This is a genomic window from Capnocytophaga sp. oral taxon 902 (assembly GCF_013394735.1).
Lineage (GTDB): Bacteria > Bacteroidota > Bacteroidia > Flavobacteriales > Flavobacteriaceae > Capnocytophaga > Capnocytophaga ochracea.
The window spans coordinates 1,233,528-1,291,198 of record NZ_CP058261.1 but is presented as its reverse complement, the minus strand read 5'-3'; the positions used below and the strand labels follow the sequence as shown (position 1 = coordinate 1,291,198).

The following is a 57,671-nucleotide window of genomic DNA, read 5'->3' as shown; positions in this document are numbered from 1 at the left end:
ACTGCGAAATGTCGTTTGTAGAACAAGAAGACGTTATCCAAACCTTTGAAGGATTGGCAAAACACCTCCTCAAAGAACTCAAAGGCTTAGATTTTGGGGCTTTCCCTCGTATGACCTACGCCGAGGCGATGAAAACTTATGGCAACGACAAACCCGATATCCGTTTCGGTATGAAATTCGGCGAACTCAACGACCTCGCTCAACACCGCGATTTCAAGGTGTTCAACGAAGCCGAATTAGTAGTAGGTATTGCCGTTCCTGGTGCCAACAGCTACACCCGTAAAGAGATTGACGCTTTGGTAGAATGGGTAAAACGTCCGCAAGTAGGCGCTTCCGGAATGGTGTATGTAAAGTGTAATGAAGATGGTAGCTTCAAATCATCAGTAGATAAATTCTATAACGAGGACGACCTCAAGGCGTGGGCAGAGCGCACTGGCGCCAAAGCAGGCGACCTTATCTGTATTCTTTCAGGCAAGGCAAACAAAGTACGCGGGCAACTCAGCGCCCTCCGTATGGAACTCGCTGAGCGCCTCGGCTTGCGCAAACCTGATGAATATGCCCCACTTTGGGTAGTAGATTTCCCACTTTTGGAGTGGAGCGAAGAGGAAGAACGTTTCTTTGCAATGCACCACCCTTTCACCTCGCCTAAACCTGAGGATATTCCGTTACTTGATACCGACCCAGGTGCTGTACGTGCCAATGCTTATGACCTCGTGCTCAACGGTAATGAAGTAGGCGGTGGTTCTATACGTATCTTCAATCAAGAGTTACAAGCCAAGATGTTCCAGCTATTGGGCTTTACCCCTGAGCAGGCACAAGCACAATTTGGTTTCTTGATGAACGCCTTCAAATATGGAGCTCCTCCTCACGGTGGTTTGGCTTTTGGCTTCGACCGATTAGTAGCACTGCTCGGCGGACAAGAAACCATACGCGACTTTATCGCTTTCCCTAAAAATAACAGCGGTCGCGATGTGATGATTGATGCCCCTTCGCCTATCGATGAGGCACAACTGAAAGAACTCAATATTCAATTGACAATTAACAATTGATAATTGACAAAAAGGCTGTCACAAAGTAAATTTGCGACAGCCTTTGTTGTTTTTTAACTTAAAAATATTTTTACTCCTCTCTTTCCTCTATCGTTAGAATAGATAAAGGATTGTTAAGCTCAAATCGCTTGGTCTTATGGATAGTTCTTAGATCATACAATGCGTTTTTGTGCATAGAAGAGCCTTGATGAAATCCCTTACGAAAGTTAGGATTAGCTTCTAAATTTTTATACAACTTCTTATAAAGACACTTAGCCGAAGCGTCCATTAGTTTGGTGATGAGAATCATCCGCAAGTAAATACACTCTATAATGTCTTCCGTTTCTCTTCCTCCCGTACCTTCTATAACATAAGGCAGTATATCTTGATCATAAATACATTTTTCAGTATCTATGGTAACATCAGGGCTAGAGACAATGATAAACTGACGGTAGGTAAAACCCTCTATCCCTTCAAACATTATCGAAGAGATAGCACTTTCATTCTCTCGGGTGATAAGAATTTGCCTATATCCTCCCTTACCATCTCCTACCTCTATATAGAATGAGGCTCGGCACTTGTCCAATATATCTTTAGCATTTGCGTAAAACTCTTGTGCAGAGGTCAATATCCAGTGTTGCATATTTTTGATATCTATTTACTTATTTGGCAAAAATACAACTTATTCTTGAATTTACTAACTATACTTTTGTCCTTCTCTTTATAAAAACACTATCTTTGTCCTTTCTTTAAAAACCACTCACCTATGGGATACTATACGGAGTAAAAATTCCAGAGATAAAAGCTATTTTTGGCTCTAAAAGCGAAACTGAGGAAGAAGAGACAAAGGCTATAGTTATGAACATATTATGGGACTAAAAGAGAACATCGCTTTTTGTCTTGAAAACGAATTAGATATGGTAGTTTTTTGCCATTAGTGAAAAGTGAAAAAGCATTTTTTTCGTAATTCGTATTTTGTAATTCGTAATTATTTCGTATCTTTGCCTTAATTAAAAACAAAAAATGAACAGTATGAAAAGAATTTTATTAGTGGTAGCTGTTGTTTTTGCAACTGTTACCTACGCACAAACCGGAAAAGGAAACTGGATGGTAGGCGCTGATTTGGGTCTTTCATTTCAATCTAAAAATGTAGTGGAGAAAGATGATCAGGTACAATATATGGATCAAACCATAACTACTTTTAAAATCACACCTAACTTTAACTACTTTGTGGTTAATAACTTAGCAGTAGGGTTAGGAGTGGGATATGAACACTCAAGAGACAAAAGAGCTAATAGTAGTTGGGATACGGAAACAAATACCCTTATAATTGCACCTAATATGCACTACTACTTCCCTGTGGGAGGAAATTTAGCACCTTTTGTAGGGGCAAGAGTAGGTTTTACAAGTAGAAAAAATCCCTCAGGGATTGGTGCTGGTGAATGGAGAGGATTGGTAGTAGGTGGTAAAGCAGGTCTTGCTTACTTTGTAAACCGAGGAGCTGCTATTACAGCTTATGCAGAGTATGACCATTTTTCTTTAAAGCATACAGAAAACACTAAACGCAAAACCAAAGAGGGTGTTTTGGGTGTAGGTATAGGTGTTGCCTTGTTCTTCTAAGTAGAAAATCCTTCATAATTATAAGTATGGGGTGTTTTAAAAAGTAGCGATATTTTTTAAGACACCCTTTTTTAGTTGATGTAATAAAAGTGTAGTTTACACTACAGAAGGTCTTTCAATTGACAATTGATAATTGACAATTGACAAATGTGAGCGGGTTGGGTGTAATAAAGGTGTAGCTTACGCTACAGAAATCTTACAAATCTCAAAAAAATCAAACAAATAAACAGAAATGTCTCGCACAGATTTCACGGATTGCACGGAAAGTTTTTCAATTGATAATTGACAAATGTGATGGGCACGAATGGGCAACTTCGTTACTGGATTTGCACAAATCTTTAGAAAATCAAACAAATAAACAGCTTTACTGTTTTAAATGTCTCGCACAGATTTCACGGATTGCACGGAAAGTCTTTCAATTGATAACTGATAATTGACAAATGTGATGGGCACGTATGGGCAACTTCGTTGCTGGATTTACACGGATTGTGATGCAAACGTAATTGTGAATCGGTGTTGTAGATTTTGAATAGGCGTTAAATAAACTTTAGACGGAACCGCAGTGGGTTTTCAGTGGGTCTACAGTGGGTCTACAGTGGGTCTACAGTGGCTCTACAATGAAGGTTAATTAAATTATAATTGAACATTGATCGAGTTTATAGTGTTGCTATCTACTAATGTGACTCATTTTGTTGGTTAGATTTGTTGGACAGGTGTGGACACACGGGTAGCCGTAGCACGGCGGACGATTAACTTTGGCAAAGTGTATACAGCAAACGAGATTAATAATTAGAATTACATATTGAACAGACGTTATGGTATAACCATTCTAAAAGATAAAACAAAACGAAAAATTTCTTTAAAAAAATTTGCACATTCGAAAATAAGTTGTACCTTTGCCTTATTAATAACAATAAAAATATAGAATAGTATGAAAAAATTTTTATTAATCGTAGCAGTTGCTTTTGCGAGCGCTACATATGCACAAACTGAAAAAGGAAACTGGATGGTAGGCTCTGACTTGGCTCTTTCATTTAACTCTGTTAAAGAAACACCTCGTTATGACGGAACATCAGGTAATGTACAAACGCAAAATACATTTAAGTTTGTACCTAATTTAAATTATTTTGTAATTAATAATTTAGCAGTAGGTTTAGGTTTAGAGTACCAAAGTACTACTACCAAAGTAAAACCTGTAGCAGGTTCAGAAACAAAGGGAACAACTTCTGCGTTTGTTATAGCTCCTAATGCACATTATTATTTTCCTATCGGTGGCAACTTAGCACCTTTTGTAGGAGCAAAAGTAGGATATGCTTGGGCTTCAGCAGGAGATAATAATAGTGATAAAGAAAGAGGATTGGCATTAGGAGTAAAAGGAGGTATGGCTTACTTTGTAAACCAAGGTGCTGCTCTTACAGGTTATGTAGGTTATGACTATATGAACTTGAAGAACAAACAAGACAATAAAGCAGAAACGAGAATAGGCAACTTCGGTGTTGGTATCGGGGTAGCTTTGTTCTTCTAAGCTGAGAGATTTTATAACTAAATAAGAATATGGGGTGTTTTAAAAATAGCAATATTTTTAGGCACCCTTTTTTAGTTAAGAGTGAAAAGTACGGCGTTTGCATTTAAAGACCTAACCTCTCATTCCCCCTCAGACCCCGTAGCACTATCGTATTGTAAAACGCACTAAATAGAAGTAATACTTAGAATTATTTTGAAAAATGGGAACAGAAGTTTTAACAAAAAAATCTTATACCCCTACCCCTGAAATAGAAGGAAAGGTAGAAAAACTTACAGAGGAAGAACGTCAAAGAATAGAATGGGCTCTCAAGGAAGAAGCCTTAGGCTTAGTTGTTTCTAATGAAGAAGTAATGCGAGAAGCAAGAGAATTGTTATGCCAACGAAAAAGAAAATAAATTGGACGCATACTGCAAAAATTGAGTTCAACGAAGAGATAATTTATTGGATAGATGAAAAAGAAAATTATGCTTATGCCGAAAGAATTATAAATGAAACTGAAAAGGCACTATCTTTTATAGCAGAAAATCCATATAGTTGTACTCCAACAGACTATGAGAATATCCGCAAAGTATTTGTGCTAAATCGGTACATCATATTCTTTAAGATAAATCAAGAGGATATAAGAATATTATATTTCTTTAATAAAGACGACAACCCTAAGAAGATAAAACTATATTAGTTTAATAAAAGTAATTGAATATGAAACACAAGTTATTTCCTGCAGCACTACTTCTTTTAGTAGCCTGCAACCAAAACCCTAACAACACTAACGACGAAAAGATGAACTATCCTCAAACACGTATGGATAATACCGTCGACACTTACTTTGGCATTCAGGTGGCTGACCCTTACCGTTGGCTCGAAGACGACCGTTCTGCTGAAACCGCTCAGTGGGTAAAAGCCCAAAACGATTTTACGTTTGGTTATCTCTCTAAAATACCTTATCGACAAGCAATAAAAGAGAAACTCGAAAAACTCTGGAACTATGAGAAACTGAGCGCTCCTTTTACCGAAGGTGATTATACCTATTATTACAAGAACGATGGCTTACAAAACCAATCGGTGCTCTATCGCAAAGATAAAGAAGGCAAAGAAGAAATTTTCTTAAATCCGAATACTTTTTCTAAGGACGGAACAACTTCATTAGGAGACATCGCTTTCTCCGAAGATGGTTCGTTAGTAGCTTATCTCATTTCAGAAGGCGGTAGCGATTGGCGTAAAGGGATAGTGCTCGATACGAAAACTAAAAAGGCAATAGGTGATACCTTAGTAGATATAAAATTTAGTAGTATCGCGTGGAAAGGCAATGAAGGCTTCTTCTATTCCAGCTACGACAAACCCAAAGGGAGTGAACTATCAGCAAAAACTGACCAACACAAACTTTATTATCACAAACTCGGCACGTCTCAAAAGAGTGATAAGCTCATTTTTGGTGGCACACCAGCTGAGAAATATCGTTATGTGTCGGGCACAGTATCCAATGACGGGAAATATCTGTTCATTTCGGTTGCCAATGCGACCTCAGGTAATAAACTATTTGTAAAAGATTTATCTAATCCTAAATCTTCTTTGGTAACTATTACCAACAACTTCGATGGAGATACAAGATTTGTAAATAACCAAGGCACAACGCTCTTTTTAGAAACCAATATCAATGCGCCTAACGGTCGCTTAGTGAAAGTAGACATTAAAAATCCACAGCCAGAGCATTGGCAAGATGTTATTCCTGAAACCAAGAATGTGCTCAGTATTACTACCGCAGGCAAATATCTATTTGCCAAATATATGGTAGATGCTCTTTCTCAGGTAAAACAATACGACTACGAGGGGAAACTCATTCGCGAAGTGAAGCTCCCCAGTATAGGTAGTGCGGGAGGTTTTTATGCTAAAAAAGATGAAACACACACCTATTTTAGTTTCACCAATTACGCATATCCTACCCAAATATACAAAATGGATTTGGCAACAGGAGCTACTGAACTCTATTGGAAACCCGCTATTGCTTTCGATGCCACTCACTACGAATCTAAGCAAGTATTTTATACTTCTAAAGACGGCACTAAAATACCAATGATGATTACCTATAAAAAAGGAATCAAACTCAACGGTAAAAATCCTACCTTATTATATGGATATGGAGGATTCAACATCAGTTTGATGCCTACATTCGGTGTTGCCAATGCGGTGTGGTTGGAACTCGGGGGGTATATGCTGTTCCTAACTTACGCGGAGGGGGGGAATATGGTAAACAATGGCACGATGCAGGCACTAAGATGCAAAAGCAAAACGTGTTCGACGATTTTATAGCAGCTGCTGAATATCTTATAAAAGAGAAATACACCTCTCCCCAATACCTTGCTATCAGAGGAGGCTCTAACGGAGGACTCTTGGTAGGAGCCACTATGTTACAACGCCCCGACCTGTTTAAGGTAGCTTTACCCGCAGTAGGCGTGCTCGATATGTTGCGTTATCACACTTTTACTGCAGGAGCGGGCTGGGCTTATGATTATGGTACATCTGATGATAGCAAAGAAATGTTTGAATACTTAAAAGCCTATTCACCCTTACACAATGTAAAACAAGGAGTAGCTTATCCTGCTACCCTTATAACAACAGGAGACCACGACGATAGAGTAGTACCTGCTCACAGTTTTAAGTTTGCTGCGGAATTGCAAGCAAAACAAACGGGCAACAACCCTATTCTTATACGAATAGAGACCAATGCAGGACACGGAGCAGGGACACCAGTGAGCAAAACTATAGAGCAAAACGCCGATTTGCAAGCATTCACTCTTTGGAATATGGGGATTAAAACACTCCGATAAAGAGTAGGAGAGAGGAAAAAGGAAAATAGCTTCGTAACAATATTACACAGCTTTTTATACTATTTAGTAGCCAAAAGTGTTTACAAAAGAAGTATTAAATAGGGTAAAAAGTAAACTCATTCTTTTACTTTTTTTTTACATTTCAAGGGGTAAAAGGGGTTAAAATGTAAAAATAGTGTTAAAGTTTGTAGGTTATTGAAAAATATTGTTGAATAAATTTTGTGTGTATAAAATAAATGCGTACGTTTGCGCCCTAATTAAATGTGAATTTAAACAATGTTTATGGCAAGAAGAATATTTGTAATGCTACTTGTACTATTAGTACTAGCTGCGTGTAAGCGTGGCGGTGGCGACAGCAAAGGAGAGCTTGTAGGTGTTAAGGGGAAGAGCTGGAAACAGCCCGCTCCTTACGGTATGACGCTTATTCCGAGTGGTTCTTTCATTATGGGTAGTTCCGATGATGATAAAACTGCGAGTTTTAACGCACCAGTGAAAACTGTGAGCGTGGGGTCGTTCTATATGGACGAAACCGAAATCACAAATAGTGAGTATCGCCAGTTCGTGAATTGGGTTCGCGATTCAATTATCCGTACTCAGTTAGCTGAAATGGCGGAACAAACCGGTCAGACCCAAGGTAGTGGAGGTATCGGTGAATACGCATACTTAGATGCGAACACCGAGAAGATGAATGCTTATCAGCAGTATCTTCAAAACACATATGGCGACCAAAAAGCACGAAAATTGAACAAGAAAGTAGCACTTATTTGGGACACTAATAAATTCCCAGATGAATACTACTCGGAAGTAATGGACAAAATGTATTTGCCCGAAGAAGAAGCTTACAACGGCAAACGCATTATGGACGTTCAGAAGTTCGAGTTTAAATATCAATGGCTTGATATGGATAAAGCCGCTCGTACTCGCGGTAACCGTAAAGACTTCATCAAAGAGGAAATCGTGAAAGTATATCCTGATACTACTGTATGGATTCGCGACTTCAACTATTCTTATAACGAGCCAATGCACAACGACTATTTTTGGCACGAAGCCTATGGCGACTATCCTGTGGTAGGCGTTAGCTGGATTCAAGCCAAAGCCTTCTGTGAATGGCGTACTCTTAACAAAAACTCTTATCAAAAATCAAAAGGTGATTACACAGTAAACTCTTTCCGTTTGCCAATTGAATCGGAATGGGAATACGCAGCACGTGGTGGTCTGCCAGGAGGTACTTATCCTTGGGGAGGTCCTTATACCTATGATGATAGAGCTTGTTTTCTTGCAAACTTTAAACCAATGCGTGGTGACTATGCTGTTGATAATGCACTCTATACCGTAGAAGCTAAGTCGTACGAACCTAATGGTTACAACCTCTACAATATGGCAGGTAACGTATCAGAATGGACAAACACCTCATATGACCCCAATTCATATGAATATATGTCTACAATGAATCCTAACGTACTTGATGACAAGAATCACCGTAAAGTAATACGTGGAGGTTCTTGGAAAGACGTTGCCTTTATGTTGCAAGTAAATACTCGTGATTATGAGTACCAAGACTCAGCCCGTAGTTATATAGGGTTCCGTACCGTACAAGATTTTATGGGTATCAGCGACAAACAACAGGCTAAATCAGCAAGAGGATACAGATAGAATTAAAAGAAAAATCAAACAAATTAACTAATAAATTTAACAAATAAAAAAAAGTCTTATGGCAGGAAGTAGATCAACAAAGAAATTGTTTAATATGGTTTATGGTATAGGTGCCTCAGTTGTAATTATCGGTGCCTTAGCCAAAATTTTGCACGTGGATATCTTAGGTATCAGCGGTGGCGTATTGTTAGCAGTAGGGATGGGAACAGAAGCATTCGTCTTCTTCTTCTCAGCTTTTGAACCAATAGATGAAGAGTTCGATTGGTCATTGGTTTATCCTGAGCTAAAAGGAGGTGCTCCATCAGGACGCCAAGGAGCTTTGGCTTTACAGTCAGGAGAAGATAAGATTCTTAGAGAATCATTATCACAAAAATTAGATGGTATTTTAGCAGAGGCTCGTATTGATGCGAATATGATGCGTTCATTGGGAAGATCTATTGAAAACTTCGCAGAAGCAAGTAAAGAAATCGCTCCAGTGGCTAATACAATGGTGGCTACTCACAAATATGGTGAAGAGCTTTCAGCAGCAGCATCAAATTTAGAGTCATTAAACAGCCTTTACAAATTACAATTAGAAAGAACAGAAAGACAAGTATCTGCACAAGCAGGTGTTGTTGATAACTTAGATTCATTAAATCAGCAAATGCTTACGTTTAAAGACAACTTAAGATCTTTGAACACTATCTATGGAGGAATGTTATCTGCAATGGGCGGCGCACGATAAGAGTAATTATTTATTAACTTATTAAAAAAATAGCTTATGGCAGGTGGAAAATTAAGTCCAAGACAGAAGATGATTAACCTGATGTACTTAGTATTCCTTGCGATGATCGCATTGAATATGGGCAAGCAAGTACTAGATGCATTCGGGTTAGTGAATCAAAAGTTTGAATCATCAAACAAAAGAGCTAATGAAGGCACATCTAATGCTTTAGCCGAATTAGCAAATAAAGCAAATGAGAATCAAGCTCAATATGGTGAGATATATGAACAATCCAAACAAATAAAGGAACTATCAGATGGATTGTACAGCTATATCCAAGATATTAAAACCAAAGTAGAAGATGTAATTGGTCAAAAAGACATTCCTGTAAATCAAAGAAACTATCAGGCAATGGATCAGTCAGATTTTACTGACAATTATTTCTTTGCTGAGGGAGCACAAGCTAAAGCTCACGCAAGTGAATTCATTGAAAAAATGAAAACCTATCGCGAAGGAGTATTAAAAGTATTGGGAGATAATCCAGCTTATAAAGCTTTAGCCGATAAAGTAAGCGTAAACTTTAATACTGACGACGTAAAAGATAGAGAAGGTAGAACTGTAAAATGGTTACACTTTAACTTTGAAGGGTTCCCTTATATTGCAACTTTAGCAAAACTCTCAATGATGCAGTCAGACATCTTAACTACTCAACAAGAATTTTTCGATACTGCTTTGGCAGGTAGCTTGAAATCACAAGTTTCAATGACTAACTATACAACTTTACTTGAGCAAAGTAAAGGAGCGTATTACCAAGGTGAGAAATTCGATGGTTCTATCGTATTGGGTAGAAAAGACGCTACTACACGTCCTAATGAAGTAGACATCGCTATCGACGGTAGAAAGTTAGGAACAAGTGAATACACCATTGAAGATGGTCGTGTGAAATTAAACATTTCAGCAGGTAATACAGGTGACCACAAAATCACAGGTAACTTGTACTTCGACCAAGACGGAAAACGTATTGCTGTACCTGTAGCACAATCTTTCTCTGTAATTCCTAAACCAAACTCAGCAGTTATTTCAGCTGATAAGATGAACGTAGTGTATCGTGGTGTTGCTAACCCTATCACTATCTCTATGCCTGGTGTTCCTGATAACAAAATTTCAGCATCAGCACCTGGTTTATCTAAAGCGAGTGGTAGTGGTGCTTGGGTAATGCGTCCAGGACAAGGTAGAGAAGTTACTATTCACGTAACAGGTGAGCTTGCAGGACAAAAATTCAGCTCTTCTAAAATGTTCCGTATTAAAAATATCCCACGTGCTGTAACCAGCTTGGGCGGACAAATTGGAAACGCTAAATTACCAAAAGCAAACGTATCTGTAATGCCAGTGATGGCTGTTTTGGAAGACTTCGACTTCGACTTGAAACTACAAGTAAATGAATTTAAAGTGTTCATTCCAGGACAACCAAGTGTATACGTGAAAGGTAGCAGAATGAACGAACAAGCAAGAGCAGCTGTTCTAAGAGCTAAACGTGGTGATAAAATTCAGATATTTGACGTGAAAGCAAGTATCATCGGTAACTCTGAGCTCAGATTGCCTCCTGTATCACCAATCGTAGTTGAAATAACAAACTAAGACAAACCATTATTATACACGTAAAAAATATAATATTATTATTGCTTTCAGTATTTGCATTTCAGCTCTCCAAAGCTCAGGTAAACATCTTAAACGCAAAAGTAGCAAGCGAAATAGGTGTTAAATCTGAAGCGCGAATAGAAGCTGATAATGACAAACCACTACCTTATGGCTATGTGGACGACCGCGATATCCTTTGGTCAGTAGAGGTATGGGAAGTAATCGACCTCAACGAAAGAGCTAACTTTCCTCTCCTTTTCCCTACTGATACCTTGGAAATAGATGCTTATCGTCGCTCATTGTATGATGTACTTTTAAAGAACATCAAAAATGGCAAAATTCAAGACATCTATGTAGATTCTTATTTTACTCAAACAAAAACAGCAGAGTCAATAGAAGCATCACTATCAAAGGTAGATACTTTAGATGTAGGCTATGAGCAACTTAACGCAGGTGAAGCTCTTTCTCCTGAATATGTAACTCATAGAAACTTAGAGTCTGCAGATATCGCTCAGTACCACATCAGAGGTATTTGGTATTTCGACAAACGCCAAGGTGAATTAAAATATCGTTTGCTCGCGTTAGCTCCTGTAGCTCCCGACGTAAACTTTATAGATTCTGATGACTCTACTATGTCGGCATTAGTACCTCTATTCTGGGTATTCTATCCGCAAGTACGCGATATTTTGCACGAAGCGAAAACCTTTAATAGGAAGAATGATGCTCGCCCTGTCTCTTTCGACCACGTTTTAAATGCACGAATGTTCAGTTCCGTGATATTTAAAGAAGCGAATGTATACGGCGACAGAAAAATCAAGGAATTCCTTCCTGATAATGCACTCTTCCAATTGTTAGAAGCTGACAAAATTAAAGAGAAAATTCGCGACAGAGAGCAAGATATGTGGACAAACTAATTTTAAATTCACAGAAATATTCTTTAAACTGCTTTGAAAGAGCGTTGCTATCAAAAGCAATGCTCTTTTAAAGCAGTTTTTTAATAGAAAATAAATTTGTAAACTATGGATATCAAGAATGCACAATTAGCAGTTGATAATTGGATAAAAGAACACGGTGTTCGCTATTTTAATGAACTTACCAATATGGCACAGCTCACTGAGGAAGTAGGAGAGGTTGCCCGTATTATAGCTCGCCGTTATGGAGAACAGTCCGAGAAAGAAAGTGATAAAAACAAAGATTTAGGCGAAGAACTCGCCGATGTAGTATTTGTAGTACTTTGCTTAGCCAATCAAACAGGGATTGACTTGCAAGAGGCTTTCGATAAGAAGATGCTAAAAAAAACACAACGTGACCACGACCGTCATCATAATAATGAAAAACTAAAATAATTACGCTACATTATTGTATTTATCATTAGATTTTGTATCTTTGCCCTATTAAAACAAGTAGTATAAAATGGCTAAAACAACAAAAGATAACAAGGAAATGAGTGTAGAAGAGGCTAAAAAACAAGCTCTAAAACTCACCTTAGAAAAATTAGACAAAACCTATGGCAAAGGAACTGTGCGTGCCTTAGGCGATAATCCTGTCGAAGACGTAGAAGTTTACTCTACGGGTTCTATCGGGCTCGATGCCGCTTTAGGCGTTGGTGGATACCCTAAAGGACGCGTGATCGAAATTTATGGGCCTGAATCTTCTGGTAAAACCACCCTTACACTGCACGCTATCGCCGAAGTACAAAAAGCTAAAGGGACAGCTGCTTTTATCGATGCTGAACACGCTTTCGACCCTGTTTACGCACAACGCTTAGGTGTAGATGTTAAAAATCTATTGATTACTCAGCCTGACAGTGGTGAACAAGCCCTTGAAATTGCCGATGCTCTTATTCGTTCCAATGCAGTAGACCTCGTAGTAATCGACTCGGTGGCTGCACTTACTCCCAAAGGTGAGATTGATGGCGAAATGGGAGACTCTAAAATGGGGCTTCACGCCCGACTAATGTCTCAGGCTTTACGCAAAATCACCGGTAGTATTAGCAAAGCAAAATGTATCGTTATTTTCATCAATCAGTTGCGTGATAAAATAGGTATTACTTTTGGGAATCCCGAAACTACTACAGGAGGTAATGCACTTAAATTTTATGCTTCTGTGCGTATAGATATCCGTAAAGACGGAGGGCCTCAAGGAAGTGCTGCTATTAAGGACAGCAATGGCGAAATCATCGGTAATAAAACCAAGGTGAAAATAGTTAAAAACAAAGTAGCATCGCCTTTTAAAACCGCTACTTTCGATATTATGTTTGGCTTAGGCATCTCTAAGTCTGCTGAACTTCTTGAGTTAGGCGTTGAGGCTGATATCGTAGATAAAAGCGGTGCTTTTTATAGCTATAAAGGCACCCGATTAGGTCAAGGACGTGATGCCTCTATTGCAATGCTTAACGACAATCCAGAAATAGCTGAACAAATAGAAGTAGAACTACGCGAATGGCTTAAACACAATGAACTCTCTTCTAATCCTAAAAAAGGTAAAAAGAGTACTAAGGCTAAAGATAAAAAGGCAGTAGAACCTGAGTATTCTGAAGAGGAATACGATGAAGCCGATACCTATGACGAAGAAGAAGATTAGTTAAACACCAATATAATTGAGAAAGGCTGTGCAGAGCGTTCTGCACAGCCTTTCTTTTTTAATAATTGAAACAACTATTTCTTTGCAAAAGTAAGGAGTACGCCTCCTTGTTTATCGGTAAACAACAGTTGGTCTCCTTTTAGTTGGTATTGTCTTACCTTTTGCATAGCCATACCAAAAGCATCAGCAACCTCCATTTTTTCTCCACAAAGCATTAGTGTAGAAGCTAAATCACCAAATACAAGTTCTTTATCGGTGAGGGTTTTAATACTTCCCATAAAGGTATTACAGCTGTCAGAGCCGTTCACCTTCATTTCACTGATATTGAGTTTTAATGTAGGCTGTGCCTCAGGGGTGATAACCATTCCTCCCATACTCACCAGTTTCCATTCGCCTTGCAAATCAAACCGAGAGTCTTTCACCTTTTCTATTTCGCGCACCAAAGTATAAGCAATATTTGGTGCACCGGCGGAGACGTCTTTCAGCGGTTTTTCGCTTACTTCTATCTTCTTAAAGTAGCCTTCTTCAAAGGTAAAACCTTCAATAGGAGCACAAAAAGCCTCCCATTGTGCTTTACTTAAATTATCACCTTTGTACACTTGCAAGCATTGCATTTTGCCAGCCCCTGCACTGCTTTCTACCTGGGAGCTATTTACCCAATATACCGCTTGGGTATTGGTAGAGCAACTCCCCAATCCTATTGCTACGCTCAGTAGCATCATAAACTTGATTTTCTTCATTGCAAATATTTTATATATTTTTTTAACGTCAGTTTAATATAACAAAAAACGCCCGTCGCGCTCCGACTATTTGATGTATTTCTTCAGCGTTTTCATTAAATCATTAGCTCTTAGGTTATCTCCTTGCGACAATAAGTTTCCTTCCGGGTCTATAAGAAAAGGCGCAGGGATACTCGTTACCCCATATTTCTCAGCGGTTTTGCCATCGTTGTCCCACACATTATGCCACACCATTCCTTCTATTTTGATAGCGTCCTGCCAAGCGTCTTTATCCTTAGGTCTATCTATCGATACTGATAGAATTACAAAATTCTTCCCTTTGAACTCTTTATACGCTTGTTTGAGGTATTTGTTTTCCTTCTTGCAAGGCATACACCACGAAGCCCAAAAGTCTACTAGCACATATTTACCACGTAACGAAGATAACGCTAACTTTTCACCATTAGGCTGTGGTAAGTTAATTTCAGGTACAAGGTTATGGCGTTGTAACGCTTGTGCAAAGGATTCCGCAGTTGCCAAAAAGAAAAGTGCTAAGGCTGTAAATAAAAATCTTTTTCTCATTCGTAATCTTGTTTTTTAGTTATTGTCTTTGGTCATACAAAAACCTGACCAAAGTCGTAGCACGACAAGCAATTCTCCATATCAGAATTAACCACTAACTACTAATCATTAAAAATATCCTCCTTTTTTACGGTCTTCCATTGCTGCTTCCGTTACTTTGTCGTCTATGCGGGTCTCACCGCGTTCCGAAATACGTGAAGCAGTAATCTCATTCACCACCTCTTCAAGAGTCGCTGCATTGCTCTCTACGGCAGCAGTACAGGTCATATCACCTACCGTGCGATAGCGCACACGCTTGTTTAGGATAGTATCGTTTTCATCTATCTGGATAAAAGGCGACACTGCAATAAGTCTACCTTCGTACTCAATCACCTCGCGATTGTGCGCAAAATAGATAGAAGGAAGTGCTATTTTTTCTTGCTGAATATAATTCCATACGTCTAATTCCGTCCAGTTCGAGATAGGAAACACCCGCACGTTTTCGCCTTTCTGTATCCGACCGTTGTAGATGTTCCACAGCTCCGGACGTTGCAACTTAGGGTCCCACTGACCAAATTCGTCTCTTACTGAAAAGAAGCGCTCTTTGGCACGTGCTTTCTCTTCATCTCTACGCGCCCCTCCTATGCAGGCGTCGAAGTGAAATTCCTCAATAGTGTCTAATAAAGTGTGCGTTTGCAACCAGTTACGAGAAGCAAACTTACCTTTGGGCTCGGTAAGTCCTTTCGCTTTAATGGTGTCTTCTACTTGTCGCACAATCAGTTCCGCACCTATGCGTTTAGCAAGGGCATCGCGATATTCAAGAGCTTCGGGGAAGTTATGACCCGTGTCGATATGTACCAAAGGGAAAGGAATCTTCATAGGAGCAAAGGCTTTCATTGCCAAGTGCACCAAGGTAATAGAGTCCTTACCACCACTAAAAAGCAAGGCAGGACGCTCAAACTGCGCCGCTACTTCGCGCATTATGTAAATACTTTCAGCTTCTAATTGTTTTAAATGTTCTTTATTCACGATTGTTATTCTTTGTATCTTACTTTCCTGCTTGTATGCAGAATATTTATCACTGTTATTGTTGTTGTTTTTCTTTTAGGCGTAACTTTTATCACATAATAAATCCCATAAGGGAATACTTTGGTAAAACACACTCTGATTTCCCTATATCTTTTAGTAAACATATAAGGCTAATCTTTTATGTATTCAAAACATTTATCTATCTCTTGGAAGAAGCGGTTAGCTAATTTTTCATCAATATCAGTATAATAATCTAATATCTTTGATAGATTTTTTTCAGCTCTTTTTCCTACTCTAAATGTGTCAGAAGCCATATTTCTGTTTAAATTTTAGTTTTAAAACCTCCCAGTCTTCTGCTTCACCAGTTTCTTCAAATTCTTTTAAGCTTTCATCTAAAATCTCTTTATGCCATTCTGGAATCTCTTGAGTATTACTTAAATCAGCCTTCTCAAAACGCCATTCATTATAGGTTTCCATAGGAATAACAGCTAAAATGTCATTCCCTTCAGAATCTTTTATGTATTGTGCAGTTGTGTTCATAATTACTAATCTTTTAATCTGAAATTAATAGGATACTTATAATAGCAATCCACAGCCTCCCCTTTGATATTCTTAGCTGGATACATAGGTGGAAAGTTCTTAAACAGGCCTATCGCAGCCTTTTCCAATATAGGGTCGCCTCCTTCAGCCCCTTTAATTTTTAGAACCCCTTGCTTATCAATCACTATATCAAGCACCACTTGCCCTTGTACGCCCCATTTCAGAGCTTTCTCAGGATATTCAAAGTGCATTACTACCCAATAGTCCAAACATTCTTTCACCGTCCTATCTACCATTTTTCTTGCTGAGGTATCAAATATACTACAATAAGGAAGCTTTACGGGTATTAATAAAGCGTCTTCTTTTTCTTGTGCTTGTACACTCAAACAACCTATTAACAAGGATAGTACAGTGAGTAAATATATTGTTTTCATCAGTCTCGCTCATTTTGTTCCTCATAGTCATCAACAGGTAATGAGAAACATCGCTTGTGCTCCCACTCTTCGAGAAAATGCTAATAATAGTAACGTTAGCAAAAATAGTATTATGATAACTAACGTAACTTAGAAAGCACAAAGGTAGTATATTTTTTTTGATTTCAAAAATATACTACCTTTTAACAATTGTTTTCTGCTTTTTTCTTCTTTTCCGTCGCTACATTCCCCCTTTGAAGGAAATCCACATCACCACTCGTCATTCGTCTCTCGTCATTCGTCATTTCTTCCCTTTTCCGTCATACTTCCCCCTATTGCCTATGCCCTAAGGCCTATCACCTATTCCCTTTTCTTTCGCCTCGAAACCCCGATTTTTCCATTTTTTGTATCGCTGTATTATATTATGAGTCAATCACTTATATACCCTTTCTATACCAATCGTCCAAGATTCGTATAAGCTTCCTATAAGCTCTCTATAAGCTAACCCCACCCTTCTTACAGCCTTTTTTCATCAAAAACCCTACTTCCCTTCTTCCGAACTTTTCCGTTTCCTTTCGAACACTCCTAACAGTCCCAACTATCGCTTTTTCATCTCAAACTTTGTCCAAGTTTCAAACTTGGGCAATGTTGAATAAACTAACAATCCTCATTTTCCCATTTCCTCATTCTCTAATTTCCTCATTCTCTCATTTTCTCATTACAAGCGGTTTTTCTCTTCTTCTCCCGCACCTTGTCCTTTATACTTGCTTTGGGTGGTATTGAAATTGTAACTCAGTCCTACTTTAAAACTTATATTGCTGTAATTCTGAGCAGTACTATTGCTAATGTAAGGATTTTGTACGCGTGTGTGCTCATTGAGACCGTTATAAGGGTCGGAAATTACGGTATACACCGTAAGCGATTGGTGGAAGAACATACGGGCTACCCCTACGACTATTCCGCTCATATCCTTGTAGGCGTAGACTTCTCGGTTTGAACCTTTGTTCATATAAATAAACATCGCCAAGATTAACCAATTTTCAGTAGGAGTAATTTGGTTCATCATTTCTACCATAAATCTACCTTCATTGGTGTAAAACACATTGTTAGCAAAAGGTTTTTTATAAGTGAGCGTAAGTTTAGGCATCCATTTACCTATTTGGGTTTGTGCATTGAGCACACATTTCAGTTCGCTAAAATCGTCGTAATTGCGAAGGGTTTTCTCAACGGCATCGGGATTGATGCTTGAGAGTTGGTAATCGGAATAGATACCTTTGTGAATATTCGAATAACTTACCGAAGCCGAAATAGGACCATAAGTAGCCAAGGCATTCCATTCATCAGTAAGCTGAGGCACAATATATGGGTTTCCGCGATTGTACAAGAAAGGAGAACTATAAGTGTTGTAATCGCTGAGCTCATAAAAAGCTGGGCGTTTGATTTTGCGTGCATAACTAAAGGTCAGTTGAGTTTTATTCCAAGGGAATGCGATAGAAATATTGGGCAACCAATCGCGGTAGGTCTTGCTTTTTACGGGACTTTTTTGTCCGTTTTCGTAATAACCAAAGTCGGCGTACTCGTAACGCGTACCGAGTTTCAAATTCACTTTTTTAATAGGGTAAGAGAAACTCACAAAACCAGCCGAACGCGTTTCGGTATTCTTAATATCCGAAGCCGAAAGCACATTATCTGTATAGTCCTCAGTGCGATGCAGGTCGCTCACCTCTACGCCATAGTTTATAGCGCCCTTGCCAAGGGTTTGCAAGAAAGTAGTTTTGAGTCCCCACCAATCGGAAGCAGCGTCGGAATGGGTGTGCACGTTACGAGAGGTAGCACTTAGGAGGTTGCGCTCCACAACATCGGAAGTGTTATCGGAACGCTGACCGATATAATCTACATCGGTTTGCAGTTTCAGTTTATCGGTGAGTTTACCTTCGTAATAGGCATTAATGCCTAACTTTTTATCTTGGCTAAAGCGGTCGTATTCATTGAGCCCTTTGGCAGTAAGGAGGTTATTTTTGAACGTAGCGGTTTCTTGGGTGCTAAACCTGTGTCCTACCCAAGGTTCTACACTCCCTCTCACACTTGCGCCTATGGAATGTTTGTCCGAAATCTCGTGAGCTACCCCTATTTTAGCATTTATTCCTTTGGCATTACTCCTGTTAGTTTCGTCGCTTGTTACCCGCCAATCATTGCTCTGGGTATGCACTTGCAAATCCTGATAAAGGTCGAAATTTTTCTTGTTGAAGTTGTTGAAGTTGCCTATAGTAGTAAACCAGTCGGTTTTGCCTTTGCGGTAGTTGAGACTAAGCCAAGTAGTTATCATAGCTCCTTTTTTTAACACATAGTTTTCATTTTCAACCGACCCACTCAGTCCATCACCTTGTTTCTTTTTCAGTTTGATATAGATTACCGCACCCACCGTATTGTCGTGTTCTGCACCAGGTTGGGTTTCCAGCTCTATGCTCTCAATATCTTTGGGCGATAGCTGATTCACCTCATCTAAATTGCGCACCCTGCGGTTATCGATGTAGAAGATAGGATTGCCTTTGCCAAACACCTCATAACCTCCACCGGTGTAGGAAGTGCTCACCCCAGGCAAGAAGTTGATAAGCATTTCGGCTTTGGGGAGGTTCTGCAAGGTCGATTGCGCCACATTGGTACTGATGCGCGTACCCTTCTGTTCTAATATCGGGCGATGAGCTGTTAGCACGACTTCTCCTAACTGATTGGTAGCAGGAGTCAAAACAATGGTGCCCAAGTTGCTCCCCGAGGGCGTAAACACCACCGTTTGATATTCCAAATGCGTAATTTTGATAACCACCTTTTTACCCTCAGCGGCATTGGGTAGTTCAAAAACACCTCGCTGATTGCTTATTGCCCCTTTTACGAGGGTAGAGTCGGGGAGAGTCATTAGGAGTACATTGGCAGCACTCACAGGCTTTTTTTCAGTATTCAACAAGGTTCCTTTAAAAGAAGATTGTGCAAAGCCATTTACCGTTACTGCCAATAGCAGTGATAGAATAATCTTTTTCATTGTTTGTATGGTTTTTGGTTACTAAATGTAAACTAATTAATTTCACGGCGCAAAGATATAACAAATAAAAGTATTATGCAATACAAAGTACCATAAAAATAGCGTTATGATATCATTATTTTTTCATTACGCTGATTATCAATTATCTTTTCTTGATTATTTTTTAAAGAAGAAAGCTAATATCTTTCACTTTCTGCTCTATAAACGAAGAATTTTCAAAAAGGTTGGAATAAGAAGTAAAAAACTTTGCCAAAGGTCGTAGCACGACAAGCTACATCAAACTTCAAAGTTTATACTGCAAAAAATGCTTGTCGTGCTACGTCTATTCGTTGTTCTCAATCGTCTTATAAGCCTCTATAATACTGCGTACCAGTGGGTGACGCACAACATCTCTGTCGTCTAAGTGAAGAAAGGCGATACCCCGTACTTTTTGAAGGATAAGCATTGCTTCTTTAAGTCCAGAAGATACTTTGCGGGGTAGGTCTATTTGTCCAGGGTCGCCAGTAATCATAAACTTGGCATTGCGCCCCATACGGGTGAGAAACATCTTCATTTGGGCGTGGGTGGTGTTCTGTGCCTCGTCAAGGATTACAAAGGCGTTGTCTAAGGTGCGTCCGCGCATAAAGGCAAGAGGCGCAATCTCTATGATTCCTGCCTCAATAAAGGCGTTGAGTTTTTCGTGCGGAATCATATCGCGCAAGGCATCATAGAGGGGTTGCATATAGGGGTCGAGTTTCTCTTTGAGGTCACCAGGAAGAAAGCCGAGATTCTCGCCTGCTTCTACTGCCGGACGAGTGAGGATAATCCTACGCACTTGTTTTTCTTTAAGAGCTTTTACGGCTAAGGCAACGCCCACATAGGTCTTACCCGTACCGGCAGGTCCTACGGCAAATACCATATCGTTTTGGTGCATCAGCTCTACTAATTTTACTTGATTGGGGGTTTGCGGACGTATGATTTTGCCATTCACGCCGTGCACAATAACGTCCTCTTCGCGCACTTTTTCGCTCTTCTCAGTATTAGTAGCCGAAAAAATACTATCGATAGTGCGCTCGTCTAAGCGATTGTATTTCGCGCAATAGGCGATGAGCTTTTCCATTTGTTTCTGAAAATCTTTTAGCAAATGTTCTTCGCCAAAGACAATAAGTTTAGACCCCCGTGCTACGATTTTCAGCTTCGGGAAGAGCGTTTTGATGTATTTGATATTATTTTCGTCTTCGCCACAAAACACTTGGGCACTCACGTCAGTAAGTTCTAAGTTTAATTCGTTCACTTTATTTAGTTATCAGTTAAGAGGTATGAGTTAAAAGTTTGGGCAAAGATATGAAAAATTTGTCAATTAGCCAATTTGTTAATAAGCAAATCACTCGTTAGATAAGTCCGCCCCCTCTGCCCTGTCCGACAGCTCTCCCTGAGTCTCTCTCTAATTTACTAATTCTCTCATTTCCTAATTCCCCCTTTTCCATCGCTACATTCCCCCTTTGGAGGTAGCCAGCGACAGCTGGGTATATGCCTCGCGAGAGCGGAGAATGTGATAAGGGGGAGGTTTGTCTTCTTTTCCAGCTTGTCCCCTTCGGGGGTTCGGGGGCTTACCGAATAAATGATTCGCTACATTTTCCCCCTTTGAAGGTAGCCAGCGACAGCTGGGTATGTGTAAAGGGAGAGGTTTCTTTCGCCTCCCCGTCACTACATTCCCCCTTTGAAGGGGGCTAGGGGGGTGTTTCCTCCCTACTGCCTATGGCCTAAGGCCTATCACCTCTTCCCTTTTCTTTCGCCTCGAAACCCCGTTTTTAACATTTTTAGCGCTGTTGTATTATATTATCAATCAACTATTTATATACCCTTTCTATACCAATCGTCCAAGATTCGTATAAGCTTCCTATAAGCTCTCTATAAGCTAACCCCACCCATCTTACAGCTTTTTTTCACCAAAAGACCCCTTAGTCTCCTTCTGAAAAATTCCGTTTCCTTCCGAATACTCCAACCCTCCACATTTTCTCATTCTCTAATCTGCTAATTTGCTAATTTTTCCCCGCCTGTCGTGCTACGACTGCCCGTGCGGCTCGCACCTTTGCCAAAGTTAATCCCCTCCGCTGGCACTTTTCTTGTAGCTCGCACCCCATTTGCTAATTTCCTCATTTCCTAATTCTCTCATTTTCCAATTTTCTCATTTTCCAATTTGCTCATTTCCTAATTACTTCCTACCTTTGCAAAAAATCTTAAATAAGATGAAAAAATTAGTTTTATTTCTCACCATTTTTGGCGCTTTGCTATCATCCTCTTGTAGCAAAAGCAACTCCGATGAACCAACCCCCAACCCCAACAACCCTATTGTCCCCACTCCACAACCCAACCCTAACCCGCAACCTAACCCGCAGCCCAATCCACAACCTAATCCGCCTACCCCTTCCCCTTCCGATAAAAAGATACTTACAGGTACCTTCATACAGCTTTTTGAAAAAGGTGATTGGAGCGAGGCTCAATGGGACAATTTTTTAGGCGAAATTAAAGACTTGGGTATGAACACCCTCATCGTGCAACACATAGGATATATAAATTCTTCTAGTAACCTCACTTGGTTCGATTCAAACAATAACTTTACTATCACCAAAATTAAACCCACCCTACAACGAATCCTTGCCTCAGCTCAGCGTAAAGGCATAGAAGTGCACATAGGCTTGCTCTTTGATGAAAGTTATTGGCAACACCAAACCGATGCGTCGTGGCTACAAACTCAAGCCAATTATTGTATTGCTATTGCCGATGATATCCAACGCCAGTTTGGTACTCACCCAGCCTTCAAAGGGTGGTATATCCCACACGAACCAGAGCCCTATGCTTATAATACCGATGATAAGATAGCCCTTTTCAGAGAGAAATTTATAGACCGCATCTCTAATCGTTTGCACCAGCTGAATAACAAACCCGTTTCAATCGCTGCCTTTTGGAATAGTGCACTTTCGTCTCCCGAACAGTTGCAACACTTTATGGCTGAACTCGCTAAGAGTAATTTAGAAATCATTATGTTACAAGATGGGGTAGGGGCACAACACGTAACCCTCAATCGCCTTGCTGAGTACTACCAAGCGGCTGAGCGCGGACTATTTCAGGAAAACAAAAACTATAAAGGCGTATTTTGGTCAGACCTCGAAACTTTTGCCTCACCTAATGGCCAGGTACCTTTTCATCCCGCCACTTTCGATAGAGTCAAACAACAACTCACTACCGCCTTCTCCATTCCCAAAGTAACCAAAGTAGTATCTTTTGCATATTTTGACGATATGTACACCCAAAGCCCCAATAAAGCCCAAGCCGATGCTCTACGCGAAGCCTACAAACAATATATAAAAAACAAATAACGATAAAATTAACTATAAAAAATGAAAATAGCCATAGGAAACGACCACGCAGGAGTCGATTATAAAAAAGCCATTGTAGCTTTTCTGGAAAGTAAAGGAATAGAAGTACTCAACTGCGGTACCGATACTTCTGAAAGTGTAGACTACCCCGATTTTGGTCACGCCGTAGCCAAAGCCTTAGAAGAAAACAAAGCCGACCTTGGTATTGTGATTTGCGGTAGTGGTAACGGCATTGCAATGACCGCCAATAAGCACCCTCACATCCGCTGTGCAGTTTGCTGGACAAAAGAGCTCTCTGCTCTTGCCCGTGCCCATAACAATGCCAATGTACTGAGCATTCCCGCCCGCTTTACCGCCATTGAACAAGCCGTAGAAATAGCCAATACCTTTCTCAACACCCCTTTTGAAGGCGGTCGCCACGAAAGAAGAGTAAAGAAGATTTAAATCGCATTTGCATCGCTACACTTTGCCAAAGGTACGACTCGCCCCTTTGGCAAAGTTAATTATAATCAATTGCTTTTAGTTATATTGTAGGGGCGATTGGCAAATCGCCTTCACAAAACAGAGCCTCTCAGACAGGCTTTTTTTGAAGAAGTAAATAATACTTTGTTAAATAAAAAAGATTTTATACTTTTGCCAAAAAATAGTAGTATTATGAATACAATCACATTACAAGCAACTATCAATGAAGCTGATTTCCCTACTTTCTTAAGTTTGTTCGAAAAGTTCAAAGTAAAAACCGTTCTTTTGAGTAAAAGAGAAGGGAAAAAAACATATCCTATTGAAACAGCTATTCCTAACGAGGAAACACAGAAAGCTTTTCAGGAAGTGAAAGAAAAAGGTCACCTTATGAAAAGATATAAAGACGTTAGACAGCTTTTTAAAGATATAGATGATGAACAGCTTTGAAGAAGAAGAAATAATTTTTGATGTTGTAGCAACTGTAGCTTTCAAAAAAGACAAAAAAAGATATAGCAAAAGCTCTAAGAAGATTGAAAAAGTTCTTAGTGTAATTGATATTTTACAGAGAAAAGGAGTAGAAGGCATTCCTAATGAAATGAAACCTCATTATTTAAAAGGGCAATATAAAGACTGTTTAGAATGCCATATAGAAGGAGATTTTCTTATTATATGGATACAAGATAATGAAGAAAAAGTAATCTATTTGATGAGGCTTGGAAGTCATTCTGAATTATTTAAGTAGAAAGTGTCCTTGCAGACAAGCACTGTTATCGACACTATAAAAGCGAATTATAAGCCCCTTCCTTTGTGATGGGGCTTTTTTAAATATGAATAATCATTGGTTAGAACGTACAGAGCTTTTAATTAAACAACAAGGTATTACCACTCTGCAAAATGCCCATATCCTCATTACAGGCTTAGGGGGTGTGGGCTCTTATGCTGCCGAATTTGTAACTCGTGCAGGCGTAGGAGCTCTCACTATTGTCGATGCTGATACCGTTTCCCTCTCTAATATCAACCGCCAGTTGCCCGCCCTTCATTCTACGATAGGGCAAGCCAAAACCGAAGTGATGAGAGCACGTCTTTTGGATATCAACCCCGAGCTGAAACTCACCGTCATTCACGAATTCCTCACCCCTGAGCGTGCTTGGGAAATCGTAACGCCCGACTTCGATTATGTTATCGACTGTATCGATAGTATTACCCCTAAGCTGAACCTTATTCTTGCAGCTAAACGCAAACACGTAAAGCTCGTGAGTTGTATGGGCGCCGGAGGTGCTACCGATGTTTCCCAAATAAAAGTAACCGACCTGATGAAAACGTATAACTGTCCGTTGGCAAAGTTTATTCGCAAACGACTCAAAAACGAGCGTATTCACTCAGGTATAAAAGCCGTATTCTCTTCCGAAATAGTTTCCAAGGACTCTATGCAACGCACCGAAGGTCTCGACTATAAAAAGTCTTTCTATGGTACCATTAGCTTTATGCCAGCCGCTTTTGGGTTACACGCTGCTGCTACTGCGGTAAATTACCTATTAGCAAAACAACAAAATAAAGAAGAGCTTTAATTTAATATCAGTTCGTTATAACATAACACTGATTATTAGTCTCTTTTGTTAAAACTAAGCAAAGAAAATCATCAACTTATAATACAATCAAGTGATTTTCATTTATAACAACGCTGAGGTATGACTTTCTTTAAAACTTAAAAGTCCTTTTTTATGTTGATTATGAAAATCTTACATTTCTCAGTTTCATTTATTTTCTAAAAAAATTGCTTTTTTTAAAAAGAAAGCGTATTTTTGCCCCAAATATACAAAGTTCGCTGTTTGATGAGTGATTTAAAAAAGTTGGTAGCGTTATTAGAAGAGAAAGCCATTGTCTTACAGAGCAAATTCAATAGTCTTAGGGAAGAAAATGGCAAGCTAAAACAAACCATTGAAGAACTTCGCAGTGAGAAACAGTCGCTTGAAAGCACTATCACTACACTGAAAGAGAAGAACGAAACACTCGCCATAGCCAACCGTATATTAGGCAGTAAAGATAATAAAAGAGAAACCAAATTGAAGCTCAATACACTCATTCGCGAAATCGATGCGTGTATCACTCAGCTCACTAAACAATAGCAATGGAACAGGACGGATTGAGAATTAAACTTTCGGTAGCCGATAGGTTATACCCTTTAACCATTGCTCCACAACAGGAAGAGGGTTTTAGAAAAGCCGCTAAAAAGATAAACGATATGATTCAAGATTTTGAAACCGTTTATGAACTGCGCGATAAACAAGATGGCTTAGCAATGTGCGCTATCGCTTTGGCAAGAGAAATAGAACAAGCCAAACTCAACGAAACGCACGAAGATGAATCCCTCAAAGAAACCTTAGCACAGGTGTACAACGCCTTAAACCAAATAGGTTAAAACACGTTCCTTTACATAGAAAACTTACTGCCTATATTGATTGTCCTTTCGGTAAACTCAACATTAACATTTCACAAAAGGGAGAGTTACAGCGGCTAAAGCGTGCCGGTCTTCAGTTGCCGGATACTTGCCCCACTGAGTATCCCTAAACCTGTTTTTCAGAGTTTTACGTGAAACATATTAATCAATATAGGCATTTTTTATATCAATATTTTATTTTTTAAACAACAAAGATGGATAGTACAGTTATTATAAGTATTGCAGTTTTTATCATTGCCCTTTTCATAGGGTTTGCTATCGCCAAATCGCTGGAAAAGAAGAACGCCTCTAAAATCATTCTCAACGCTAAGAATGAAGCCGACGTTCTTCTGAAAAACGCTAAAGCTGAAGCTGAAAATATCAAAAAAGACAAGATATTCCAAGCAAAAGAGAAGTTCCTTGAACTAAAAGCTGAACACGAAAAAGCAATCACTGCCAAAGATAAAAAAATGGCAGAGGCTGAGAAGCGTATACGCGATAAAGAGTCGCAAGTATCTAATGAATTGGCACAAAATAAGCGCCTAAAAGATGAGTTGGAAAAGAAAACAGAAGAAGCCGACTTTCGCTTGCAAACTCTCGATAAAAAACAAGAAGAAATAGACCGTTTACACAAAAGTCAGGTACAACAATTAGAGGTTATTTCAGGCTTGTCTGCCGAAGAAGCTAAGAAACTACTCACCGATTCATTGCGCAGTGAAGCCCAAGCCGACGCGATGGCTTATATCCAAAATACCATTGAAGAAGCCAAGCTCACTGCTCACCAAGAAGCGCGCAAAATCATTATCAACACCATTCAGCGTATAGGCACTGAGGAAGCAGTAGACAATTGCGTATCGGTATTCAATCTCGAGTCTGACGAGGTGAAAGGTCGTATCATCGGTCGTGAAGGGCGCAATATCCGTGCCCTCGAAGCAGCTACTGGGGTCGAAATCATTGTAGACGATACCCCCGAAGCGATTATCCTCTCTTGCTTCGACTCGGTACGTCGCGAAATCGCACGTCTTTCTTTGCACAAACTCGTAACCGACGGGCGTATTCACCCTGCACGCATTGAAGAAGTGGTTGAAAAAACTACCAAACAAATAGAAGAAGAAATTGTAGAAATAGGTAAACGCACCGTGATTGACCTCGGTATCCACGGACTGCACCCCGAGTTAGTAAAATGTGTAGGACGTATGAAATACCGTTCGTCATATGGGCAGAACCTCTTGCAACACTCGCGCGAAGTAGCCAAGCTCTGCGGAGTAATGGCAGCCGAGTTAGGCTTAAATCCTAAACTTGCCAAACGTGCCGGACTCTTGCACGACATCGGTAAAGTACCGCAGATAGAAAGTGAGACTCCTCACGCACTCCTCGGTATGGAATGGGCAGAGAAATACGGCGAAAAACCCGAAGTGTGCAATGCTATCGGGGCACACCACGACGAGATTGAGATGACCTCCTTGCTTTCGCCTATTGTACAAGTATGCGATGCTATTAGTGGGGCACGTCCCGGAGCACGTCGCCAAGTACTCGATTCGTATATACAACGCCTTAAAGACCTCGAAGATGCTGCTTTCACTTTCCAAGGTGTGAAGAAAGCCTATGCAATCCAAGCAGGTCGTGAGTTACGTGTAATCGTAGAAAGCGAAAAAGTAACCGACGATAAAGCCGCAGAACTATCATTTAACTTATCGCAAAAAATCCAAACTGATATGACCTACCCAGGTCAAGTGAAAGTAACGGTGATACGTGAAACTCGCGCTGTGAATATAGCGAAGTAAAGTTATATGAATTATATACAAGACTACCTATATCAAATTATTGCTACTGTCATTGCATTGGTGGTCTTTATTGCTTTGCGTTACTTGGTGAACTCTATCATCAGTAAGTTCGGAAAAAAAGCGGAGTTCGATGAGAGTCGTACTCATTTAGTAAAGAAGTATATAGACTATTTTATTTATGCGTTAGCTATCCTTACCATTGTCTCTATTTGGGGAATAAAAACAGAACAACTCTTCCTTTTTGTTACTTCGATACTTACTGTAATAGGGGTAGCGTTTTTTGCCCAATGGTCGATTTTGAGCAATATTACAGCGGGGATTATCGTGTTTTTCTCTTCTCCGTTTAGAATAGGTGATACGATTAAGATTTTAGATAAAGATTATCCTATCGAGGCTAAAATAATCGATATAAAATCTTTCTACACTCTTTTGAAAACAACAGAAGGCGAACAGATAAGTTTGCCGAATAATCTTTTGCTCCAAAAAGGGATTGTAATTGTTTCGGAAAAGAAATATGCGGTGAAGATAAAACCGTAAATTGCTTACGTGCTTTGCTAATAACAAAAACCCTAATATATGCTGACCAATTACATCAAACGTTCCGTGATTATAGCCATCGCATTGGCGGTAGGCTTTTTGCTCTATGGGTTGCTTCCTTATGAAGAGCCTACTAATAAAGGCTTGGCACTCCTTGCCTTTGTCGCTATCTTGTGGCTTACCGAAGCCATACACATTACCGTTACAGCACTCTTAGTTCCTGTATTGGCAATACTCTTGGGCTTAGAGAGTACTAAAAGTGCCCTACAAGCTTTTGCAAACCCTACAATCTTCCTATTCTTTGGAGGTTTCGCTATTGCTACTGCCCTGAGCGTACAAAAGCTTGACAAGTACATCGCTCATAAGGTGATTGCTATAGCCAGAGGCAATTTCCTGTTGGCGGTATTCTTCCTCTTTTTGGCTACGGCTTTGCTCTCTATGGGTATCAGTAATACAGCTACTGCTGCAATGATTATCCCTTTGGCAATGGGTTTGCTTAAAAACATCGACTACGAAAGTAATAAAGGTACGTATGCTTTTGTGATACTCGGGGTTGCTTATAGTGCGAGTATAGGAGGTATGGGTACCTTGGTAGGTAGTCCACCGAATGCCATTGTCGCCTCTCAACTGAATATCACATTCTCAGAATGGTTGCGCTATGGTATGCCTACAGTATTAGGTTTAATGCCTTTGATGATAGGTACGTTGTATGTAGTGTTCCGTCCGAAACTAAATATTAAAATCACCTCTACTGAAGGTGTAGTAGATAAGCTCAACGGCAAGCAGTATCTTACCATTCTCATCTTCCTTATCACAGCCCTTTGCTGGATATTTAGCGACCTGATTAACGAAACGTTCACTTCTTTTATAGGCATCGAGAAAATCAAAGACTTTGATGCAGTGGTAGCAATGATTGCTGCCGTGTTCGTATGTTTCTTTGGTGTAGCCGAATGGAAACAAATACAAGAAAACACCGATTGGGGTGTGCTAATGCTCTTCGGAGGCGGACTCTCACTAAGCGTTATCCTTACACAATCGGGGGCAAGCAAGGCGTTGGTAGACTCTGTGCAGTTTCTCATTGCTGATAGCAACTATTTTGTAATAGGACTTATGGTAGCTGCCTTCATCATTTTCCTAACTGAATTTACCAGTAATACCGCCAGCGCAGCTCTCTTAGTACCCATCTTCATATCGGTAGCCGAAAACTTAGGAGTTAATCCTTTGGGTCTTTCACTTATCATAGGTATAGGAGCCTCTTGTGCCTTTATGTTGCCTGTAGCTACGCCTCCTAATGCCATAGCTTACGGCACGGGCAAGGTAAGTCAGCGTGATATGATAAAAGCAGGTTTTGTATTGAATATTCTTTGTATTATCTTTATATCAGTAGTAGCCTACTACTTTTGGAGATAATAGTTAATGATTAATGATAATAAAAAAAGCGGTCTACTAAGACCGCTTTCTTATTTTAAACATATTTTAAATCTCTTTATTGTATTAGCAATTAATCATTGTTTTACCAACCTGGGTTTTGTTGCCAGTTGGCTCTACCTTGTTCATAGAGAATGTCACTTGGAGAAAGTGGCCAAACCATTTTATAATTCCCTGCAGGGATATTAAGCTGATAATACTGGTCAGCAGGGTCTGAAACAATAGCACTGAGGTTCTGAGGAGTACCACGTACTACACCCAAATTCCAACGCTTGATGTCTGCCATACGGAAGCCCTCGAAAGCAAGTTCGCGGTTGCGTTCGTTTTGAATCTCTGTCCAAAGGTCGGTATAGGTTACACTACCAATACCACGAGCGGTGCGCAATCTGTCTAAGTAGGTTTTAGCATTAGTTTGATCACCGTTTTTATACGCAGCTTCAGCAGCTATGAGGTATATTTCGGCAATACGGAACACCTTAGGACGGTGCATATAAGTAGACGAACCATTGGGTGTTTGTTTTAGCAAAGGGTTATCTGGGTATTTATTTACCAAATACAAATCATTAAAAGTAGCACTACCATAGTTAGCAAAAAGCTTTTTGATATAAATAGACTTACGGTAGTCGCTATCATTATACAAATTTACGAAATCTTGAGTAGGTATTGCTTTTGGCAAATACTTTATCTCAAATCTATGCAAACTGTAGTTCCATTCTCTTTGGTATCCTAAATAGACATCGTTAGCTGATGGTAACTCTGCTGTATTACCTACATCGTATTTAGCATAAAGCTGTACAATACTCTCTGCAGTATCATCATCTTTCCATACTTTTTCTAAATCACTACTGCTAGTTACTAAGCTATAACGACTGCCAATGATAGAAGTAGCCGCGGCATAGGCCTCTGCCCACTTGCCTCTATAAAGCAATACACGTGCCTTGAGTGCTGCAACTGCATCTTTGGTAAACTTCTCTGACCCTAAAGCACCTGTTACATCACTAAGGCGAGTTTCGGCTTGTGCTATATCGGCCAAAATAAAGTCGTAAGTCTGTCCTACTGTACTTCTGTTAGGAAAATTGTTGATAGTAGGCCCGCTTAGCAAAGGCAATCCATAAGCTGAAGCCTCGTCGGTAGGGCAATAATGCGTAAGCAGATAGGTATAGTAATAAGCACGTGCCAAATACAATTCGCCCATATTGTGTTTTATCTGTGCCGCATCGGTGCGGTAATTTTCTTGGGGAATAGTAATAGTAGGAATCCCCTCTAAACCTATATTTATATTTTGTATTGCCCCAAAATAGCGTTGCCAAATAGTTGCTGTAGCTGCATTATTGACAGTAAACAACGTCCAGTTTTGAAAGTTTGTAATCGTTTCGTTAGTACCGTCTCTTAAGGCCATATTCAGGAAATCGGCTTGCAAGTCGGTAGCATACATAGCACTTCCATATATGTTTGTACGCAACTTACCATACATACCATTCACCCAAGATTGAGCATCTTGTACGGTTTTAAAAGAGTTAGCTTGGCTCAAATCTTCATAAGGTTGTTGGTCGAGGTTGAAACAGCCGGTAAAGAACAGAGGAGCTACTACTAAAGTTATTATTTTATAAATCTTTTTCATTGTTTTATATTTTTAAAAATTAACATCTACCCCTAAGGTAAATTGACGAGAAGGAGGATAGCCACCTGATGAAATAGCATTATTGTACTCAGGGTCTGCACCTTCGTATTTGGTAAGCGTAAAGATATTGCGGGCAGTAGCATATAAGCGTACTCCTTCAAAGAAATTCAATTGTTTGATCACTTCTTTTGGAAGGCTATAGCTAAGGGTAATATTTTTCAAACGCATAAATGAGGCGTCTTGTATCATACGCGCATCCGATGAATTTACGAAAGTGGTAGTGTTTATCTTAGGGTGGCGGGTGTTATCACCTGGATTTTTCCAATAGTCTAATATTTTTCTACTTAGGTTGTGATCGCCAAACTGGTCAGGATTTTCGGTGTACTTCATATCGTAGTTCCACTTATATTTTTCCAACGAAAAAGAGAATGCCATATCGAGCGAGAAAGTTTTATAGCTGATATTCCAGCCGAATCCACCATTGATAGGAGCTTGCATTTTCTTGCCTGTGGTTTGTCCTAATTTACTAGAGTCGTAAGTAGTTGTTACTCTATTATCATCAGTTACTTGCTCCATACGGTCATCACCTGGTATGTAATACTCCATTTGTCCGGTAGTAGGGTTTACGCCTTTGGGGATAACGGCAGCCCATTCAAGGGCACGACCTAATTTATACCCTATTTCAGAAGAAGGAACCACATTAGAGGTTTTATTGCCAAAAAGAGCGGTTATTTCTTGCTTGTTATAGTTTACGTTGAAGTAAGGACGAATGCTCAAGTCTTGATTTTCACTTCTGTAGACTACTGATGAGAAAGTGAAGTCTATCCCACGGTTGCGCATACCCCCTGCATTGTCAAAGAATTGATTTTGCCCTGAAGTACTATTGAGCTCACGGCTTGAAATCATATCGTAAGTCTCGCGGTCGTAGTATTCTATATTGAAAGAAGTTCCTCTATCAATCACAATATTAAGACCTACAGTAGTTTTGCGTTGCTCTTCCCAACGTAGATCAGGATTACCCAAGCTACCTACTGTATAAGCTGTTTTACCTTGATAGAAATTGTCTGGTTTTACAGTAGTGATATGTTTGTAGCCTCCTAAGGCATTTCCTGAAAGCCCTGTACTGAAACGCAAATTGAGGTCTGAAAGCCATTTTACATCTTTCAAAAAGTTCTCTTGTTTGAGTTTCCACATCGCTCCTATTGCCCAGAAGTTACCGTAGTGGTTGTTCTTACCAAAAGCTGATGAACCATCACGGCGCATTGATAGGTCTACGAAATAACGAGTGTTATAAGAGTATTCCACTCTTCCGAAATAAGAATTGAAAGTACTTACAGTCTTTTGGTCTTCTATTCTTTTATCTTTACTACCGTGTCGGAGCATTGTTAGCCCTTCTGAAGGTTGTCCGAAAGTAGTAGCATCTAATTGTTTACTGCTATTTTCAACCGACTCTTGTCCTAATAACACATTGAAGCTATGTTTTCTGCTTTCTCCTAACAGGAAGCGATATTCTAACGTGTTAGTAATTGTTTTTCTGAGTGTACGACTGTTAGACACTGAAGTGTAAGGATTAGGGTCATCGAAAAACTTATAATCTATAAACGAAGGCAACTCTTTTAGTTCTGATTCGCCATACCCGTATTGTATTCCTCCTTGTGTTTTGAATATGAGGTTTTTAATAGGCTCTATAGAGACGAATCCCGAAGGCAAGAAGTCATCGGAAAAAGAGTTGCTAGGGTGTGTTTCGGCATAGTAGTCGGGGTGGTAGAAACCAGCTGAACGACTGGTGATGCCAGGGATATAGTTTTTGCGTCTACCATCTTCGTAGGTAGGACTGTAAAGTGGCAAAGCTATCACCTTAGGGGTGTTGAGGGTGGAACCTCCTTCGCGCTCAGTATGTCCTGCTGCAAATGAGAAGCCCGTTTTTAACCATTTAGTGATTTGGGTATTGATACTACCATTGACAGTATAACGACGGTAATCGCTGCGAGGTGCTGTAGAACCCTCTTGGCTGAAGTGCCCAAACGACAAATAATAAGTACTATTATTAGTACCTCCTGAAATAGAGACATCAGTACGTATCAACGGTACAAAATCTCTGAAGAAAACCTTATCCCAACGCGTATTGTAAGGATTATCGGCTAAGATTTTATCTGCTGACTGTCTCGCTACATCCTTGCTTGAACTGAACTTACCTACAGCCAAGTTTACTGCTTCAGGATTTTTTTCTATCCAAAAGTCCATATACTCGCGTGGGGTCATCATATCGTCAAAAAACTTACGACTGGCATTGGTAAGTGCTGTAAAACCGAGTTGGTGACTGATGGTTACGCTTGTACGCTCGTTATTACGTCCTTTTTTGGTGGTGATAAGTATCACCCCATTGGCGGCACGAGCTCCGTAGATAGAGGTAGAAGCGGCGTCTTTAAGTACCGTAATACTCTCTATATCGTTAGGGTTGAACCTGCTCATTACACTACTGCTTACGGCTATTCCGTCCATTATATAGAGAGGTTCTTGGGTTCTTTCACCTCGTAGTGCGCCTTGGAAGTTGTTATACCCGTGGATAAGGATATCGCTATTGCTACCAGGGCGACCTGAATCGCTGGTTACCACTACCCCTGCTAATCGTCCTTGTAAAGCATCGGATACGCTGGCTACCGGAGCGGCACTCACATCTTTACCTTGTACTTGTGCGACTTGTGCAACGGTGCGGCTGGCGAGCTTAGGAGCTCCATAGCCGGTAACCACCATCTCTTCAAGCTCTTGTACATCTTCTTTAAGAACTATGTCTAATCGTTTGGTGGAGGCGGTTATTTTTCTCTCTACTGTCTTCATTCCTAAAATCGAAAAACTCAACGTTTCTCCCACTTTGGTTTGGATAGTATAATTCCCGTCTATATCGGTAGCGGCACCGTGCTGGGTACCCTTGATTAATACCAATACACCTAATAAAGGTTCTCCTTTTTCATCTTTTACAGTACCTGAAACTTCTATGTTCTGTGCTGTAACACTAAAAATTACCAGCAAGAAAAGAGCCCAAGAGTACAACAATCTCAGTTTTGTCATCTATATTTAATTTTGCGCAAAAGTAGTAAAAAGGTTTCAATAGTACAAGAGTTTTTAACACAAGTAAATACATTTGTTAATTTTTAATGTTTTAGGACTCTTTTATTAGGATTTTTAACCGTCTTATCCGTTGTATATTAAATATTGTTTTTGTACCTTTGCCCCGCTGTAAGAAAACCGCCTAAATGTTTCTTTATGTCGAAAAAACTATTGATAGCTCTTGCTGTTCTATTATGCCTTGCGGGCATTGTTTTTCTATTCTTCAAAACTACTAATCAGGAGACGTATACCTCCGTAGATGATATTAATAAAGAAACTCCTCAGGACTACATAGGTTCGGCTTCCTGCAAGCAGTGTCACCTAAAAGAGTATAATGAATGGACGCTCTCCGACCATTACAAGGCAATGCAAATCGCTAACGATAGCACCGTACTCGGCAATTTCAATGACGCTACCTATACCGCCGATGGCATCACTTCTCGTTTCTTCAAGCGCGATGGCAAATTCTTTATCCATACACAAAGCGAAGATGGTTCTTACAAAGACTATGAGGTATTGTATACCTTTGGTTATTACCCCCTACAACAGTATATTACCGATTTTCCTAACGGCAAAAAGCAAGTCTTCCGTCAGTCGTGGGATAGCCGCCAAAACAAGTGGTTTCACCAATACGCAGGCGAGGTGATTCCCCCCGATGATTACCTGCATTGGACGCAAGCAGGACAGAATTGGAACCTAATGTGCGCCTCTTGCCATAGCACCAACCTGCAAAAAAACCTCAACCCTTATACCGACTCCTATCACACTACTTATAGCGAACTCACCGTAAGTTGTGAATCCTGCCACGGAGGGGCTAAAATGCACGCCGAGAGTAAGGGGAAAACTCGCACGTTTGTCCTTGCCTCGCAAACCCAAGAACTCAATGCCTGTATGCCTTGCCATACGCGTAGGGGAGAGGTAACCCAGCACCACGCTATGGTAACAGAGGTAATGGACGAATATCTGCCCGAAGTGCCCGTAACCGACCTTTATTTTCCCGACGGACAAGTGTCAGGTGAAAACTATAAATATTCGTCTTTCTTGCAAAGCAAAATGTATCACCAAAACGTGCGCTGTACCTCTTGCCATTCACCTCACACAGGCAAGCTGAAAGCCGAAGGTAGCAAAGTGTGTTTGCAGTGTCACGCACCTAAGTACGCTTCTCAGGCGCACACTTTCCATAAGGGCAACCCAGCCGAAACCGATTGCCGTGTGTGCCATATGCCTACTCGCACTTATATGGGCAACGATGTGCGCCACGACCACAATTTCTACGTCCCTCGTCCCGATTTGTCTGCTCAGTACGGCACACCCAACGCTTGCAATGCTTGTCATACCGATAAAACCGCTGGCTGGGCAGCCGAAGCTGTTGTCAAGTGGTACGGCAAACAGCGCAAACCGCATTTCGCCGAAAATCTTATTAAAGGAAGTAAAGGAAATATCACCGCACTCAGTAGTCTGTTAGAAGACAAAACAACCCCCGCCATTGTGCGTGCGGGAGCCATTCACTATCTGGGCAATCACCCTTCTGAAAAGAGCTTTACGCTTATTAAAAAAGAACTCCACAATCCCGACCCACAAACGCGTTATCGTGCCGTGGTGGCTATTAGCGAATATCCTCTGAATCTTTATGAAAATGATTTATTGCCCTTACTTACCGATAAGGTGAAGGCGGTGCGTATGCTCGCGGCTAATGCCTTGCTCACCCAAAAAGGATTAGAGGCTTGCAGGGTCTATAACCGATTTGAACAAGCACACCAAGAGTATAAGGAGTTTGTGCTTTCACAGTCCGATTTTCCATTAGGAAGTGCTACGGCAGGCGACTATTTTGTGAAGATAAACGATACCGATAACGCCATTCGTTTCTACGAGCGCGCTCTGCTGAAAGACAAACAGCTGAACTATATTCGCCTAAACCTCGCCGTTCTTTACAGTGGCAAAGCCCAAAACGACAAGGCAGAAAGCTTCTTAAACGAAGCCTTGAAGTACGAACCCAAAAACGCCCAAATCTATTATGATTTGTATTTGCTCTACAACGAACTTGGGCGCGAGGCAGAAGCCAAAGTTGCGCTTAGTAAAGCCAAAGCCTTAGGGATTAAGGGCAGGTTTTAATCCTTAAAGCATACCGCTTACAACATTCCTACCACTCACAACCAGCCCTTCTCCGCTTCTTAATCGTTAACCATTAAACATTAATCACTAATCATTAAATCCTAATTGGTATATTTTTTGCAATGGTCTTGTTACTATGAAAATACAATTAAAACGCGTATACGAAACAGAAAGCCCCGAGGACGGTTTTCGTATTTTAGCCGATAGGCTTTGGCCTCGTGGTATCAAAAAAGAAGCACTTCATTTAGATTTTTGGGCGAAAGAGGTAGCTCCTTCTACAGCTTTGCGCAAACGCTATCATCAAGACGGCAAATTCGAAGATTTCAAAGCAGATTATACCCAAGAACTCTTGGCAAACCCCGCTTTTGCATCTTTCTTAGAGATGCTTAAACCTCATAAAGTAATCACCCTCCTCACCGCTTCTAAGCTGATTGAAAAAAGTGCCCTCCCCATACTCAAAGAGGCAATCTCCAGAAACTCCCTAAAAACCTCTTAAAATAGCATTAGCCGAGTATGTAACTATCAATAGCCGAGTGTGTGTATAGAAGAATATTTTCCCCACATTACCTCCGACTTTCCGTCACTACATTCTCCCTTTGAAGGGGGCTAGAGGGATGTTTGTATTACACTCCCCCCACATTTCCTTCGTCATTCGTCATTCGTCCCTCGTCATTTCTTCCTTTTTCCGTCCCTACATTCCCCCTCTCCGAGGAAGTCCGCAAAAGCGGAGTATGTGTAAAGGGGGAGGTTTCTTTCGCTTCCCCGTCACCACATTCCCCCTTTGAAGGGGGCTAGGGGATGTTATTCCCTATTGCCTATGCCCTAAGGCCTATGACCTATTCCTCTTTCTTTCGCCTCGAAACCCCGTTTTTACCATTTTTTGTACCACTGTATTATGCTATGAACCAACCACTTATATACCCTTCCTATACCAATCGTCCAAGATTCGTATAAGCTTCCTATAAGCTCTCTATAAGCTAACCCCACCCTCCTTACAGCCTTTTTTCACCAAAAAACCCAGTAGTCTCCTTCTGAAAATCTTCGTTTCCTTCCGAAAATTCTAACCAGTCCGATTTGTCCGACAAGTCAGACCTGTCAAAAAACGATTTTTATCACTACTCATTTTCTAATTTCCTAATTTCCACATTTGCTAATCTGCTAATTTTCTCCCGCCCGTGTGGCTCACACTGCCTGTGCGGCTCGTACCTTTGCCAAAGTTGAATAAACTAACAATCCCTCCGCTGGTTTGCAGGGCGTAGCCTTGATTTTGTTTAAATTTTGTTTAATTTCTGAGGCACAGCCTCATTCCTCTAACTCAACCTCACACTCCATTTTCTAATTTCCAAATTTCCAAATTTTCTCATTTTTCTAATTTCTGAGATTTACGTCCAACCCACATTCATTAACATAAAAAAACAAATGGCAAACTTTGTACAACTACAAAATCTACCATTTGTTGCTGTGTATAACCAAAATGTTTATTTATTAGCTTTGCAATATCCTAAAACAAAATCTTCTATCAAAACAAAAAAGACCTTATACATAGTGTTTCCTATCTTAATATCCGTCTCCTTGTCATTAGGGAAAAAGTCTTTTACCCTCACATCGTTTAGGGTAAGAGTAGGTTTGTTGTGAATTTTAAAACCTACTTCTTTGGCACACCACGTCATTGTAAGTTTCTGAATGATGTTCTGAATCGAGTAATCCGCTGAACGATAATTCCATTGAGTGAATTTATGTGCAATACGCAATATTTTCTCTCGTTTCTTCTCGATATCCACCCCCACAGGTTTATTACTTATCATCACCACAACCTTATCAAACGAATGACTAATCGAAATAAAATCTTTCCCCTTTAAAAAAGGCTTCCCGTAAGCATTGTAATGCAAAGAATTGGGGGCGTGTCCTAACTGAGTTAGCAATAAACGCGTAGCTAAAAAGTTCTTTTTAGCCCTCTCATTGCTAATAGCATTGTAACTCTCCTTTTGTTCAGGAGTAAGAGGAGTTTCTTCTTCCAACACAGCAAGCTCCTCCCTTACCTCCCAAATGTACAAGGTGGTTTTTTTATCTACTTTTATGGTGCTCTCTAATGGCATATATAATTCCCCTCCTAATTTCGCACAAAGATACTGAAAAATTCTTAATTCTTACAAGTTATATAAACCACCTCTGTATCTTTTTCTTTTCTTTCAGAAATCAATAATATGTTAAAACAACGCCCTTATAATGAGCTTATTTAGCATCATTTTAATAGTTCATAAACAATGAAGACGTTAATTTGTGTTACAAGCATAACTTTTATTCTTTTGCTTTCCTATCAAAAGTTTAACAAAAGATTAACGCTCTTAAACGAAAAAAAGTCTTCACGATGAGGAAAAATCGTGAAGACTAAAAAATAAAATATAACTTTTAAAAAAATAAAAATGATAGCAAATTCTTATTTATAAAGTACTTTTTTTACCGCTTTTACTACGTCGTCAGCATTTGGCAAAAACTCTTTCAAAAGCTCTGAAGAGAATGGTGCTGGCGTATCAGTGGTAGTAATGCGTTGTACAGGCGCATCGAGATAATCGAAGATGTGCTCTTGTACTTGATAAGTAATTTCAGAAGACACACTGGCAAAAGGCCACGCTTCTTCCAAAATCACTAAGCGATTAGTTTTCTTAACCGATGCGAATACCGTGTCAAAATCAAGCGGACGTACAGTACGCAAGTCGATGATTTCACACTCAATACCTTCTTTGGCTAAAATATCAGCAGCTTTATGCGCTTCTTTAATAATTTTACCGAAAGAAACGATAGTTACATCAGTACCCGCACGCTTGATATCAGCAACGCCTAATGGAATAGTGTATTCTTCTTCTGGCACTTCACCTTTATCGCCGTACATTTGCTCAGATTCCATAAAGATAACAGGGTCGTTATCACGGATAGCCGACTTCAAGAGTCCTTTCGCATCGTAAGGCGTAGAAGGAACTACTACTTTCAATCCAGGGCAGTTAGCATACCAGTTCTCAAAGGCTTGAGAGTGGGTAGCCGCCAACTGACCAGCAGAAGCGGTAGGACCACGAAAAACGATAGGAATATTAAACTGACCTCCTGACATCTGGCGCATTTTAGCCGCGTTGTTAATGATTTGGTCAATCGCTACTAATGAAAAGTTGAAGGTCATAAACTCTACAATAGGACGGTTACCATTCATAGCAGCTCCTACTGAGATACCTGCAAAACCACCTTCAGCGATAGGAGTATCAATAATACGTTTAGGCCCAAATTCATCGAGCATTCCTTTAGAGGCTTTGTAAGCGCCATTATATTCGGCTACCTCTTCACCCATCAAATAAATAGACTCGTCGCGACGCATTTCTTCGCTCATCGCTTCGCAAACGGCTTCTCTAAATTGTATTGTTCTCATTTATATTTATTAAATAAGGTATATAACTAAAATTTCTGTTTTGAAAGCACAAAAGTAATAATAATTATTTAATCTCCTAATTTTTTTACTACTTTTATTTTCTATATATTATCTAAAATGTTATATATCAAATATTTATTATGTTATTTACCTTATCTCTAATCTCACCACTCTCTGGTTAAATCGCCTATAAAAATACGGAATCTTATATAGCATACGGAATATAAAAGGGTAGCGCCCTTGGTCGTACTTACTCATAAAATACTCTTTCGCCACGTGCAACTTAGGGTGCCATTGCTCCATCGCCTCGCTATACTTTTCGCTCCATTGAAATTCAGGGCGCCTGTCTTTATCCATTGCTTTTAGTGTATCGTGGTTCTTAGCGTGTCCTACTAAGGCATAAGCGAGCATATCGAAGAGAATAATAGCCTCAGTAAATGCTTCACAAAGATGTATCATAAAATCTTTTACCTCAAACGGAGGGAAATACATCAGTACCCCTTCAACGATAATGAGTATAGGCTTGCGGTGAGCTTTTACTTTTTCTATCCATTCGGTATCAAAGAGAGACATTTCTAAAAAACTACGTCTTTCACTCTCCTCAAAGAACTGACGCCGGATAGCAATCACCTCAGGCAAATCGAGGTCATACCAATGGGTAAGTTCCGGACAGCCCAAACGCTCATAACGAGCATCGAGACCCGTACCCAATTGTATTATTACTGCATCGGGGTGTTGCTCTATAAAAGCACGAGTTTCTTCGTCTATCAGGTGAGCGCGCACACACACGCCTGCTTGGGAGAATTTAGCTTTCTTGAACCGGCTAAAATCATAGTCTATTTTGTTTATAATCTCAGCAGCCTTCTCATCGCGTAACAGCGGTTGAGGTTCTTTATTTTCAGTAGCTTTTGCCCATAAAGTAATGAGCATTGTTTCGGGTATTTTGTTCATAGGTGTTAGGGGTTAGAATCAGACCTGTTCGACTCGTTCGACAGGTCTGATTCTAAAAATTAGAACTCGTGAAAGAAAGCGGGATTTCCAGTAGTGCTAAGCACTTGTTCTACAGTTTCAGTAGCAGGGTTGAAACTGAATAAGCCTCTTTTATCAGTACCGAAAGCACCAAAGAGTACTCTATCTTTCAGTTTGGTGATGAGAATACTATGTCCATCAGTAAGCGGAACGCCCCTTATCTGGCTGATAGATTTGTTGTTGAAATTTATGAGTACTGCGATAGCGTTTTTAGCAGTATAGGGGTTTGCGCCACCCAGTTCCACGATACCCACATAAGCTACAGCTTTACCATTGCCTATATACTGGCAGTTATACACGCTAGCAGGCTTGTAAGGCTTGTATTTAGTGCCTGCAATAGGAGTAGTAGAGATATCCCACGATTTGCTACTGTCGAATTCAGTCTTGCCTTTGGGAATACAGAGGAAACCGCATTTGGTATTGTCCTTAGAATATCCAAAATAGCCTGCAGTAGCGATATAAATATCACCTGCTTCATTGGTGAAGAGCATTCCCTTGCATTGCGCCATTGGGCGGGTGGGGAAGGTGAGTTTGGTAGTAGTTTCGGATACTACTTTTTCCACTACATCAGTTTGAGGGTTGATGATAGCTACATCACACTGCTGATAATTAGCATAAGGTTGCCAACCTGCTCCAGGGTTGATTTGGTTGAGACATAGGTAATACTTGCCATCGCGAATAATACCCATAGCAGGCTCAGGACTGCTGTCGCTGTGAGCGTATTGGGCGAGATTGATTTCTCCTGTTTTTTGCATTGTTTGTGGGTTGATAATCCACACAACGCCTTGGGTATACATAGGCACGTAGGCTTTGGTAGCGCTTACTTTCTCAAGGTGACCTACCATTGAGTTAGAAATTCCTGCAAGGGTAGCTCCTTTAGTAAGTTTTTGGGTAGCAGAGTCATAAGTATATTGAGTGATACCACCTACGCCTTTCATAGTGTCGAAAAGGTACACATCATTGCCTTCTACTTGTACCGAAGAGCCAAACTCTACTTGCTCAGCTTTGGAGTTATCAATAGCGATACCTCCTGCCATTTTATGAAAGATTTGAAGGTAAGAACTACCACTCATACCATCGGGGTTTTTGACAGAAGTTTCTAATAAGAAATCACCTGTATAAACCACATTACTTGGTGGTATGGGAGCGGGGGTAGGTTTGTCGTCTTTCTTGCAACCCACCGTGAGAAGTGCTAAAGAGCACACAGTTAAAAATACTTTTGAATACATAAAATTAGTTTTTAGTTATTATTATTAGTTGTTAGACTTGTCTGACCTTTAAAAAGTAGCAACCCTATAAACATCAGGGTATTTCCCAAGCTGATAGCCGATACATTCAATCCGTTTTTAATAGCCGAATCTGGCAACAAATAAGCTATAAGATGAATGATGCCAATACCTATAAACATATTGAAAAGGGCTGCTATGCGAGGATAAACGGTCTTTTTCCTTACAAAAGCTATGAACTGTGAGATGTTCATCAGTAGGAAAAAGACGATAAAAATGTAATAGCAAGGCACTAATACATTATTAGAAAAGGTAGTAGCTATATTGTGAGCTAAGGTTGCATCGGTGGGGTAAAGCTGTTTGTAGATAAGCATCACCACAGCACAATTAAGGTGCACCCCACAAGCTGCCATTACCAGCCACCCCCAGATACCTACTTTGTAAAGCTTTGAGAGCGTTTCACTACCTTCTTTCATCAACTTGTAAATTTGCCAATACCCTATGCACTGCAGAGGGATACCTATCACACCTAAGAATCCTCCCCACATAATGCGCGATAGGGGTAAGGTAAGTGAGAAGTTCATCAGTGATTTTTCAGGGTTTTCTACCTGAATGTACCCCAATAGCATATCACCGGAAAAAGTAATAAGTGAGGCTATTAAGCCTAAAATAAATCTTTTTTTCATATATAATTGTTTTTCATCTTTTGCTTCACTTTTTATAGCCAGCCAATCAGAATTGGTTTGTAAAATTTTCGTCCTACGCTTTAAATTCGCTTTAGATTTGCTTTTAATTTATTGTAGAGCCACTGTAGAGCCACTGTAGACCCACTGTAGACCCACTGTAGACCCACTGAAAGTATAGTTAAAGTATATTTTTAGTTCGGACGAGAGGGAGTTAGAATATTACTCTTAGCTTCACCCCTCCATTGATTCCCATTAATGGGCGGTTGAATTCTGATAAAGTCTTTTCATTCGTTATATTCCGCACTTTCCCCGAGAGAAATACTTTATTATTCAAAAAACTGTGCTCAAAACCTATATCAATGGTCGTACTGCGCGGAATGCGGCGTTTCTGCAATTGCGTCATTTCAAAATCATAGTAATATTCTTCCACAAAAGCCACATCGGCAAAAAGGCGTGTGTTTTGCCCCGTGCCACCAAAAAGGTTCTCGCGGTGGAACTCCAAGCCTGCATTCGCCATTAAGTATGGTATATTAGGCATACGTTTGTTTTTAGTAGGGTTAGGCACGGTGCTTTCTGGCTCGTAAGCACGTGTATCGCGCAGGTCTTGATAAGTGGTGTTGCCGTATAGATAAAGCGAAGGCAATACATCGGCTTTGGCTTCAAACTCTACCCCAAGAGTACGCATCTCTCCAAAGTTTTGGTATTGTGCCCCTATGAGTCCGGCAGTATAACGTATCATATCTTGCAAATACATATAGAAGAAGTTCATTTCTATCTGAGCATTGGTAGGGTGCTTGCCTGTAAGGTCGAACAGCAAACCGAGGTTAGCGCTGAGGTTACGCTCTGGCAATAAATCAGGACTGGGGATTACGGCTATACCATCGCCTAAGAGCTCCGTTTCCGAAGGAATGCGCACCTCATAACCAGCAGAGAGTTTTCCCATTAGCGAAGGCAGGAAGCGGTAACGCATCGCATTATTCACCCCAAAATCGCTCTTGCTTACGTCTACATCGTACTTACCGGGAACGAAGAGTGGCGCCATTTGGGTGTGCATAGTGTACATATAATGGCGTACTGTGAGCGAGTTTAAAAACACGTCGTTAAGCGTACGGAAGTCGTATGTAAGTCCGCTTATCCAACTGCGCATTTGCGAATCGAAATTCACTTGCTTACCCAGACTCAGGGTCTTTAAGTCGTCTTTGGGTGTACCGTTTGCCATAGAAAAAACACTGTTGATATTCAGCGAATGGCGTTCGGTAAGAATGTACTCCAAATTGGTTTTATTAATAAAAGTGAGCTTTTTATCGTCAGAGTCCGATGGGTAGTTATAACCTGCCTCACCGCCATAACGCGAAGGGGTAGGGTAGGAGCTACCGTCCCACTCATAGCGACGGGTGGCTTTGTCGATGAAGTTCATTTTGGTAAGTACCAATCCGTTGAACATATCGAGGTTTAAGCCTTCTGTAAGGAAATTATCTTTTTCGAGTTTATTAGAAAGTCCCGTCATTAACGACTGACTATGGGCTTCTCGTATATCGTATTCAATACCTTGAATTTCTTTATAGGTTTTGACAAACACGGGTTCTAACTCTACTTCGTCGAACCACCATTTCTTTGCTTTGAAGCTCCCGCCAATGATGAGCTTGCGGTACTTATCGTGGTTGCGGGTGATGCGTAATCCTTCTTGAAAAGGAGAATCGAAAGTGTAGTTATTATCCGATGAAGTATAGCCCCCACCGATACCGAATACCAATCCACGCTGTTTGAGGTTGCGTTTGAATACCCCTTGTGCCTTATGGGTGTTGTAACTTTCATATCCATAACTGAGGTCGGCATATTTATCGGGGTATTCGCGAATAACGATATTGATAGCTCCTCCAAGCGATGAGCCCCCGAAGCGTGCTGGTACGACTCCTTTGTAAATCTCAATACGGTCAATCATATCTATGGGGATATCATTGATATCTATATAATCCGTTTGCTCACCTAAGGGCAATTCGTCTATAAAAAAGCCTATGCGTTTGCCTTCTAACCCTCTTACTGAGATACGTGAACTACTGCCTACCCCTCCTGAAGAACGCAAAGTGATACCTACGGTTTTTAGAAGAATGTCCTGCACACTGCTTACCGTACCTCGTAGGTTACTCATATCAATTACCGTTACGGGCATACTCTGCTCTTTCTTTTGGTGAGCGATACTCTTGCCCGAAACAGTTACTCCGCTTATTTCTTCGGCTTGTTCTTTCAGCGATACATCTGAACGTACCTGTCCTTTCACACTGATTTTCTTTCCAAAGGTTTGATAACCGAGGAAACTAAACCACACGGTATAATTCCCTTCGGGCAAGTGTGCCAATCGGTATTGACCGCGAGCATCGGTGCTTACGCCTTTGTTTAGTTCTTTGATGTAAACATCGGCACCTATTAAAGGTTGGTGAGTTACTTTATCGGTAACCGTACCAATGAGTTCGGCAGTGTTTTGAGCTGATATAGAAAGACTGAAGAGTAGTAAAAGAAAAGTTTTGTTTAACATAGATATCGGTTTTTGCGTCTCAAACTTTGGAAAAGTTGAATTACCTAATAATCAGTATTTAATCGCTTCCTAACTGCTAACGACTAAAAAACTAAAGGCTAAAATATTTGGTGGTTTGAAATATGTTATTTACTTTTGTTCTAAACAACAGATTTCAGAGCGCAAAAATACAGCAAAAAGGAAGTGCGATTGTTTAATTTCCTTAGCAAAGTTTTACATCTGAATAGCAAATAAAGTGATTGGTTGTTTGTAGCCGGCTGGTGGAGCTGACGGCAAACAGCTGATGAACGTGATAAACGACTGATGAATATGATAAACGAAATAACATTACCTTTGGCAACCAACGAAAAAGAGGTGCAAAATTATTACGAAAGAGTGAATGAACAAATGGGGGTATTCCAATTGGAACAACAAGCCTTAGGCAATCATACTTACTACCGATGGCAAGTACAAATGAAGGAGGAAGTGACTTTTGTGGGACGTATGGATATTCCTTCAGTGCGTCTTTATTTTGTAACCCGAACCCACAAAGGTATGGCAGTGCAGATAGACGGGCTAAATTGTATCAGTAAGGCGGGGACTCACAATATCTTTTTTGGTAAAGAAGAATGCTTGGGCAAAGACTTGTTGCATAAAGATGATATTATAGAAGTGATTACGGTTGCTATCAGTGCTGAGCAATTTGCGCAAATAGCTACTCAATACCCCGAAACTTTTATGGCGTGGTACCAGCGCTATGAGCGGGGTGGTAACTTTATTCTTTCGCCTGAACAATCACTTCCTACTGACTTTGCTATGCAAACTGTCCTTGACCAACTGCAACACGCTTCTCTTTTAGGCAAGGCAGCACGACCTTATGCCGACCTAAAAGTGCAGGAACTTTTTTTGTTACAATTACATCAATACGAACAGCAACAGCTACAAGTATACCAATACTGCAAAACCCAAACCGACGTGCGGAAGATGTACGAAGTGCGCGACCGCCTTACGGCTCAGTTGGACGTTACGCCTTCGATAACTGAATTGGCACGTGCCGTAGGTGTGAACGAAAAGAAGTTGTGTTATGGTTTTAAAGAGGTATTTGGCACTACTGTTTTTGGTTATCTATACGACTATAAAATGGAGTTGGCACAACAACTGCTCCTTCACACCGATAAGAGTATAAGTGAAATTGCCCTCACCTGTGGATATGATTATATATCGCATTTTTCGACTGCCTTTAAGAAGAAGTTTGGGAGGAGTCCGAAAGAAATTAGGTGAGAGGCGTGAGCCGCACGGACAGATTAATTAGCAAATTAGAAAATGAGAGAATTGGTAGATGAGGTGCGAGCTTGAGTTAGAGGGAATGAGGCTGTGCCTCAAAAATTAAACAAAAATTAAACAAAATCAAGGCTGCGCCTTGTGAAATGGGAAGAGAGATTGGTCGGAGTTTTAGGAGAGGGTTGAATAGTTCCTGAATTATCGGAGAGGAACGAAAAATATCAAAAGAGAGCTGAGAGGAAATTTGATGAAAAGAGGGTGTAAGGAGGGTGGGGGTAGCTTATAGAGAGCTTATAGGAAGCTTATACGAATCTTGGACGATTGGTATAGAAAGGGTATATAAATAATTGACTCATAATATAATACAACGATGCAAAAAACGGTAAAAACAGGGTTTCGAGGCGAAAGAAAAGGGAATAGGCACTAGGCCTTAGGCCATAGGCAATAGGGGAGAAACATCCCCCTCTACACATACCCAGCTGTCGCTGCCTATCTTCGAAGGGGGAATTGTAGCGAATCATTTATTCGGTAGGCCCCCGAACCCCCGAAGGGGGACAAGCTGGAAAAGATGACAAACCTCCCCCTTTACACATACTTCGTTCTCGCGGACTTCCGTTCAAAGGGGAATTAGGGACGGAAAAGGGGTGAGGTCGTAGCACGACAAGCAATTGAAAGTAGAACGATAAGCAATTGAAAGTAGCACGATAGGCAATTGAAAATAGCACGACGGGTGATTGAAAATACTATTTTATTATATCGAATTGAGGTTAAATAAGGATAGAAAATTTCTTTTAAAAAGAGAAACAAATAATGGCTATTTAGTTATAAATATAACAAGCGGAGCTTTGTTATCATCATTTTACTTTGTTTTGGCATAGTTTTGGTAAATAGGTAGATATGGCGTATTGGTATATTTAGAAATCTTTTGTACTTTTGCGCCCCAAAAAAGTATTATTTTAAATAGAACATCATTATGAAAAGAATCATAGCTATTGCCTTATTAGCTACTACTGTAGCTTTTGGGCAGAGTCAGAAAAAGAATGGTTGGGAGCGTGCTCAGCTGAAAGGGAAAGTAAAAACGGTTGTGCAATCGGGTATTCAAATTGGTGAAAACGGAGAAGAAATACCGATGAACTCTGAGCTTTTCTCGCAGTTTGACAAAAAGGGAACTGTTGTGAAAATGCAATCGAAGCAAAATGGAATGACGATTAAATTCGTGGATGTATATGACAAAGACGGGAATATGATAGAGTCGGCTTCGAGAGATGATTCGAACACGTTGCTTTCTAAGAATGTGTATGAGTACGACGAAAAAGGGAACCTTACCAAGCACGATGTAGAGACGCCCGACGGGAATATTTTTATGAGCCGAATAAATGTTTATAACGAACAGAATCAGCTTGTAGAACGCACGGATTGTATAGCAGGAATGTGCCAAGATAAAACTACTTATAAGTATACTCCTGAGGGAAAATTATCGGAAGAGTCTAAATTTACAAAGGACGAGCTTACCAGCAAAACGGTATATACTTACGATGCCAAAGGGAATATGGTAGAAAAGCAAGTGTTTGACAAAGATAACGCTTTGAAACAGAGAGTTGTTTCAGCTTTTGACAAAAACGACAATGAGGTGGAGGTTAAATACTTTGACAAAGATGGTAACGTTACTAAAACAGAGACTTACGAGTTTGTGTATGACAAGAAGAACAACTGGACAAAGAAAACGATGTCGGTTAACGGTCAGCGTGTAACGATTTTCACACAGAAGTTGAAATATTTTTAGGAATAAGAAGTTTTTTTAATAACATAAGGGTTGGCTTACGAAGGTGAGTCGACCCTTATGTGTTAAGAAGGGGATATTTTTATATAATTCAAAATATTTTTGTATCTTTGCACTGTGGAAGGCTGTGTTTAATGGCTATAGAACTGTGACGCGGTAGGCATTACGTAGTCGTAGTGCGACGGGCTATTAGGACTTTAACAAAAGTCGTAGCAAAGCAACACTAACTATTAAGGATTAAAAACTAAGGATTAAGTATTATGGCAAGAGAAATAAAACCAACACCTGTATTAGAAGGGCAAGATGTAATAGAGTTCTACAAAAAATTAGCAGGTTTTAGACGAAGCTTAGCTGAAAAAGGAATTACACGTGAGAGCGTTCGCAAGAATGCTATGCTATTGAAGTCAATTTTTAAAGACGATAGAGATAATGCAAACAGATGATTTTGCACAACTTTTAAAAGGCTTATCTTTTTTTCGACTTAAAGAAGGACATAGAATAAAGCCTTTTGATTGTGGAGACGACGATTTGAATGAGTTTCTTTTTGAGGAAGCAGTTCCTTACCGAAAACAATTACTTGCCACCACTTTTGTTATTGAAAATGATGAGCGTACTTTAGGTTATTACAGTCTATTGAATGATAGTCTGTTACTCAAAGAAGAGATGTTCTCATCAAAAAGTCAGTATAACAAATTTCGCAGAGAGTTATTACCCTATCCTAAACGGCATTTAAACAACGTTCCTTCTCTAAAAATAGGGAGATTGGCTATCGATAAAACTTTTAAAGGTAAAGGGTTAGGAAGAATTATTATTGATACTATTATCAATCACTGTGTAGATTTGAATGAAGATGAGGCTTGTCGCCTTATTACAGTTGATGCATATGCACAAGCAGTAAGTTTCTATCAAAAGATAGGGTTTGAATTTCTAACGAAATTAGATGAAGGAGAAGAAACAAGATTAATGTTTCTTGATTTGATAAGTTTTTTGTAACGAACGATTAATAATATTCGACATATGAAAAAAATACAAATGGTTGACCTACAAGGTCAGTACGAAAGAATTAAAAACGAAGTACAAGCTTCTTTTGAAGAAGTACTCAACACCACAGCTTTTATTAACGGTCCCCAAGTACAAGCCTTCCAAAAAGAATTGGAAAACTATATGGGCGTGAAACACGTAATCCCCTGCGCCAACGGTACTGATGCCCTACAAATAGCAATGATGGGGCTCGGACTCAAAGAAGGCGATGAAGTTATCACTGCCGATTTTACCTTCGCAGCAACTGTGGAAGTGATTGCCCTACTGAAACTCACCCCTGTATTGGTAGATGTATACGACGATACTTTCGACATCAACATAGAGGCAATTGAAAAAGCTATTACTCCTCGCACGAAAGCCATAGTACCCGTGCATTTGTTCGGTCAGCCAGCTAATATGGAAGCTGTAATGACTTTGGCTAAAAAACATAACCTCTTTGTGATTGAAGACAATGCGCAAGCCATTGGTGCTGATTATACTTTTGCCGATGGACATAAACAAAAAGTAGGCACTATCGGTCACGTAGGGGCAACATCTTTCTTCCCTTCTAAGAACCTCGGTTGCTACGGCGACGGAGGAGCTATCTTCACTAACGACGACGACCTCGCTTACACTCTTCGCGGTATCGTAAATCACGGTATGTACGTGCGTTATCACCACGATGTAGTAGGGGTAAACTCTCGTCTCGACTCTTTACAAGCAGCAGTTTTGCGCGCCAAACTCCCTCACTTAAACGATTATAATGCCCGTCGACGTGAAGCTGCTCGCAAATATACAGAAGCTCTTAAAGGCAATCCTCATATCATTACCCCTATAATCGCAAAAGGTAACGACCACGTATTCCACCAATATACCCTCCGCATTACCAATGGCAAACGCGATGAACTCGCTAAGGTTTTTGGTGAAAATGGAGTGCCTTTTGGTATTTACTACCCTATACCATTGCACGCCCAAAAAGCCTATACCCGCAACTCTTATAACGAAGCTGATTTTGGTGTTACTAATAAATTAGTACAAGAAGTTATCTCTCTGCCTATGCACACCGAGCTTGACGACGAGCAAATAGCGTTTATCACAGAATTGATAAAGAAAACAGTGTAATTGTAGATCGTGGTAGGACAGGCAAAAAGGCAGTAATATCCATCGGATTAGAAAAATATGCCAAATACAAATCAATACTTTACATTGCAACAAGCCTCATTGTGGGCAACGGAATATATGGGGAAGAATGTTACTTCCTCAAATATCTCCTATTTAGTACAGTATGGTAAAGTAAAGAAATTTGAAAACAATGGCATCACTCAAATCGCTAAAGAGGAACTTAAAGCCTATTACGATGCTTTGGGTGGAAATCGCGCCTCACAGTGGAAAGAGAAATTAGGTAATGATCTCAACTGGAGCCTGTCATTTGAGCAATATAAAGAAGCAGAAACCACTAAACACGTACATCGATTGCACCCTTACAAAGGGAAGTTTATTCCACAGTTAGTAGAATACTTTTTAGATGCCCATACCGATACTTTCAAAAAAGAAGTCTTTTTTAAAGCTGGCGATATAGTTCTCGACCCTTTTTCGGGTAGTGGTACTACTATGGTGCAAGCCTCAGAACTGGGTATGCATGCTATAGGAGTAGATGTGTCGGCTTTCAATGCGCTCATAGGCAATGCTAAGGTAGGACATTATGATTTGGTAGATGCGTATAATGAAACGCACCGCATTACCCAAGCCTTAAAGGAGTTTTTAGCAAAAAAACACATACTTGCCTTTGATGCTGAACTTACTGAAGCACTCAATAATTTCAATAAAGAGTACTTCCCCGTGCCTGACTATAAATACCGCTTACAACGCAAAGAGGTAGACGGCAAAGTGTATGGCGCTGAGAAAGAGCAACTGTTTTTACCTATTTATCAGAGTCTCATAGAAAAGTACCACATTCAGCTAAAACAAGCTAAAGCCGATACGTTTTTAGACAAATGGTATATACAACACGTACGCGAGGAGATAGATTTTGTGTTTAACCTTATTAAACAGATAGCTAATCCCGCTACCAAGCGTATAATTACTCTTATATTGAGTCGTACTATTCGCAGTTGTCGCGCTACCACTCACGCCGATTTAGCAACCTTGATAGAGCCAGTAACTACCACTTATTATTGTGCCAAACACGGCAAGGTGTGCAAACCTCTTTTTTCTATATTGAAATGGTGGGAGACCTACACTAAAGACACTATCAAGCGTTTGCAACAATTTAAAGAATTGCGTACGAATACCTACCAAAAGTGTTTACAAGGCGATAGTCGTACTATTGACATCTTTGAGGCATTAGAGCATAAGAACCCTGAGTTTGCTGCTTTGGCAAGAAAGCAGAAAATAAAGGGGATTTTCTCATCACCCCCTTATGTAGGGCTGATTGATTATCACGAACAACACGCTTATGCTTACGACCTTTTTGGTTTTGAGCGCAATGACGATAAAGAGATAGGCCCCCTTTACAAAGGACAAGGGCAGGAAGCCAAACGTATGTATGTAGCGGGTATTGCTGAGGTGCTTGCCAATAGCAAACGCTTTTTAGCCGATGATTATGACGTGTTTTTGGTAGCTAATGACAAATACGGTTTATACCCCGAAATAGCCGAGCGAGCAGGAATGCGCATTGTAAATCAATACAAACGCCCTGTACTCAATCGCACCGAAAAAGACAAAAACGCGTATGCTGAGATTATATTTCATTTAAAAGAAAAATAGAAAAGTTATGGATAATCCAAGATTAAGAGGAATTGTAGAAAGATTTGCAACTGCTAAACAACTTGCAGATCAAAATTTTTCTGATAAATATCAAATATTTATCAATTATATTTTACTAAAAGAAATATACTATCAAATAAACGAAGAATATCCTTATGAAAGTTTTTTTAATATATCTCTTTTAGAGGATATTAACTTTGGAAAAGATGGTACTATGGCTATTGATGGTTGTTTCTTAATATGTAAAAAGGAAATAATTCATCTTGGCATGGATTTAGATGAAATATCTAGCAAATTAGATAAACTTAAAGATAAAGATGAGTTAAATATAATCCTTATTCAAACAAAAAAAGGAAAATTAGAAACAACAGACTTAAGCACTTTATCAGATTGTTTAAATACACATTTTAAAGACCAAACCGAATGGGAAAAATTTGTTTCTTTGAGGAAGTTGATTGATAAATTATGGGCAGAAAAAGGAAATATTAATATTAAGTTTTTTTGTTATTATGTTTCCGAACCAGTAGATAAAAACCTTTTTAAAAACTCAACATTTAGTGTTAGAGTAGAGGCTTTAAAAAAGGCAATGAAAGGATATTTTTGGATTAAAACAGATGAAGATATCTGTATAGATTTTTGCGATTCTGATAAAATATATGAAATTCATAAAACACATGAAGAAAATGTAAGTATTGTGTCCAAATTAATTCAATATATAAATATAACAAGTGAAATTGAAATTAAACATATTGGAAAAATATTGTTTGGTGCTATTACTTTTGGGGAATTAATGAATATTATTTATGATAAGGATAAGAAAAAGAGATATGAATTATATGAATACAATGTTCGTGATGAACTAAAAAGTTCTTCTATAAAGAAAGATATAATAGATACAATAAAACAAAAAGGAGAACAATTTATTCTTTTAAACAATGGCATTACCTTTATAGTTGATAAGCAAGAAAAGAGAGGTGAAAAATCAATTAAACTTGATAATATAAAGATTGTAAATGGCTGCCAGACTTCTAATGCTATTATAGATGTTTGTAAAAATACTGATGCTTATAATCATCTTCAAGTGAGTATTAGAATTATTGAAACACAAAAAGATGAAATATTATTAGGCAATATCACATACTCATCAAATAATCAAAATGAAGTAACAAAAGAAAATTTGATTTCTATAGAACCTCGTATGTTTGAGTTAGAAAAAGAATTCAAAGACTTTAAATTGGAAGAGACAACTTCTCTTGAAACTGTATTATTTGAAAGAAGAGAAGGACAATATAGAGGACAAAACTTTAATTATATAGATACACTTGCTTTAGCAAGGGCATATATATCCTTGTGGGAAGGTCTTCCAAATGAATGTGTAATGTATAGGACTGAAATATTTGAAAAATATATAAATATTATAAAAGAGGAAAGAGAAGATGTTATAAAGAAATCTCTTATTGCAGGGACTTTGTGGTATAATATCTATAAACAAATTTCTCCTCTATATGATAATGCAAGATATCATATTTTTGCTGTAATTACAAGGAATAATCTTAATTTAGAAAATCCAGATATTAATCAAATCCGGAAAGAAAATATTTCTTCTGAAATACGAAAAGTAATACAAGCTATAATTGAGTGTGTAGATGAAAATGGAGAACTTGTTTTTCCTCCTTCAACTGCAAAAGGTAAAATACACTATAGAAAATTTTACAAGGCAGATGCTTTAAGTCAAATAGAAAATAAATACAAAGAGATTTCAAATGCTAACCCCACAACAAATAACTAATGTAGAAAACACCCTTAGGCATAGTCTTAGAACAAAGTTTCAGCACTATAACCCTGAACCTGCGGTGATGCCTTTTCATACACGCTTATTGGGTAAAGATCGTATGGCACTGTTTTCGTTTATTCATTCTTTAAATACTAATTTTGGGACGAGCATTTTTGAGCCTGTGGCTAAATCATTAGCTGAATCTCGGTTTAAAGTTGCTAAACTACAAGCGGTAGCAGGTGATAAGATAAGTGAAAAAGCGCAACGGGTTATCCAAGATATTATGGACAATCTTACCGTAAATGGTAACCCTAATAAGGAAGCAGAAATAGAAGCTATTAGGGCTGTTTGCCAAGAAGGGAAAATGAACACCGTAAAGCCTACCAAAGTAGATGTGTGGTTAGAAAGTCATTCAGATGAACTTTTCTTGTTTGACATTAAAACAGCTAAACCTAACAAAGGAGGTTTTAAAGAATTTAAACGCACTTTATTAGAATGGGTAGGCTGTGTGTTAGCTGAAAATCCTAACAGAAAAATACATACCCTTATTGCTATCCCTTATAATCCGTATGAGCCTAAACCTTATTCGCGCTGGACGATGGCGGGAATGTTAGATTTAGATAACGAGCTAAAAGTAGCCCAAGAGTTTTGGGATTTTCTCGCAGGAGAGAATGCCTATCAAGGTTTGTTAGATTGCTTTGAACGCGTAGGTATAGAGTTACATAATGAAATTGATGAGTACTTTAAAAGATTTAATAACTAAAACAAAAATAATGAGTCAAAAAATTCCTTGGCAAGAACGCCCTGCGGGTTGTACCGATGTAATGTGGCGTTATTCTGAAAACCCTATTATCGGTAGGTATGATATCCCTACCTCTAACAGTATTTTTAACTCGGCTGTTGTGCCTTTTGGCAACGGCTATGCAGGGGTATTCCGCTGCGACAACAAAGCAGTTCAAATGAACATCTTTGCTGGCTTCAGTAAAGATGCTATTCACTGGGAAATCAACCACGAACCTATCGTGATGAAAGGTGGTAATACTGATTTCTTACATTCTGAGTATAAGTACGACCCTCGCGTAACGTTTATCGAAGACCGCTATTGGGTAACTTGGTGTAATGGCTATTGTGGTCCTACCATCGGGATTGCTTATACTTTTGATTTCAAAGAGTTTTTCCAATGCGAGAATGCCTTTTTGCCTTTCAACCGCAACGGGGTGCTCTTCCCTGAGAAAATCAACGGTAAATACGCAATGCTTAGCCGCCCAAGTGATAACGGACATACACCTTTCGGTGATATTTTCATCAGCTATAGCCCCGATATGAAATACTGGGGTGAACACCGCTGCGTGATGAAAGTAACACCTTTTATAGATAGCGCTTGGCAATGTACCAAAATAGGAGCAGGAGCTGTGCCTATCAAAACAAAAGATGGTTGGTTATTGTTCTATCACGGGGTGATCAACACTTGCAACGGTTTCCGCTACTCTATGGGGGCTGCATTGTTAGACCTCAACAATCCAAGCAAGGTAGTCGCTCGTACACAGCCTTACCTCTTGGCGCCTGCCACTCTCTACGAAACTACCGGCGATGTGCCTAATGTGGTATTCCCTTGTGCTGCCTTGCATTCTATCGAAGAAGACAAAGTAGCAGTGTACTACGGTGCTGCCGATACAGTAGTGGGCGTTGCCTTCGGACGTATTTCCGAAATTGTAAAATTCACTAAAGAAAACTCATTGTAAACAGATAAATATAACAAGTGAAAAAGCGCAAGCCGACGGCTTGCGCTTTTTTTATTGCCCCTTTTTTACTACCTTTGCGCCTTGTATCGTCATTTGTCATTCGTAATTCATCATTAAAATGTACACATTCTCTCTTTATATCATCAAGGCAGTCCTCCCTCTCATTGCCCTATTCAACAAAAAGATACACCTCTTTGTAAGCGGACGTAAAACCGTATGGACTACCCTTACCGCCAAACTCGACCCTCATACCCGCTACGTGTGGATACATACCGCTTCTCTCGGCGAGTTCGAACAAGGTTTGCCCGTTGTTAAAGCCCTGAAAAAACAAGGCTATAAGATACTCATTACCTTCTTTTCTCCCTCAGGCTACGAGGTGCGCAAAAACACCCCCGATGCCGATATAGTGGTCTATCTTCCTCTTGATACACCCGCTAATGCCCGCAAGTTCGTGCAAATGGTAAATCCTGCAATGGCTATTTTTGTGAAATACGAGTTTTGGGTCAATTACCTTACCGAGCTCAAAAAAGCACAAGTACCCACTTATTTGCTCTCCGGTATTTTTCGCAAAAATCAAATCTTCTTCAAGCCTTACGGCGGAATGATGCGCCGAGCCCTGCATTGCTTTACTCATTTTTTTGTGCAGAACGAGCTTTCTCAGCAACTACTTAAAAACTTAGGCTTCAATAATGTAACTGTCAGTGGCGACACCCGCTTCGACCGTGTAGCCGAAATATTGGAACGAGACAACCATTTAGATTTTGTAGAGCAGTTCAAAGGAAACAATCTATGTGTGGTCTTCGGTAGTTCGTGGGCTACCGACGAAGACATTTACTTGCAGTATATCAACACTTGCACTGCCCCAGTGAAGTTCATCATTGCCCCTCATAATATTCACCCTACCGATATCGCAGAACTCAAACACAACCAACAGAAGTTAAGCCGTAAAGTTGCTTTATTCTCCGAGAAAGACTCTCTCAACCTCTCTGATTACGACGTACTCATCATCGATACCATAGGCATTCTCACCAAAGTGTACAGCTATGCCGATATAGCCTATGTAGGAGGTGGAATGGGCACTACGGGCTTACACAATGTCTTAGAGCCCGCCGTATTTGGGGTACCTGTAATCATCGGTAAGAATTATGAAAAGTTCAATGAAGCAAAGGAGTTAGTCACCTTAGGAGGCGTTCTCTCCGTAAGCAGTAAAGAAGAATTTGCCCAGGTGATGAATAACCTTGTTGTTTCACCCGAAAAGCGCATCGCTATAGGCAATATCAATCGCCAATATATAAACGAAAAACAAGGCGCTACTAAGACTTTTTTACAAGCAATAACTTTGCCTTAGCTTCGCCTTACCACCTCTTTACCTTCGTTTTACCTTCGCTTTTCCGTCGCTACATTCCCCCTATTACCTCCGTCATTCATCATTCGTCCCTCGTCATTCCTTCCCTTTTCCGTCATACTCCCCCTAGTGCCTATGGCCTAAGGCCTATCGCCTTTTCCCTTTCTTTCGCCTCGAAACCCCGATTTTACCATTTTTTGCATCGCTGTATTATATTATGAATCAACCATTTATATACCCTTTCTATACCAATCGTCCAAGATTCGTATAAGCTTCCTATAAGCTCTCTATAAGCTAACCCCACCCTCCTTACACCCTTTTTTCACCAAATTTTCACTCAGCCATCTTCCGATTTCTTCTGTTTCCTTCCGCTC

51 protein-coding genes and 1 pseudogene (1 of these 52 only partly in view) are annotated in these 57,671 nt (G+C 39.8%); 35 read left to right on the top strand and 17 right to left on the bottom strand.

The window, feature by feature from the left end; translation table 11 throughout:
- Positions 1-1,049 carry the 3' portion of an aspartate--tRNA ligase gene (gene aspS, locus HW278_RS05495; RefSeq protein ID WP_178977171.1) on the top strand. Its footprint begins 706 nt before the window's first position, so 1,049 of the gene's 1,755 nt are visible here — the last part of the coding sequence; its start codon lies off the left edge, out of view; its stop codon occupies positions 1,047-1,049.
- Positions 1,050-1,119: 70 nt separating this feature from the next.
- Here the strand turns inward: aspS and HW278_RS05490 are convergent, their stop codons facing one another.
- Positions 1,120-1,671: a hypothetical protein gene (locus HW278_RS05490; protein WP_178977170.1), complete on the bottom strand. Its 552-nt coding sequence runs from the start codon at positions 1,669-1,671 to the stop codon at positions 1,120-1,122.
- A gap of 380 nt (positions 1,672-2,051) precedes the next feature.
- Between HW278_RS05490 and HW278_RS05485 the strand changes: the two genes are divergently transcribed.
- The 11 genes and pseudogenes from HW278_RS05485 to recA all read left to right on the top strand — a co-directional run bounded on the left by HW278_RS05485 (position 2,052) and on the right by recA (position 13,574).
- Complete coding sequence (locus HW278_RS05485) at positions 2,052-2,648, top strand: outer membrane beta-barrel protein (protein ID WP_016478304.1); 597 nt, start codon at positions 2,052-2,054, stop codon at positions 2,646-2,648.
- Positions 2,649-3,579: 931 nt separating this feature from the next.
- Positions 3,580-4,173, top strand: coding sequence for an outer membrane beta-barrel protein (locus HW278_RS05480; RefSeq protein ID WP_009422379.1), 594 nt, complete (start codon positions 3,580-3,582; stop codon positions 4,171-4,173).
- Positions 4,174-4,372: 199 nt separating this feature from the next.
- On the top strand, positions 4,373-4,567 hold the full coding sequence (locus HW278_RS05475) for a hypothetical protein (RefSeq protein ID WP_053581309.1): 195 nt from the start codon (positions 4,373-4,375) through the stop codon (positions 4,565-4,567).
- Complete coding sequence (locus HW278_RS05470) at positions 4,546-4,851, top strand: type II toxin-antitoxin system RelE/ParE family toxin (protein ID WP_053581308.1); 306 nt, start codon at positions 4,546-4,548, stop codon at positions 4,849-4,851. Before HW278_RS05475 ends, HW278_RS05470 begins: the two co-directional genes overlap by 22 nt.
- A gap of 20 nt (positions 4,852-4,871) precedes the next feature.
- Positions 4,872-6,997, top strand: a pseudogene (locus HW278_RS05465) (prolyl oligopeptidase family serine peptidase).
- 276 nt (positions 6,998-7,273) lie between these two features.
- The gene (gene gldK, locus HW278_RS05460) at positions 7,274-8,650 is read left to right on the top strand and encodes a gliding motility lipoprotein GldK (protein ID WP_002674370.1); all 1,377 of its coding nucleotides are present in this window, start codon (positions 7,274-7,276) and stop codon (positions 8,648-8,650) included.
- A gap of 58 nt (positions 8,651-8,708) precedes the next feature.
- The gene (gene gldL / locus HW278_RS05455; protein ID WP_002674368.1) at positions 8,709-9,374 is read left to right on the top strand and encodes a gliding motility protein GldL; all 666 of its coding nucleotides are present in this window, start codon (positions 8,709-8,711) and stop codon (positions 9,372-9,374) included.
- 36 nt (positions 9,375-9,410) lie between these two features.
- Entirely contained in the window at positions 9,411-10,991 is a 1,581-nt protein-coding gene (gene gldM, locus HW278_RS05450; RefSeq protein ID WP_111972092.1) for a gliding motility protein GldM, read from the top strand.
- A 14-nt stretch (positions 10,992-11,005) separates the two neighbouring features.
- Positions 11,006-11,905, top strand: a complete 900-nt coding sequence (gene gldN, locus HW278_RS05445) for a gliding motility protein GldN (protein ID WP_009410502.1) — start codon at positions 11,006-11,008, stop codon at positions 11,903-11,905.
- Positions 11,906-12,010: 105 nt separating this feature from the next.
- Positions 12,011-12,337 (top strand): nucleotide pyrophosphohydrolase, encoded by a 327-nt coding sequence (locus HW278_RS05440; protein WP_002674362.1) that lies wholly within the window; start codon positions 12,011-12,013, stop codon positions 12,335-12,337.
- A gap of 67 nt (positions 12,338-12,404) precedes the next feature.
- Positions 12,405-13,574: a recombinase RecA gene (gene recA, locus HW278_RS05435; protein ID WP_178977169.1), complete on the top strand. Its 1,170-nt coding sequence runs from the start codon at positions 12,405-12,407 to the stop codon at positions 13,572-13,574.
- Between the two features lie 74 nt (positions 13,575-13,648).
- Here the strand turns inward: recA and HW278_RS05430 are convergent, their stop codons facing one another.
- From HW278_RS05430 to HW278_RS05395, 8 genes are all read right to left on the bottom strand, one after another.
- Positions 13,649-14,314, bottom strand: coding sequence for a DUF4377 domain-containing protein (locus HW278_RS05430; RefSeq protein ID WP_178977168.1), 666 nt, complete (start codon positions 14,312-14,314; stop codon positions 13,649-13,651).
- A gap of 66 nt (positions 14,315-14,380) precedes the next feature.
- On the bottom strand, positions 14,381-14,875 hold the full coding sequence (locus HW278_RS05425; RefSeq protein WP_009418499.1) for a TlpA family protein disulfide reductase: 495 nt from the start codon (positions 14,873-14,875) through the stop codon (positions 14,381-14,383).
- 108 nt (positions 14,876-14,983) lie between these two features.
- The gene (cysD, locus tag HW278_RS05420) at positions 14,984-15,883 is read right to left on the bottom strand and encodes a sulfate adenylyltransferase subunit CysD (RefSeq protein ID WP_002674358.1); all 900 of its coding nucleotides are present in this window, start codon (positions 15,881-15,883) and stop codon (positions 14,984-14,986) included.
- 170 nt (positions 15,884-16,053) lie between these two features.
- Positions 16,054-16,197 carry a hypothetical protein gene (locus tag HW278_RS12495; RefSeq protein ID WP_255493796.1) on the bottom strand — a complete coding sequence of 48 codons (144 nt, stop codon included), beginning with the start codon at positions 16,195-16,197 and terminating at the stop codon, positions 16,054-16,056.
- Positions 16,187-16,423 carry a hypothetical protein gene (locus tag HW278_RS05410; protein WP_009420581.1) on the bottom strand — a complete coding sequence of 79 codons (237 nt, stop codon included), beginning with the start codon at positions 16,421-16,423 and terminating at the stop codon, positions 16,187-16,189. Before HW278_RS05410 ends, HW278_RS12495 begins: the two co-directional genes overlap by 11 nt.
- A 5-nt stretch (positions 16,424-16,428) precedes the next feature.
- Entirely contained in the window at positions 16,429-16,857 is a 429-nt protein-coding gene (locus tag HW278_RS05405) for an energy transducer TonB (RefSeq protein WP_178977167.1), read from the bottom strand.
- Positions 16,858-17,554: 697 nt separating this feature from the next.
- Positions 17,555-19,873: an outer membrane beta-barrel protein gene (locus HW278_RS05400; RefSeq protein ID WP_178977166.1), complete on the bottom strand. Its 2,319-nt coding sequence runs from the start codon at positions 19,871-19,873 to the stop codon at positions 17,555-17,557.
- A gap of 322 nt (positions 19,874-20,195) precedes the next feature.
- A complete protein-coding gene (locus tag HW278_RS05395; protein ID WP_178977165.1) occupies positions 20,196-21,146 on the bottom strand; it encodes a PhoH family protein in 951 nt (316 codons plus the stop codon).
- Between the two features lie 955 nt (positions 21,147-22,101).
- Between HW278_RS05395 and HW278_RS05390 the strand changes: the two genes are divergently transcribed.
- The 10 genes from HW278_RS05390 to HW278_RS05345 all read left to right on the top strand — a co-directional run bounded on the left by HW278_RS05390 (position 22,102) and on the right by HW278_RS05345 (position 29,862).
- Positions 22,102-23,232 (top strand): DUF4434 domain-containing protein, encoded by a 1,131-nt coding sequence (locus HW278_RS05390; RefSeq protein ID WP_178977164.1) that lies wholly within the window; start codon positions 22,102-22,104, stop codon positions 23,230-23,232.
- Positions 23,233-23,253: 21 nt separating this feature from the next.
- The gene (gene rpiB / locus HW278_RS05385; protein WP_178977163.1) at positions 23,254-23,676 is read left to right on the top strand and encodes a ribose 5-phosphate isomerase B; all 423 of its coding nucleotides are present in this window, start codon (positions 23,254-23,256) and stop codon (positions 23,674-23,676) included.
- Positions 23,677-23,886: 210 nt separating this feature from the next.
- Positions 23,887-24,141 (top strand): hypothetical protein, encoded by a 255-nt coding sequence (locus tag HW278_RS05380; RefSeq protein ID WP_034576002.1) that lies wholly within the window; start codon positions 23,887-23,889, stop codon positions 24,139-24,141.
- Positions 24,128-24,436 carry a type II toxin-antitoxin system YafQ family toxin gene (locus tag HW278_RS05375; protein WP_034542772.1) on the top strand — a complete coding sequence of 103 codons (309 nt, stop codon included), beginning with the start codon at positions 24,128-24,130 and terminating at the stop codon, positions 24,434-24,436. Before HW278_RS05380 ends, HW278_RS05375 begins: the two co-directional genes overlap by 14 nt.
- Positions 24,437-24,521: 85 nt before the next feature.
- The gene (locus HW278_RS05370) at positions 24,522-25,262 is read left to right on the top strand and encodes a ThiF family adenylyltransferase (protein WP_178977162.1); all 741 of its coding nucleotides are present in this window, start codon (positions 24,522-24,524) and stop codon (positions 25,260-25,262) included.
- 264 nt (positions 25,263-25,526) lie between these two features.
- Complete coding sequence (locus tag HW278_RS05365) at positions 25,527-25,820, top strand: hypothetical protein (protein WP_002674144.1); 294 nt, start codon at positions 25,527-25,529, stop codon at positions 25,818-25,820.
- Positions 25,821-25,822: 2 nt separating this feature from the next.
- On the top strand, positions 25,823-26,113 hold the full coding sequence (locus HW278_RS05360) for a cell division protein ZapA (RefSeq protein WP_009410520.1): 291 nt from the start codon (positions 25,823-25,825) through the stop codon (positions 26,111-26,113).
- A gap of 233 nt (positions 26,114-26,346) precedes the next feature.
- Positions 26,347-27,915 (top strand): ribonuclease Y, encoded by a 1,569-nt coding sequence (rny, locus tag HW278_RS05355; RefSeq protein WP_009410521.1) that lies wholly within the window; start codon positions 26,347-26,349, stop codon positions 27,913-27,915.
- A 6-nt stretch (positions 27,916-27,921) separates the two neighbouring features.
- Positions 27,922-28,452, top strand: coding sequence for a mechanosensitive ion channel domain-containing protein (locus HW278_RS05350; protein ID WP_178977161.1), 531 nt, complete (start codon positions 27,922-27,924; stop codon positions 28,450-28,452).
- A gap of 39 nt (positions 28,453-28,491) precedes the next feature.
- Positions 28,492-29,862, top strand: a complete 1,371-nt coding sequence (locus HW278_RS05345; protein ID WP_178977160.1) for an SLC13 family permease — start codon at positions 28,492-28,494, stop codon at positions 29,860-29,862.
- A gap of 103 nt (positions 29,863-29,965) precedes the next feature.
- On the opposite strand, the gene HW278_RS05340 is transcribed toward HW278_RS05345, so the two are convergent.
- Together HW278_RS05340 and HW278_RS05335 are read right to left on the bottom strand one after the other, a co-directional pair.
- The gene (locus HW278_RS05340; protein ID WP_178977159.1) at positions 29,966-31,501 is read right to left on the bottom strand and encodes a RagB/SusD family nutrient uptake outer membrane protein; all 1,536 of its coding nucleotides are present in this window, start codon (positions 31,499-31,501) and stop codon (positions 29,966-29,968) included.
- A gap of 12 nt (positions 31,502-31,513) precedes the next feature.
- Positions 31,514-34,570 (bottom strand): SusC/RagA family TonB-linked outer membrane protein, encoded by a 3,057-nt coding sequence (locus HW278_RS05335; RefSeq protein ID WP_178977158.1) that lies wholly within the window; start codon positions 34,568-34,570, stop codon positions 31,514-31,516.
- 195 nt (positions 34,571-34,765) lie between these two features.
- Between HW278_RS05335 and HW278_RS05330 the strand changes: the two genes are divergently transcribed.
- Together HW278_RS05330 and HW278_RS05325 are read left to right on the top strand one after the other, a co-directional pair.
- A complete protein-coding gene (locus HW278_RS05330; RefSeq protein WP_178977157.1) occupies positions 34,766-36,721 on the top strand; it encodes a multiheme c-type cytochrome in 1,956 nt (651 codons plus the stop codon).
- A 136-nt stretch (positions 36,722-36,857) separates the two neighbouring features.
- Positions 36,858-37,217, top strand: coding sequence for a DUF488 domain-containing protein (locus tag HW278_RS05325; RefSeq protein WP_178977156.1), 360 nt, complete (start codon positions 36,858-36,860; stop codon positions 37,215-37,217).
- 982 nt (positions 37,218-38,199) lie between these two features.
- Here the strand turns inward: HW278_RS05325 and HW278_RS05320 are convergent.
- From HW278_RS05320 to HW278_RS05295, 6 genes are all read right to left on the bottom strand, one after another.
- Positions 38,200-38,817: a 4'-phosphopantetheinyl transferase family protein gene (locus HW278_RS05320; protein ID WP_015781939.1), complete on the bottom strand. Its 618-nt coding sequence runs from the start codon at positions 38,815-38,817 to the stop codon at positions 38,200-38,202.
- Positions 38,818-39,158: 341 nt separating this feature from the next.
- The gene (locus HW278_RS05315; protein WP_009418524.1) at positions 39,159-40,136 is read right to left on the bottom strand and encodes a pyruvate dehydrogenase complex E1 component subunit beta; all 978 of its coding nucleotides are present in this window, start codon (positions 40,134-40,136) and stop codon (positions 39,159-39,161) included.
- 147 nt (positions 40,137-40,283) lie between these two features.
- On the bottom strand, positions 40,284-41,087 hold the full coding sequence (locus HW278_RS05310) for a class I SAM-dependent methyltransferase (RefSeq protein ID WP_178977155.1): 804 nt from the start codon (positions 41,085-41,087) through the stop codon (positions 40,284-40,286).
- A 59-nt stretch (positions 41,088-41,146) separates the two neighbouring features.
- Positions 41,147-42,394 carry a hypothetical protein gene (locus HW278_RS05305; protein ID WP_178977154.1) on the bottom strand — a complete coding sequence of 416 codons (1,248 nt, stop codon included), beginning with the start codon at positions 42,392-42,394 and terminating at the stop codon, positions 41,147-41,149.
- Positions 42,395-42,405: 11 nt separating this feature from the next.
- Positions 42,406-43,077 (bottom strand): DUF6796 family protein, encoded by a 672-nt coding sequence (locus HW278_RS05300; protein ID WP_009410533.1) that lies wholly within the window; start codon positions 43,075-43,077, stop codon positions 42,406-42,408.
- 211 nt (positions 43,078-43,288) lie between these two features.
- Positions 43,289-45,610: a TonB-dependent receptor gene (locus HW278_RS05295; RefSeq protein WP_111972112.1), complete on the bottom strand. Its 2,322-nt coding sequence runs from the start codon at positions 45,608-45,610 to the stop codon at positions 43,289-43,291.
- Positions 45,611-45,913: 303 nt separating this feature from the next.
- On the opposite strand from HW278_RS05295, the gene HW278_RS05290 reads away from it, so the two are divergent.
- The 11 genes from HW278_RS05290 to HW278_RS05245 all read left to right on the top strand — a co-directional run bounded on the left by HW278_RS05290 (position 45,914) and on the right by HW278_RS05245 (position 57,300).
- Positions 45,914-46,870 (top strand): helix-turn-helix domain-containing protein, encoded by a 957-nt coding sequence (locus tag HW278_RS05290; RefSeq protein WP_111972113.1) that lies wholly within the window; start codon positions 45,914-45,916, stop codon positions 46,868-46,870.
- A gap of 516 nt (positions 46,871-47,386) precedes the next feature.
- Positions 47,387-47,518, top strand: a complete 132-nt coding sequence (locus HW278_RS12485; RefSeq protein WP_255493805.1) for a phosphinothricin acetyltransferase — start codon at positions 47,387-47,389, stop codon at positions 47,516-47,518.
- A 325-nt stretch (positions 47,519-47,843) separates the two neighbouring features.
- The gene (locus HW278_RS05285; RefSeq protein WP_002674215.1) at positions 47,844-48,653 is read left to right on the top strand and encodes an RHS repeat domain-containing protein; all 810 of its coding nucleotides are present in this window, start codon (positions 47,844-47,846) and stop codon (positions 48,651-48,653) included.
- A gap of 257 nt (positions 48,654-48,910) precedes the next feature.
- The gene (locus tag HW278_RS05280) at positions 48,911-49,093 is read left to right on the top strand and encodes a hypothetical protein (protein WP_009417229.1); all 183 of its coding nucleotides are present in this window, start codon (positions 48,911-48,913) and stop codon (positions 49,091-49,093) included.
- Entirely contained in the window at positions 49,080-49,643 is a 564-nt protein-coding gene (locus HW278_RS05275) for a GNAT family N-acetyltransferase (protein WP_178977153.1), read from the top strand. The genes HW278_RS05280 and HW278_RS05275 overlap by 14 nt, the downstream gene beginning before the upstream one ends.
- Positions 49,644-49,667: 24 nt before the next feature.
- On the top strand, positions 49,668-50,792 hold the full coding sequence (locus HW278_RS05270; RefSeq protein WP_178977152.1) for a DegT/DnrJ/EryC1/StrS family aminotransferase: 1,125 nt from the start codon (positions 49,668-49,670) through the stop codon (positions 50,790-50,792).
- Between the two features lie 57 nt (positions 50,793-50,849).
- A complete protein-coding gene (locus HW278_RS05265) occupies positions 50,850-52,436 on the top strand; it encodes a DNA methyltransferase (RefSeq protein ID WP_178977151.1) in 1,587 nt (528 codons plus the stop codon).
- Positions 52,437-52,443: 7 nt separating this feature from the next.
- A complete protein-coding gene (locus tag HW278_RS05260; RefSeq protein ID WP_178977150.1) occupies positions 52,444-54,225 on the top strand; it encodes an AIPR family protein in 1,782 nt (593 codons plus the stop codon).
- On the top strand, positions 54,200-54,973 hold the full coding sequence (locus tag HW278_RS05255) for a TdeIII family type II restriction endonuclease (protein WP_178977149.1): 774 nt from the start codon (positions 54,200-54,202) through the stop codon (positions 54,971-54,973). Before HW278_RS05260 ends, HW278_RS05255 begins: the two co-directional genes overlap by 26 nt.
- A gap of 10 nt (positions 54,974-54,983) precedes the next feature.
- Positions 54,984-55,952, top strand: a complete 969-nt coding sequence (locus tag HW278_RS05250; protein ID WP_178977148.1) for a glycoside hydrolase family 130 protein — start codon at positions 54,984-54,986, stop codon at positions 55,950-55,952.
- A 118-nt stretch (positions 55,953-56,070) separates the two neighbouring features.
- Positions 56,071-57,300, top strand: a complete 1,230-nt coding sequence (locus HW278_RS05245; RefSeq protein ID WP_178977147.1) for a 3-deoxy-D-manno-octulosonic acid transferase — start codon at positions 56,071-56,073, stop codon at positions 57,298-57,300.
- The last annotated feature ends 371 nt before the right edge of the window (positions 57,301-57,671 follow it).

Excerpts from the sequence above, each read along its gene's own strand:
- recA (WP_178977169.1), top strand. The coding sequence starts at position 12,405 with ATGGCTAAAACAACAAAAGATAACAAGGAAATGAGTGTAGAAGAGGCT.
- HW278_RS05290 (WP_111972113.1), top strand. The coding sequence starts at position 45,914 with ATGAATATGATAAACGAAATAACATTACCTTTGGCAACCAACGAAAAA.
- HW278_RS05275 (WP_178977153.1), top strand. The coding sequence starts at position 49,080 with ATGCAAACAGATGATTTTGCACAACTTTTAAAAGGCTTATCTTTTTTT.
- HW278_RS05340 (WP_178977159.1), bottom strand. The coding sequence starts at position 31,501 with ATGAAAAAGATTTATAAAATAATAACTTTAGTAGTAGCTCCTCTGTTC.
- HW278_RS05440 (WP_002674362.1), top strand. The coding sequence starts at position 12,011 with ATGGATATCAAGAATGCACAATTAGCAGTTGATAATTGGATAAAAGAA.
- HW278_RS05310 (WP_178977155.1), bottom strand. The coding sequence starts at position 41,087 with ATGAACAAAATACCCGAAACAATGCTCATTACTTTATGGGCAAAAGCT.
- HW278_RS05265 (WP_178977151.1), top strand. The coding sequence starts at position 50,850 with ATGCCAAATACAAATCAATACTTTACATTGCAACAAGCCTCATTGTGG.
- HW278_RS05410 (WP_009420581.1), bottom strand. The coding sequence starts at position 16,423 with ATGAACACAACTGCACAATACATAAAAGATTCTGAAGGGAATGACATT.
- HW278_RS05335 (WP_178977158.1), bottom strand. The coding sequence starts at position 34,570 with ATGACAAAACTGAGATTGTTGTACTCTTGGGCTCTTTTCTTGCTGGTA.
- HW278_RS05330 (WP_178977157.1), top strand. The coding sequence starts at position 34,766 with ATGTCGAAAAAACTATTGATAGCTCTTGCTGTTCTATTATGCCTTGCG.
- HW278_RS05365 (WP_002674144.1), top strand. The coding sequence starts at position 25,527 with ATGAGTGATTTAAAAAAGTTGGTAGCGTTATTAGAAGAGAAAGCCATT.
- HW278_RS05430 (WP_178977168.1), bottom strand. The coding sequence starts at position 14,314 with ATGAAGAAAATCAAGTTTATGATGCTACTGAGCGTAGCAATAGGATTG.
- HW278_RS05490 (WP_178977170.1), bottom strand. The coding sequence starts at position 1,671 with ATGCAACACTGGATATTGACCTCTGCACAAGAGTTTTACGCAAATGCT.
- HW278_RS05375 (WP_034542772.1), top strand. The coding sequence starts at position 24,128 with ATGAACAGCTTTGAAGAAGAAGAAATAATTTTTGATGTTGTAGCAACT.
- HW278_RS05405 (WP_178977167.1), bottom strand. The coding sequence starts at position 16,857 with ATGAAAACAATATATTTACTCACTGTACTATCCTTGTTAATAGGTTGT.
- HW278_RS05280 (WP_009417229.1), top strand. The coding sequence starts at position 48,911 with ATGGCAAGAGAAATAAAACCAACACCTGTATTAGAAGGGCAAGATGTA.
- HW278_RS05305 (WP_178977154.1), bottom strand. The coding sequence starts at position 42,394 with ATGTATTCAAAAGTATTTTTAACTGTGTGCTCTTTAGCACTTCTCACG.
- rny (WP_009410521.1), top strand. The coding sequence starts at position 26,347 with ATGGATAGTACAGTTATTATAAGTATTGCAGTTTTTATCATTGCCCTT.
- HW278_RS05470 (WP_053581308.1), top strand. The coding sequence starts at position 4,546 with ATGCCAACGAAAAAGAAAATAAATTGGACGCATACTGCAAAAATTGAG.
- HW278_RS12495 (WP_255493796.1), bottom strand. The coding sequence starts at position 16,197 with ATGGCTTCTGACACATTTAGAGTAGGAAAAAGAGCTGAAAAAAATCTA.
- HW278_RS05260 (WP_178977150.1), top strand. The coding sequence starts at position 52,444 with ATGGATAATCCAAGATTAAGAGGAATTGTAGAAAGATTTGCAACTGCT.
- HW278_RS05480 (WP_009422379.1), top strand. The coding sequence starts at position 3,580 with ATGAAAAAATTTTTATTAATCGTAGCAGTTGCTTTTGCGAGCGCTACA.
- HW278_RS05425 (WP_009418499.1), bottom strand. The coding sequence starts at position 14,875 with ATGAGAAAAAGATTTTTATTTACAGCCTTAGCACTTTTCTTTTTGGCA.
- HW278_RS05250 (WP_178977148.1), top strand. The coding sequence starts at position 54,984 with ATGAGTCAAAAAATTCCTTGGCAAGAACGCCCTGCGGGTTGTACCGAT.
- HW278_RS05320 (WP_015781939.1), bottom strand. The coding sequence starts at position 38,817 with ATGCCATTAGAGAGCACCATAAAAGTAGATAAAAAAACCACCTTGTAC.
- HW278_RS05400 (WP_178977166.1), bottom strand. The coding sequence starts at position 19,873 with ATGAAAAAGATTATTCTATCACTGCTATTGGCAGTAACGGTAAATGGC.
- HW278_RS05350 (WP_178977161.1), top strand. The coding sequence starts at position 27,922 with ATGAATTATATACAAGACTACCTATATCAAATTATTGCTACTGTCATT.
- HW278_RS05475 (WP_053581309.1), top strand. The coding sequence starts at position 4,373 with ATGGGAACAGAAGTTTTAACAAAAAAATCTTATACCCCTACCCCTGAA.
- HW278_RS05380 (WP_034576002.1), top strand. The coding sequence starts at position 23,887 with ATGAATACAATCACATTACAAGCAACTATCAATGAAGCTGATTTCCCT.
- HW278_RS05300 (WP_009410533.1), bottom strand. The coding sequence starts at position 43,077 with ATGAAAAAAAGATTTATTTTAGGCTTAATAGCCTCACTTATTACTTTT.
- HW278_RS05295 (WP_111972112.1), bottom strand. The coding sequence starts at position 45,610 with ATGTTAAACAAAACTTTTCTTTTACTACTCTTCAGTCTTTCTATATCA.
- gldM (WP_111972092.1), top strand. The coding sequence starts at position 9,411 with ATGGCAGGTGGAAAATTAAGTCCAAGACAGAAGATGATTAACCTGATG.
- HW278_RS05485 (WP_016478304.1), top strand. The coding sequence starts at position 2,052 with ATGAACAGTATGAAAAGAATTTTATTAGTGGTAGCTGTTGTTTTTGCA.
- HW278_RS05345 (WP_178977160.1), top strand. The coding sequence starts at position 28,492 with ATGCTGACCAATTACATCAAACGTTCCGTGATTATAGCCATCGCATTG.
- HW278_RS05270 (WP_178977152.1), top strand. The coding sequence starts at position 49,668 with ATGAAAAAAATACAAATGGTTGACCTACAAGGTCAGTACGAAAGAATT.
- HW278_RS05370 (WP_178977162.1), top strand. The coding sequence starts at position 24,522 with ATGAATAATCATTGGTTAGAACGTACAGAGCTTTTAATTAAACAACAA.
- rpiB (WP_178977163.1), top strand. The coding sequence starts at position 23,254 with ATGAAAATAGCCATAGGAAACGACCACGCAGGAGTCGATTATAAAAAA.
- HW278_RS05285 (WP_002674215.1), top strand. The coding sequence starts at position 47,844 with ATGAAAAGAATCATAGCTATTGCCTTATTAGCTACTACTGTAGCTTTT.
- HW278_RS05390 (WP_178977164.1), top strand. The coding sequence starts at position 22,102 with ATGAAAAAATTAGTTTTATTTCTCACCATTTTTGGCGCTTTGCTATCA.
- HW278_RS05255 (WP_178977149.1), top strand. The coding sequence starts at position 54,200 with ATGCTAACCCCACAACAAATAACTAATGTAGAAAACACCCTTAGGCAT.
- HW278_RS05315 (WP_009418524.1), bottom strand. The coding sequence starts at position 40,136 with ATGAGAACAATACAATTTAGAGAAGCCGTTTGCGAAGCGATGAGCGAA.
- gldL (WP_002674368.1), top strand. The coding sequence starts at position 8,709 with ATGGCAGGAAGTAGATCAACAAAGAAATTGTTTAATATGGTTTATGGT.
- HW278_RS05360 (WP_009410520.1), top strand. The coding sequence starts at position 25,823 with ATGGAACAGGACGGATTGAGAATTAAACTTTCGGTAGCCGATAGGTTA.
- HW278_RS05325 (WP_178977156.1), top strand. The coding sequence starts at position 36,858 with ATGAAAATACAATTAAAACGCGTATACGAAACAGAAAGCCCCGAGGAC.
- gldK (WP_002674370.1), top strand. The coding sequence starts at position 7,274 with ATGTTTATGGCAAGAAGAATATTTGTAATGCTACTTGTACTATTAGTA.
- HW278_RS05245 (WP_178977147.1), top strand. The coding sequence starts at position 56,071 with ATGTACACATTCTCTCTTTATATCATCAAGGCAGTCCTCCCTCTCATT.